Source organism: Planctomonas deserti (genome assembly GCF_003067705.1).
In the GTDB taxonomy this organism is placed as follows: Bacteria; Actinomycetota; Actinomycetes; order Actinomycetales; family Microbacteriaceae; genus Planctomonas; species Planctomonas deserti.
Genome location: NZ_QANL01000004.1, coordinates 456,638 through 512,852, shown reverse-complemented (window position 1 = coordinate 512,852; position 56,215 = coordinate 456,638). Strand labels below are relative to the sequence as shown.

The window sequence follows — 56,215 nt, the reverse complement described above, 5'->3', positions numbered from 1 at the left end:
GGTGCGCTGCGGGCGAGCGCGCCCGCGGGCGTCGACGACCCGACGGTGGTCGTGCTCACGCCGGGCGTCTACAACTCCGCCTACTACGAGCACACCCTGCTGGCCCGGCTGATGGGCGTCGAGCTCGTCGAGGGCCGCGACCTCTACTGCTCCGGCGGCCGCGTCTGGATGCGCACGACCGCGGGCCCGACCCGCGTCGACGTCATCTACCGGCGCGTGGACGACGAGTTCCTCGATCCGATGCAGTTCCGCAAGGACTCGCTGCTCGGCTCGCCCGGACTCATGCTCGCCGCCCGGCTCGGCAACGTCACCATCGCGAACGCGGTCGGCAACGGCGTCGCGGACGACAAGCTGATGTACACCTACATCCCCGACCTCATCCGCTACTACCTGGCGGAGGAACCCCTGCTGAAGAACGTCGACACGTGGCGGCTCGAGGACCCGGGTGCGCTCGAGGAGGTGCTCGACCGGCTCGATGAGCTCGTCGTGAAGCCGGTCGACGGCTCCGGCGGCAAGGGGCTCGTGATGGGCCCGGACGCGACGCCGGCCGAGCTCGACGCCCTCCGCTCGCGCCTCCTCGACGACCCGCGCGGCTGGATCGCGCAGCCGGTCGTGCAGCTGTCGACCATCCCGACGCTCGTCGAGGACGGCATGCGCCCGCGGCACGTCGACCTCCGCCCGTTCGCCGTGAACGACGGCACCGACATCTGGGTGCTGCCGGGCGGCCTGACCCGAGTCGCGCTGCCCGAGGGTCAACTGGTCGTGAACTCCAGCCAGGGCGGCGGATCGAAGGACACCTGGGTGGTCGGGCAGGAGCCGGGGTCGGCGCCGAGCACGCTCGACGGTCGCGACGTGCCCGCCGTGGTGGGCGAGCAGGCGACCACCCGCTCCATCCCGATCGTCTACGACCGTCAGCACGCGCCGGACGTCGCCCCGCAGGACGACCCCCAGGGCGAACAGCAACAGCAGCAACAGCAGCAGCAACACCAGCAGCGGCAGCAGGGAGAGGAGCGCTGATGCTCTCGCGCATCGCAGAGTCGCTGTTCTGGATCGGACGCTACATCGAGCGCTCCGACGGCACCGCGCGCATCCTCGACGTGCACCTGCAACTGCTGCTCGAGGACCCGTGGATCGACGAGGACTCGGCCTGCAGATCGCTGCTCTCGGTCATGGGCAGCGCGGACGTTGACAAGCCCACCCTGACCAGGCGCGACGTCCTCGCGATCCTCGCGGTGGACCGCCACCACTCCGCGTCCATCGCCTACTCGCTCGGCGCCGCCCGGGAGAACGCCAGGCGCGCCCGGGAGATCGTGCCCACCGAGTTGTGGGAGTGCCTGAACACGACCCGGGCCAGGATGCCGCGGCGCCTGACCGCGGACAAGGAGCACGACTTCTTCCGCTGGGTGCGCGAGCGCGCGGCCCTCGCGGTCGGCATCATCGAGTCCGGCAGCAGTCGCGACGAGGCCTGGCACTTTCTGACCCTCGGCCGCAGCATCGAGCGCGCGGACATGACCGCGCGCCTTCTCGCGACCCGGTCGCTGACGGAGGCGTCGGGGCCATCGTGGACCACGATCCTGCGCTCCTGCGGCGCATACGAGCCATACCTGCGCACCTACCGGGGCGTCCCGTCGGCGCTGAACGCCGCGGAGTTCCTCCTGCTCGACCGGCTGTTCCCACGGTCGGTCGTGTACTCGATCGGCCGGGCGGAGCAGTGCCTGCGCGACCTCGCGCCCAGCTTCGGCCGCGCGGGCGTGCCCGACCAGGCCCAGCGCGTGCTCGGCCAGGTGCGCAGCCAGCTCGAGTACCGGCCCATCGCGGAGACGCTCGACGACCTGCCGTACCACATGGACACCGTGCAGGAGGCGACCAGCGCCGCCAGCGAGGCCATCCGGCACCGCTACTTCCCCAAGGACGCCGCCCCCATCTGGATCGGAGACACGCTGTGAACCGACTGCGCATCCGCCACACGACAGCCTTCACCTATGCGGCGGACGTCTCGGCGTCGTACAACGAGGCGCGGATGCGCCCCGTCAGCTCGGACTCGCAGCTGGTGCTGTCGTCGACGCTGCAGGTGGAGCCGTCCGCGTCCCTGCACGACTACACCGACTACTGGGGCACCCGGGTGACGGCGTTCGAGGTCATCACGCCGCACCGGTCGCTCTCGGTGTCCTCGACGACCCTCGTCGAGGCGCGTCCCAAGGAGCACGCGGGGCATGCCATCTCCTGGGAGGAGCTGCGGTCCCGGGCCTCGAACGAGATGGAGCTCATCGAGCAGCTGGGCCAGACCCGCCTGACCGAGCCGACCGAGGACGTGGCCCGGCTCGCGGAGGAGATCGTGGCTCAGGGACTCAGCCCATGCGAGACGGCGACGGCCATCGCCCGGACGGTGGGCGAGTCGATGGAGTACATGCAGGGCGTCACGGGGGTGCACTCCACCGCGGCCGAGGCGTGGGCGGAGAAGAAGGGCGTCTGCCAGGACATCACGCACATCGCGCTCGGCGCCCTCCGCTCGGCGGGCATCCCCGCCCGGTACGTCTCCGGCTACCTGCACCCCAAGCGCGAGCCGGTCGTGGGCGAGAGCGTCAAGGGCGAGTCGCACGCGTGGGTCGAGTGGTTCTGCGGCCAGTGGACCGGCTACGACCCGACCAACCTCATCGACATCGCCGACCGGCACGTGCTCGTCGGCGCCGGCCGCGACTACTCCGACGTCCCGCCCCTGCACGGCGTCTACGCCGGGCCGCGCGCGTCGGACCTGAAGGTCTCCGTGGAGATCACCCGGGTCGCGTGATCGCGGTCGCGGGGGAGCGGCCGACCGAAGCGCCGTCGGGCAGGAGCAGCGCGGGGCAGTAGCCTCGACGGGTGCCCCGCCCCCGTCCGCTCCTCCGCCGCAGCGGAACGGCGGACCGGCTGCCGCGCGACGTTGTCGTTCTCGGGGCCGTCGCGTTCTTCGTGATGCTGGGCTTCGGCGTCGTCGTGCCCGTGCTGCCGGTCTACGTGCGCAGCTTCGGCGTCGGCTACGTCGAGGTCGGCGCGGTGGTGTCGGCGTTCGCGGTGATGCGCCTGGTCGCCAACCCGTTCGTCGGCCGCCTGCTCACCGTCGCGGGCGACCACACCGTCCTCGCGGCGGGCATCGGCATCGTCGCGATCTCCAGCGGCCTCGTGGGACTGGCGACCACCTATCCGCAGGTGCTCCTGCTGCGCGGGGCCGGCGGCATCGGCTCCGCGATGTTCAGCGTCGCCGCCATGACGCTGCTCCTCGGCTCGACACCCGAGCGGCTGCGCGGCCGCAGCCTCGGCTTCTACCAGGGCGGCTTCCTCGTCGGCGGCATGGCCGGCCCCGCAGTCGGCGGCATCCTCTCCGCCGTGTCCCTCACGGCGCCGTTCTTCTTCTACGCCGGCACGCTCGTGGTCGCCGGGGCGATCGGGCTCGTGCTGCTGCAGCCCGCGGACCGGGCCGCCGCCGGCGGCGCGGCACCGCCCACCCCGCTCCGCACCGTGCTGCGCGACGCCCGGTTCCAGGTGGCGTGCCTCGCCAACCTCGCCCAGGGCTGGGCGGGCCAGGGCGTGCGCACCGCCCTCGTGCCCGTGCTCGTGGTCGAGGTCCTGCACCGGGAGCCGACGTGGACGGGCATCGCCTTCGCGGTCTCCGCGGTCGTGCAGACCCTCGCGCTCGGACCGGCGGGCCGGTTCGTCGACACGGTCGGGCGGCGCCCCGCCATCGCGGGCGCCTACGCCGTCGCTGCCCTCGCCATGCTCGGCATGGCGTTCACCACGGACGTGTGGATCCTCGTAGCGCTGCTCTGCGCGTACGGCGTCGCCGCGGCCTTCATGGGCACGGCGCCCGCCGCCCTCGTGGGCGACGCGGCGGGTGGGCGCGGCGGCCAGCCCGTCGCCGTGTTCCAGGGCTTCTCCGACCTCGGGGCCATCGTCGGTCCGCTCGCGGCCGGCCTGCTCCTCGACGCGTTCTCCTACCCGGCGGCGTTCGGCTCCGCCGTCGTGCTGCTCGCGGCCGCGGCGCTGTTCTCGCTCCGGCTGCCGCGGTCGTCGAGGCGGCCCGCGTAGTCTCGTGCCCCCCTCTGGGGCCACCGCCCGGCTAGGTGGCGGCGCGCGCTCTGGGTATGGTGCTTGCACGGCCCACGGGGGTGCGGCCGTTCAATCCGGGGGGATACATCATGGGTACTTTCGCGCGCTCGAAATCGAGCCCTTTTCTCGCGACCGCGGGGGCGATCGGCGTCCTCGCCTCGCTGCTGACGATGCCGGCGGCCGCTCACGCGGCGGCCGATCCGGTCACGGTGAACGGCTCTGCGCTCGCCGGCTCCACCCAGGCGAGCGGATCCTTCACCCTTCGGGTGGCCGCTCCGGCCGGGGTCGCCGTGAAGTTCAAGCTCGACGGCGTGTACCTCGGGCAGGACAGGACGGCCCCCTACAGCTGGACCGTCACAACCACTGCGGGAAAGCACGAGCTCAGCGCGCGCTGGGGGTCGGACGAGCGTAACGAGTACGAGCGCGCGTTCACCGTGCGAGCGGCCGGAAGCTCGGCCCCGGCACCGGCACCGGCACCGGCGCCCACGGCGGCGCCGAAGCCGAGCGCGGCGCCCACGGCTGCACCGGCGCCCACGGCTGCACCGAAGCCCGCGTCCCCGACGGCGCCCGTCCCGTCCGGCCGCACGGTCTCCGTGTCCACCGCCACCCAGCTGAAGGCGGCGCTCAAGGCCGCGACGCCGGGCACGACCATCGCGCTCGCGGACGGCACCTACACCGGCGCGTTCGTCGCGGCCGCCTCGGGCACCGCGGCGGCGCCCATCACGCTCACCGGCTCGCGCAGGGCCGTGCTCACCACCGGCACCCTCTCGTCCGGCTACGGCCTCCACGTGACCGGGGACCGCTGGCGCATCGTCGGCCTGTCCGTCACGCGGTCCGGCAAGGGCATCGTGCTCGACGGCGCCAATCACGCGTTCATCTCGGGCGTCGACGTGGGCAGCACCGGAACCGAGGCGGTGCACTTCCGCACCAACAGCTCCGACGGAATCCTGCGGGACTCGGTCATCCACGACGTCGGACTCAGCACGCCGGACTACGGCGAGGGCGTCTACGTGGGCAGCGCCAACAGCAACTGGAGCAAGATCATGGGCTCCTCCTCCGTGCCGGACCGCTCCGACCGGGTGCAGATCCTGAACAACCGGATCGTCAACACCACCGCCGAGGGCATCGACATCAAGGAGGGCACCACGGGCGGCACCATCGCGGGCAACGTCTTCCAGAACGCCGGCTTTTCCGGCATCCACTTCGCCGACTCCTGGGTGGACGTGAAGGGCAACGGCTGGCGCATCGAGGGCAACTCTGGCTCCCGCACCAAGCTCGACGCCTTCCAGGTGCACCGCACCATCCCGGGCTGGGGCAACGGCAACTCCTTCTTCCGCAACACCGTGGTCTCCGGCGTCCCGGGCTACGAGGTCTCCGTCGCCTCGGGCACCACGGGCAACACCGTGGCCTGCGGCCCGACCGGGGCGGCGCTCGGCAAGTCGAACATCGCCTGCCGCTGACCCGTCCGACGGGGCGGGCACGCCGCCCGCCAGGCCGGCTCGATAGGTTGGCTCCATGGCAAGCGAAGCGGTCGTCCTCCCCGTCGCCGGGCCCTCCGGCGAGCGCCAGGTGCGCATCTCCAGCCCGAGCCGCGTGCTCTGGCCGGAGCTCGGCATAACCAAGCTCGACCTGGCGAACTACATGGTCGCCGTGTCCGAGGCGTTCCTCGCGGCGAACGGGGACCGGCCGCTGTCGCTCCAGCGGTTCTCTGAGGGCATCGACGGCGACCAGTTCTTCTCCAAGAACCCGCCGAAGGGCGCCCCGGACTACGTCCGCAGCGTGCCCGTCGTCTACCCGAGCTCCCGGTCGCATCCACAGCTCGTGCTCGACGAGGCCGCGGCCGCCGTCTGGGCCGTGCAGATGAACACGGTGGTCTTCCACCCGTGGCCGTCACGGGCCGAGACCTCCGACTTCCCGGATCAGCTGCGCATCGACCTCGACCCGCAGCCCGGCACCGACTTCGACGACGCGGTGCCCGCGGCGCTCGAGCTGCGCGGGGTGCTCGCCGAGGCGGGGCTCGACGCCTTCATCAAGACCAGCGGCAACCGCGGCCTGCACGTCTTCGCGCCCATCGAGCCGACCCACGAGTTCCTCGACGTCCGGCACGCGGTCATCGCCGCGGCGCGCGAGCTCGAGCGCCGGATGCCGGAGCAGGTGACCACGGCGTGGTGGAAGGAGGAGCGCGGGCAGCGCATCTTCGTGGACTTCAACCAGGCCAACCGCGACCGCACCATGGCAGGCGCCTACAGCCCGCGGGCCCTCGCCCATGCGCCCGTGTCGTGCCCGATCACCTGGGACGAGCTCGAGTCCGCGGACCCGCGCGCCTTCACGGTGCTCACCGTGCCGGAACGGCTGCGGACGACCGGCGACCCCTGGGCCGACATGCACGCGTCGCCGGGCCGCATCGACGTGCTCCTCGGCTGGTGGGAGCGGGACCTGGCCGCCGGGCTCGGCGAGCTGCCCTTTCCGCCGGACTACCCGAAGATGCCGGGCGAGCCGCCGCGCGTCCAGCCGAGCCGCGCCCGCAAGGACAAGGCCCCCGAGGACTACCTCTGATTCCTCGCCTGATTCCTCGCCCGATCCGTTGCCGCTCGGCCGTCGCGCCGAAGGGCCGGTCGCTACGCTCGCGACCATGACGCAGATCGAGTGGCGGAAAGCCGCCGAGTGGCCGCTGACGGCGGCCGCGGCCCTGTTCCTCGTCGCCTACGCGTGGCAGGTGATCATCGAGCCGGGCGGCCGCTCGCTCCTCGTGACGGATCTCGCCATGTGGGTGATCTGGGGTCTCTTCCTGCTCGACTACGCCATGAACCTCGTGCTCGCGCCCGACCGGCGTCGCTGGTTCTGGCGCCACCTGCACGAGCTGCTCGTCGTCGTGCTGCCCGTGTTCCGCCCGCTGCGGCTGCTGCGGCTCGTCTCGGTGCTCCGGGTGTTCGACCGGGCGCAGGAGGACCTGCTGCGCGGCCGCATCGTCATCTACGCGATTGGCTCCTCCGTGCTGCTCGTCGTGGTCTCCGGCCTCGCGATGCTCGACCTCGAGCGCACCGTGCCGGGCGCGAGCATCACCACGATCGGAGATGCGCTCTGGTGGGCCGTCGTGACCATCACCACCGTGGGATACGGCGACCTCGCCCCCGTCACCGTCGGCGGGCGCTTCATCGCGATCGGCGTCATGGTCGGCGGCATCGCGCTGCTCGGCACCATCACCGCGTCGCTCGCGTCGTGGTTCCTCGAGCGGGTCTCCGCGGACGACGATCAGACCCGAGCGGACGCCCGCGTCAACGTGGAGCGGCTCTCGGCGGAGATCGCGGAGCTGCGGGGCCTCGTCGTGGCACGGGGCGGCAAGGATGGATCCGACCGGTCCGGCGGGCGCATCCCCTAAGCCTGGCCCCCCTGGACCAGCACGCGGCTCAGGTCGTAGGCGATGGGCCGGTCGAGCTGCTCGAAGGTGCAGGACCGGGCCTCACGGTCCGGGCGCCAGCGCTCGAACTGCACGGTGTGCCGGAAGCGCATCCCCTCCATCTGGTCGTAGCGCACCTCGACAACGCGCGTGGGCTCCAGCCGCACGAAGCTGGTGTCCCTGCTCGAGGAGAAGCGGCTGCGGTCGGTCTCGCCGCGCACGGCCTCGCCCGACTCGTCGCGGACCACGAGCGGGTCGAGCTCGTCGACGAGCTCGCGCCGCCGCGCGTCGCTGAACGCGGACACGCCGCCGACGCCCCGCAGCTCGCCGTCGTCGTCGTAGAGGCCGAGCAGCAGGGAACCGACGCCCGTGCCGCTGGCGTGCACGCGGTACCCGAGCACGACGACGTCGGCGCTGCGGTGGTGCTTCGCCTTCAGCATGATGCGCTTGCCCGGCGCGTACGCCGCCGCGAGCGGCTTGGCGACGACCCCGTCGAGCCCCGCCCCCTCGAACTCGACGAGCCACCGTCGCGCCAGGTCGACGTCGGTCGTCACCTGGGACACGTGCACGGGCGCGGCCAGGTCGGCGGCGAGGTCCTCGAGCTGCGCCCGTCGCTCGGCGAACGGCGCATCGAGGTAGCTCTCCTCGCCGCGTGCGAGCAGGTCGAACGCGACGAACTCGGCGGGGGTCTCCTCCGCCAGCTTCCGCACGCGGCTCGCGGCGGGGTGGATGCGCTGCGACAGCGCCTCCCAGTCGAGCCGCTCGTGCCCCGGCTCCCCGCGGCGCACGATGATCTCGCCGTCGAGCACGCAGGGCCCCGGCAGCAGCCGCGCGAAGGCGTCGACGAGGTCGGGGAAGTACCGGGTGAGCATCTTGGAGCCGCGGCTGCCGATCTCCACTGTCTCGCCGTCGAAGTACACGATGCCGCGGAAGCCGTCCCACTTGGGCTCGTAGCTGAGGCCGCCCGGCACACTGCCGGGTTCCGGCACGGCCGAGACGGCCTTGGCCAGCATCGGGGACACGGGGGAGGCGGGCGAGAGATCCATAGTGCGATCCTTCCCGATTCTCGCCGGCCGTGGCGGGTCCGCCCGCCGGGTGCCCCCGATCTGCGCGCTAGGCCCGGACGGACGCGGAGAGGGTGCGGGCGAGCGCGGCGGCCGCCTCGTGCGCCTCGGCCAGTTCCCGCCGGCTGCGCGGGATCTGCTCCTCGAGTCCCGGCAGGCGCTCGGCGAGCGTGAGATTGGTCGCGATCACGGAGACGTCCATCCCGAGCGCCTCGCCCAGGATGATCCGCAGCACGGGGACGCCGTGGTCCCAGTCCGCGGTCGGCGTGCCCTCGTCGTACGACCCGCCCCGGCTGGAGACGACGACGGCAGGACGGCCCGCGAGCGGCCGGTCGACGTCGCCGAAGGGCGCGGTCACGCCGGGCACGTGGATGTGGTCGACCCACGCCTTCAGCGAGGACGGCAGGGAGTAGTTGTAGAGCGGGGCGCCGACCAGCAGCACGTCCGCCGCGAGCAGCTCGTCCAGCACCTCGCGCTGCAGCCGCTCCGCCGCGCGGAACGGGGCGGCCACCTCGCCGCGGAACGCCACCGGCCAGTGCAGGGACGCGTCGGCCAGGTGGGGCAGCGGATCGCGGTGCAGGTCGCGGTGCACGACGGTGTTCGCGGGGTCGGCGTCGCGCCAGGCCGCGGCGAATGCAGCCGTGACGGCGCGGGAGCGGGAGTCGACCGGGTCGGCGGAGGAGTCGAGGTGCAGCAGGGAAGGCATGCGGCCAACGCTAGCGGAGGCATCGGCCCCGGCCGCGCGGCGCACTTGTCGCCGCCCGGCCGGGGGAATAGCGTGACGCCAGGAACGCGCATGGGGGCGGAATGAGCAGAGCGGGGACGGCGGGGGCAAGCCGTCCTCCGCTCCGGCGGGCTGTGGCCGGGCTGCTCGCGGTTTCGGTGCTGATCGCCGTCGTGGTGCTGGAGCGGCTCGACGTCGCGCTCGCGGAGATGCACGGGGAGCAGGACCGTCCCGGCGGGTTCGGCACGGTCGCCTCGCCCGGCGCACTGTTCCGGCCCGACTCCGCCGCGGCCGTGCTCGCCGGCTGGCGCAACTGGCAGGGCCCACCCGGCACCACGCGCTCGCCGGGCGAGCTGATCGGCGCCTACACCGCCGTCGACCTGCTGCTCCTCGCCGTGCCGCTCGCCGTGCTCCTGGTGCTGCTCGCCCGCATCCTCCGCGACCGCGAGACGGACGGGCCGCGCTCCGTCGCCGTCCGCGCCATGCTCGCCGCGTCGGTCGTCGCCTCAGCGCTGTACCTCGCCGGCGACGTCGCCGAGACGCTCGGCACCGCCCTGGTCTGGGACGACGACCCCGGCACCCTCGCCCTCGCGGCGATCGGCGCGGCCTCGGTCGTGAAGTGGGTCGCGCTCACGCTCGTCGGCCTCGCCCTGCTGCTCGCGGCCCTGCGGCGGAGGACGCTCGCCCGGCGGGCTGCGGAGGCGGCGAGCGCGGCGGACGCGTCGAGGACGGTGCAGTCGCGGCGCGGCGGCACTCGGCCGGGGTCACGTTCCGCGCGACCGGCGGCGTCGAGCGGGCGGCGGTCGTCGGTGGCGGTGCCATGGCGGCACAGCCGGCTGTCCCCCTGGGTCGTGCTGCGCGGGCAGCTCGTGGTCGTGGCCGGGGTCGTCGCCATCATGGTGCTCCTGTCCGGGGACATCGGGCGGCAGGTGGACGACGTCGTCGTGCGCGGCGTGGACAACGGCCTGCCCGCGGTGCTGGCCGTGCTCGCGGCCGCCGTGTTCTCCGCCGTCCTCGCCATCGGCGGGCGGGCGACGCTCGCGGCCTACCGCCGCGCACCCCAGGCCGTCGAGTGGAGCGGCCGGGGGATCCTCGTCGGCGTCCTCGTGGGAGTGGTGCTGCTGGCCGTCGGCGTCGCCGTGTTCGCCTCGGGGAACTCGGTGGGCGCCCCGCTCCTCGCACTCGGCGGCGGGACGGTGCTGTTCTTCGTGCTGAACGCCCCCGCCGGCGTGCGGGGGTACGCGCTCCCGCCGCAGGGCGACGTGCAGATCGGGCGCGGGGCGCTGCCGGTGATCGCCGCGGTCCCGCCCGGTGCGCTCGCGCTGGCCGGCATCCGTGCGGCCGTGACGCTCTGGGTCGACGGCGGGTCGATCGTCGCGCTGCTCGCCTGGGCGCTGCTCCTGCTGCTCCTGGCGCTCGCGGCCGCGCTGTTCGTCTACCTGCGGGCGTCCCATCCGCCGCGTCCCGTCGTGCGCGGGGTGCTCACGGCGTGGGTCGCGGCCGCGCTTGTGCTCTCGGTGCTCGGCGCCCTCTTCGGCCCCGACGCGGCGGTCGAGCTCGGCACCGTGGCGACCATCGTGGTGAGCGGCATCGTGCTCGCGGTCGTCGTGACCGCGCTCGTGCTGATCGGCGACGTGCTGCCCGCGCACGGTGCGCTCTCGCTGCTCGGGCTCCGCCGCGTTCCGGTGCTCGCGATCGTCCTGGCGCTCGGCGTCGCGGCGAGCTTCATCGACCGGCAGGCCGCCTACTACGACGTCCGGCTGCTCGAGACCGTTGCCGCGGAGCGGCCCTCCCTGGGCGACGGGAACGGTGAGGACGGCTCTCTGCCCGAGGCGCTGCGGCAGTGGATCGACCAGCAGCCCGCGGGCGACGGGGCGGCGCAGGAGGTTCCGCTCGTGCTGATGGCGTCGGAGGGCGGCGGCATTCGCGCGGCGTACTGGACGAGCATCGTCTGGGAGTGCCTCTACGGGGCGGGCGTCCGCATCCCCGCCGCCGCGGAGGGTGGCGACGACGCGTGCCCGGGCGACCTGCCGCCGGAGAGCGTGTTCCTCGTGTCCTCGGTGTCGGGCAGCAGCGTCGGCATGGCGATGGTCCGGGCCAACACGCTGAGCTCGGCGGACCGGAACGGCGACGGCGACTGGCTGCCCGAGTCCTTCGCGGGGGACTACGTCGCCCCGGCCATCGCGGCGGCCGTGTTCCGCGACCTGCCGAACACCGTGCTCCGCCTGCCGGTCCCCGGCCAGGACCGCGCGAGTAGTCTCGAACGGGCGTTCAGCACCCGGAACCCCGGCATCGACGACGGTTTCGTCGCCTCCGGGATGGACGAGGACGGCAGGGCCCGATTCCCGCTGCTGCTGTTCGGGGCCACATCGGTCGAGGACGGCTGCCGCATGGCCGTGTCCACGGCGGCGGGGGTCGAGCCGAGCACGACCGCGGGCACCGACTGCCTCACCCCGGGCCAGTTCGTCGGCACGCCCGAGGACCCGGCCGACCGGCCGCCGGACGGCGTGCTCGCCGCGACGAAGGACGCCTTCGCCTGGTCCTGCCCCCGCGTTCCGGACGCCGCCGGAGCGAGGGACATCCGGCTCTCCACGGCGGCCCTGCTGTCGGCCCGCGCGCCGTACATCACCCCGGCGGGAGGCATGACGAGCTGCCTCGACGGCGAGGCGCACAGCTACGTGCTCGACGGCGGACTGCTGGAGAACTCGGGCGCGGACGCCGTGGAGGAGGTCTGGTCGGACCTCGAACCGGCGGTCCGCGGCTTCAACGCGGGCGCAGAGGCGGCGGGGCGGTGCATAGCGCCGCGGCTGCTCCTGCTCGACAACGAGTTCGCGTCGCACGGCGTCCGCGACCCGGGCGGCTGGTCGTTCCGGCTGATCGGGCCGGCCGGCGAGACCAGCAGCGTGACCCGGGCACAGGACGGTACCGCGCAGCAGGAGGCGCTGATCGCCCTCAGCAGGTCCTTCGCCGATGTGCGCGCGGCGTGCCCCGGCGCGGCGGCGGGGGAGGATCCGGGGGGAGAGGACGCCCGGGACGTCGCCGACGCGGCGCCCGCGGACATCCACCCCCGGGCGCGCCCCGGCAGCGAGGCCCCGCTCGGCTGGACCCTCGCCGAGCGCTCCCAGCTGGTGCTGCGTGCGGAGCTCGGGAGCGCGGAGAACCGGGAGCAGCTCGACGTCGTGCGCCGCTGGTACGCGGACTGAGCCGGGCGGGCGGCCCGTGGGGTCCGGCAGGTCGCGGCATACGCGCATGCGTCACTCGCGAGGCGTAGAACGGGTGCATGACCTCTTCCGACACGTACGCGACCCCGGCCGCGAGCCTGCCCGGCGGCGACATGCCGCTGCTGGGCTTCGGCACCTGGCAGATCCCCGACGACGAGGCGCCCGAGGCCGTGGGCATCGCCCTCGAGGCCGGGTACCGGCACATCGACACGGCCACGGGCTACGAGAACGAGGCGGGCATCGGCAGGGCCCTTGCGGCGGCGGCCCTTCCCCGCGACGAGATCTTCGTGACCACGAAGATGCCGCCGGACAACGTCGGCCACGAGCGGGCCACGCTCGAGGAGAGCCTCGGCAAGCTCGGCCTGGACCACGTCGACCTGTGGCTCGTGCACTGGCCGCCGAACAAGCAGGCGACCCCCGAGGCGTGGGCGGAGTTCGTGAAGGCGCGCGACGAGGGCCTCGCGTCCTCGATCGGCGTCAGCAACTACTCGCTCGAGCAGATCGACGAGCTCATCGCGGCCACCGGCGTCGCGCCCGCCGTGAACCAGGTGCGCTGGGGACCGACGCTCTACGACCCCGCCTTCGTGGACGGGCTGCGCGAGCGGGGGACCGTGCTCGAGGGCTACAGCCCGTTCAAGGCGAGCAACCTCGACGACCCGACGCTCGTGTCCATCGCCGAGGCGCACGAGGCCGGGCCGGCCCAGGTGATCGTGGCCTGGCACGTCGCGCACGGCTTCGTCGTGATCCCGAAGTCGACGAGGCGCGAGCGCATCGTCGCGAACGCGGCCGGCGCCCGGATCGAGCTCACGGCGGACGAGGTCGCGGCCATCGACGGGCTCTCGCAGTCCGCGTGAGCCGGTGGTGACGGGAACCGGGCGCGCGGATGAAGCTGATCCAGGTCGCACAGCACGCGGAGGACCTCGACCGCGCGTCGGAGTTCTACGCCGACCTGCTCGGCGCCCCGCCCGCCGCCCGGTTCGACCCGCCCGGCCTGCTGTTCTTCGACCTGCACGGTACGCGACTCCTGCTGAGCCGCGAGTCGCCGAGCGCCCTGCTCTACCTGGGCGTCCGTGACGTGCGCGCGACGGTGGAGCGGATGCGCTACCGGGCGGAGATCCTCGCGGGACCGGCGGTGATCCATCGCCACGTCGACGACTCGCTGGGGCCGGCGGGAACGGAGGAGTGGCAGGCGTTCCTCCGCGACAGCGAGGGCAACACGGTCGGGCTCGTGACACAGTTGCCGGCGTGAGGAATTGGGGCACGCCGCCCGTGGTGAGGCCCGTCGCCAGGCCCTAGCCTGGGGCGATGGCGCCCCGCCCCCTGTCCACCGCGAGCGTCGCGCTACGGCGGATCGCGCTGCTGCCGGCGGTCGTGCGCCGCCTCGATGCCCGCGTGGGGCGTCGGATCAACGCGCGGCGCACCGTGCCCGCCGTCGACCGCGGCTACGCCCGCCTCTCGCGCGCCGCGGACCGCAGCGTGCTCTGGTTCGTCGTCGCGCTCGTGCTCGTCGTCGCGGGGCAGCATCGGGCCGCGCTGCGCGGGGCGGCCTCGCTCACCGCCGCCAGTGCGATCGCGAACCTCGTGGGCAAGCAGCTGTTCGGCGGCGATCGACCGCTCCTCAAGGACATCCCGGTGGGCAGGCGGCTGCGCACGCCGCCCACGACGCCCTCCTTCCCGTCCGGGCACGCGGCATCCGCGGCCGGGTTCGTCATGGGCGTCGCCCTCGAGTCGAGGCGCACCGGCCTCGCCCTCATCCCCGCGGCCGTCGCGGTGGCCTACTCCCGGCTGCACACCGGCGCGCACTGGTTCTCCGACGTGGTCGGCGGGGTGGCCATCGGCACCGCGGTGGCGGCGGCGGGCCGCGCGCTCGTCCCCGTGCGCCCCTCGCCCCGTCCCGCCGAGCGCATCGGTGGTGCGGATGTGGCTCTGCCCGCGAGCGCCGACGGCAGCGGCGTGCTCGTGGTGATGAACCCGGGCTCGGGGGCGGACGTCGACCGGCCGGACGCGGGGGAGTACCTGGCCGACCGCCTTCCGCGGGCGCGGGTGCACCCGCTCGGCGAGGACGACGACCTCGAGCTGCTCGTGCGCCACGCGCTCGCCTCGGCCGACCCGCCGCGCGTGCTCGGCGTCAGCGGCGGCGACGGCACCGTGTCCGCCGTGGCGCACGTCGCCCGGCTCGTCGGCCTGCCGCTCCTCGTGCTGCCCGGCGGCACCTTCAACCACTTCGCCCGGGCCGCGGGCGTCGGATCCTTCGACGACGCGACCGACGCGCTAGCCGGCGGCCAGGGGGTCCGCGTCGACGTCGCGGAGATCGGCATCGGCGAGGGGTCCCCGGTCACCGTGCTGAACGCGGCGTCCGTCGGGGTCTACCCCGACTTCGTGGCCACCCGGCAACGGCTGCAGGCCCGACTCGACAAGTGGGCGGCCGGCATCATCGCCGCCGTCCTCGTCATCGGCCGGGCGGACCCCGTCGCCGTCGTGATAGACGGGCGGCGCGACGAAGTGTGGTCCCTCGTCGTCGGCGTCGACCGCAGCCACCCCGAGACCATCGCGCCCCTGCAGCGGATCCGGCTGGACGGCGGCCTGCTCGACGTGCGCGTGCTGCACGGCGGCCCCCGGCTGCGCGCGGCCGCCTCGCTGGCGTTCGGCCGGCGCACCAGCGCGGTGCTGCGCCGCCTGCACCTGCTGCCGAGGAGTGCGGTCGAGGCCTTCACCGCGGAGTCCGTGACCATCGTGGTGCATCCCGCGGGCGACCAGCCGACGGGCCTCGCCCACGACGGCGAGGTGTCCCTCGACGTGCCCGGCGGCGACGAGGACGGCGTCGAGGACGGCGGCTTCACCTCCACCGTGCGGGTTGTGCCGGGTGGCCTGGAGGTCTACTCGCCGTCCCGCACGAGCACCCGGTCCCGCGCCGCGTCCTGACGCTAGCCACGGGCCACCCCGGGTGCGCCCCCGCTGACGCCGCGGCCACCCGTGGCAGGGTTGACGCATGCGATACGTTCTCATCGGCGCGGGCGCGATCGGCGGCACCCTCGGCGCCCGCCTCGCCCAGCGGAGCCAGGACCACCCGCCCCTCCTCGTGGCGCGCGGCCGGAACGGCGAGGCCCTCGCCGAGCACGGCATCCGGTTGCGCACGCCGGACGAGGACGTCACCGTGCCCGTCCTGGTCGCGACGTCGCCCGACGACGTGCGGCTGACCACGGACGACGTGCTGGTGTTCACCACGAAGACGCATCAGGTGGAGGCGGCGCTGCTGCAGTGGGTCGACCGGCCCGTGCACGACGCCGCGAGCGGCGCGGAGCTCGGCACGGCCGGCGACCGCCTGCCCGTGTTCCTGGCGCTGAACGGCGTCGCGAGCGAGCGCATCGCCTCGCGCTACTTCGCCCGGGTGTTCGGCGTCTGCGTCTGGCTGCCCGCGGTGCACCTCGTTCCCGGCGAGGTCGTGCTGCGCATCGCCCCCACGAGCGGCGTGTTCGTGATCGGCAGGCACGCCTTCCCGGCGGACCCGGCGGACCGTGCGCTGCTCAAGACGCTCGCCGACGACTGGGCGGCCGCGAGCTTCGTGGTGCACGTGGTCGACGACGTGCTGCGCTGGAAGCACGCCAAGCTCCTCAGCAACCTCGGGAACGGGCTGCAGGCGCTCCTCGGCACCGACGGTCGCCGTTACGCACACCTGGCCGACCGCCTGCGCGCCGAGGCCGAGGACGTGTACCGCGCGGCGGGGATCGAGTGGGCGAGCCCGGAGGAGGAGGAGGCGTGGCGCGGAGACCTGCTGAACACCCGGCCGGTGCCCGGGGTGTCGCGCGACCAGCTCGGCGGGTCGTCCTGGCAGTCGGTCGCGCGGGGGTCCGGGTCCATCGAGACCGACTACCTGAACGGCGAGATCGCCCTCCTCGCGCGCTCCCTCGGCCGGCGCGCCCCCGAGAACGAGACCGTGCAGCGGCTCGCCCGGCAGGCCGCGGCCGCGGGGCGGTCCGCGGGCGCGCTGTCCGTCGAGGAGCTCGAGCGCGAGCTCGACCGAGCGGTGGCCGCGGTGGCGGCACCCACCACGAGCACCGCGGCCGCCGCCGTCAGCCCTTGACCGCGCCCGCGGTCAGCCCCTGCACGATGTACTTGCTCGCGAAGGCGAACATCACCATGGTGGGCACGATCGTCAGCACGGCCGCCGCGGACATCGACCCCCAGTCGATGTTGTAGCTCGTGATGAAGCCGTTGAGCGCCGTGGGCACGGTCTTGTTCGCGTCCGAGGTCAGCAGGGTCACCGACAGGAACAGCTCGTTCCAGCAGCTCACGAAGTTGAAGATGAACGCGGCGACGATGCCCGGGGTCATGACCGGCACGAGGATGCGGAAGAGCGCGCCGAGGCGGCTGCAGCCGTCGATCATCGCCGCCTCCTCGAGCGCGTCCGGCACGTTCTCGAAGAACCCGCGGAGCATGATCGTCGAGAACGGGATGCACATCGCGATGTAGACGAAGACGAGCCCGGTGCGGTCGTTGACGAGTCCCAGCGAGACCATCAGCTGATACAGCGGACCGAGCGCGATGAAGGCCGGGATCATCTGCGTCACCAGGAACGCGAGGATCACGGCGCCCCGGGCGCGGAACTCGAACCGGGCGATGATGTAGCCCGACAGCAGCGAGATGACGGTCACGATGGCCGCGGACACCGTCGCGATGATCAGGCTGTTGACGAGGTAGGTGCCGAAGTTCGCCTTGCTGAACAGGCCCGCGAAGTTCTCCAGCGAGAAGGTAGACGGCCAGTACTCGAGGGGGAACTTGTAGATATCGCTCGTCGGCTTGAACGCCGTGACGACGATCCAGTACAGCGGGAACAGCGTGAGCACCAGCCAGAGGCCGAGTGCGGCGATCCGGGTGATCCGGCCCGCCCGGGACTCGAGGGTGATCACCGGTGTGCCTCCTTCCTCTCGCGGGTGGCGAGCAGGTAGAACGACGCGAACACCATCAGGACGACGAGCACGAGGATGCCGAGCGCGCTCGCGCGCCCGTAGTCGCCCTGCTGGGTGATCTCGATCATGTACGTCGTCACGATGTGGGTCTGGCCGGCCGGACCGCCCCCGGTCATGCCGAAGATCAGGTCGGGGAAGTTGAAGATCCAGATGACCCGCAGCAGCACGATGAGGGTCAGCGTCGTGCGGATGTACGGGATGGTCACGTGCCAGAGCGCGAGCGCCTTGGTCGTGCCGTCGAGCGCCGCGGCCTCGTAGAGCTCGTCCGGCACGGACTGCAGCGCGGCGAGGATCATGATCGCGAAGAACGTGACCCCGTACCAGACGTTCGCCACGATGATGGCGGGCATCGCGAGCGCGGGGTCCGCGAGCCAGGGCAGCGGGGTGTCGATGAGCCCGGTCTTCATCAGCAGGTCGTTGACGACCCCGAACTCGCCGTTGAACATCCAGCGGAAGAGGATGCCGATGAGGAAGCCCGACACGGCCCAGGGGAAGAAGATGAGCGCCTGGTAGACGCCGCGGAACCGGAACCGGCGGCGGAGCCAGAGGGCGAGCGCGAAGCCGATGACGAACTGCGGCACGAGCGAGCCGAGCACCCAGAGCACGGTGTTGCCGATGGTCTTCCAGAACAGCGCGTCGCGGAGGATGGTCTCGAAGTTCGCGAGGCCCACCCAGGACTGGTTCTCGATGTTGTAGATGCTCCAGTTCCGGAACGCGCCGAAGACGCCGGAGAACATCGGGTAGTAGGTGAAGAGGGCGACGAACGCGACGGCGGGGGCGAGGAACGCGGCGATGGTGAGCGCCCGCCGGCGGGAGAACTCCCGCCGGCGGCGCGTGGCCTCGCCGCCGGACGGCGGGACCGGCGTGGCCGGCACCGCCGTCCGGCGTTCGATCGCGGGTGCGGGAGAGGGCATGCGGATCAGCCCTCGCTCGCGAACTTCCCTGACCAGTACTCGTCCCAGGTCGCGAGGAGGTCTGCCGTGCTCGTCTGCCCGAGGAGCACCTCCTGCAGCTCGCGGTCGGACTTCTCGCTCCACTCCTGCCACCAGGCGACGCCGCGGGGCTGCGTGACATTGAGGTAGGTCTCCGGGTCCTCGTTCATGGTCACGTAGGTCGCCCACGGGCCCTCGCTGAAGAACGGGTCGTCCGCCGCGCTCTTCAGGATCGGCACGAGCGAGTTTCCCTTCGCGAACGTGAGCGGCGCGTCGCCGGAGGCCAGGTACTTGATGAGCTCCATCGCCTCCTCCTTGTGCTCGCTGCTGTCCGCGACGCCCCAGCCTGCGGTCGCGATGGGCTGCGCGGCCTTGCCCGTCGGGCCGACGAGCAGCGGGGTCGTGCTCCACTGCTCCTCCGTGAGGGTCGAGGAGTCGCGGATCGTGGCGATGACCTCGGGGTCCTGCAGCAGGAACGCGGTGGAGCCGGAGCTGAAGCCCTGCACCATCTCGGGGTAGCCCCAGGCGATGGAGGAGGGCGGCGAGCCCTCCGTGAAGAGCTCCATGTACTTGTCCATGGCCTCCTGCGCCTCCGGGGCGGAGAAGATCGTGTCGCCGTTCTTCAGGAGGAAGGCGTTCTCCACGTCGAGGTCGTCGGCCACGTAGGCCTCGATGATCGCCACGACGTTGGACGCGGAGTTGGAGCCGCCGCGGAAGGCGTAGCCGTAGCGGTTCTGCGACGGGTCGTTGATGGCCTTGGCCTGGTCGATCATCTCCTCCCACGAGTGCGGCGGGCCGTCGAAGCCCGCCTCCTCGACGAGGTCGGTGCGGTAGAAGAGGCTGAGTCCGTAGAAGCCGTACGGCATCATGTACGTCGGGCCGTCCGGCTGGGCGAAGCGCAGGGCGTTGTCGGTCAGGGCGTCCCAGCCCTCCCAGCCCTCGAGGTCGCCGTTCATGTCGTAGAGCCAGTCGTTGGACGAGAACGGGCCGATGGTGCTGTCCTGCACCTCGAGCACGTCGATGCCGTTGCCCGCCTGCAGCATCTGCTGCACGGTGGACACGGCCTGCTCGCTCGGCGGTGAGACGAGCTCGACGGTGACGCCCGGGTTCTCGCCCTCGAAGCCGGCGATCAGCTCCTTGAGGATCGCGGAGCGCGCGGGGTTGGTCAGCGTCTCGACCATCTGGAGGCGGACCTCGCCGTCCTCCCCGCCGCCGCCGCCCCCGCCGCCCCCTCCGGAGCAGCCGGACAGGGCGAGCGCGCCAGCGGTCACGGCGGCGACCGCCAGGAGCGATCTTCTGGTGTTGCGCATGGTTCTCCTTCGGTTGAGCGGATGCGGTCGGTGCCGCGGGTTCGGATGCGGTTTTGGGGGTGGTGGGATCAGGTCTCGCGCGCCAGGGCCACGATGTGCGGCACGGCGACCTGGGCGAACCGGTCGTACTCCGCCGCGACGTTGTAGACGTGCGCCGAGAGCCGGAGGTACCCGGTGCCGCGCCAGCTCGTCATCGCGGTCTGGAAGCCGAGCGCGGCGACCCGGTCCCGCAGCTCGTGGGCGCCCGCCGGCGTGGTGGCGAGACCGGCCGGCAGGGCGAGCAGGCGCATCGCGGGGACCGGCATCCCCACGTCGACGGTGGCCCGCTCGCCGGTGAGCGACTCGATGGCGCCCGCGATCACGTCCTCGGCGTAGTCGGCGAGGTCGCCCATGTAGCGCCGCGCCGCGTCCCAGCCGAACAGCTCCTCGATCAGGTCGAGCGAGCGGGGCGCGGCGAGGTAGGACGACAGGTCGATGGTGCCCTGGGTGTCGAACCGCACGGGGTAGGGGTCCGGCGCGCCCCAGGAGTCGATGAGCGGGTGGAGGCCGTCCGCCACCCGCTCGGACGCGACGAGGGCCGCGGTGCCACGCGGGGCGCAGCCCCACTTGTGCAGGTTGCCGACCCAGTAGTCCGCGGCGTTGTCCTCGAGCGGCCGCGCCAGCATGCCGGGTGCGTGGGCCGCATCGACGAGCACGGGGACGCCGCGTCGCCGGCACTCGATCGCGATGGCGCCGACGGGAAGGAGACGCGCGGTCGCGGAGGTGATCTGATCGACGATCACGAGAGCCGTGCGGTCGTCGATCGCGTCGACCACGGCCCGCGTCGCGTCGTCCGCCGCGGCGTCCAGCTCGACGGGCGCGACGCGGACGCGACCACCGACACGGCGCGCCGCGCGCTCGGCCGCCATGTGCACCGCCCCGTAGGCGTGGTCGGTGAGCAGGATCTCGGCGCCGGCGGGGAGGTCGAGGGCGTTCAGCACGACGCTGACCCCGGCGCTCGCGTTGGGCACGAGCGCGGTGGCCTCGGTCGGCGCCCCGAGGAAGGCCGCGATGTGCGCCCGGGCCGCGCCGACCCGCCCGGGCAGAGCCGTGAACCAGTCCCCGGGGATGGAGTTCATCTCCGCGACCAGCGCGGACTGGTACTCGGACACCACGGTCGGCACCGCCCCGAACGACCCGTGATTGAGGTGCACCGTCCGGCTGCTGAGCGTCCAGGTGTCCGCGGCAGGCGCCCCTGAGGGGTCGCGGACGGGGGTCGGCGCCGCGGTGGATGGCGCTCTCGTCGGCATCGTCACTCGGCCACCCTTCTCGAAGTGGTCTGACTATATTGGCTCCATCGTGTTTCCGGTCAATCTTTTTCCCGTTACCGGCGCGTAACGGCCGCGGCTAGCCGGGTGAGTCGTCGGACGACTCGCCTAACTGCTACTCTCCTGTGCTCCGGGGCCCGCCTCCGGCCGAGAGGGGAACCATGACCGCAACCGACGCCGCGCTCGGCGGCCTGCGCGCCATGATCGCCAGCGGCGACATCGCCCCGGGTCAGCGATTCCCGCCCGAGGCGGAGCTGTGCGTGCGGTTCGGTGTCTCCCGCAGCTCGCTGCGCGAGGCGGCCCGCATCCTGAGCACGCTCGGCGTCGTCGAGGTGCGGCACGGCTCCGGCATGTACGTGTCCCGGCTCGACCCGGCCGACGTCGTCCGCGGGTTCTCGCTCACGGTCGACCTGCTTCCGCTCGAGGGCCTGCTCCAGCTGCTCGAGATCCGCCGCGTGCTCGAGAGCCATGCGTCGGCCCAGGCCGCCGCCCGGGCGTCGGACGAGCTCGTGACCCGGCTGCACGCGCTCGCCGACCGCATGGAGGCCGCGGTGGACCTCGACGAGCTCGGCCGGCTGGACCGCGCCTTCCACGAGGCGATCTGCGACGCGGGCGGCAACCCGACGGTCAGCTCGCTCATGGAGGTGTTCCGCTCCCGCGGCGGCCACTACCGCATCATGACGAGTGACCACGCGGACCCGGTGCGGCGGGCGAGCGACGCCGGCCACCGGGCCATCGCGGCCGCCATCGGCCGGCGCGACCCCGCCGCCGCGGCGACAGCCGCCGCCGCCCACGTTGCGCAGACGGAGTACTGGCTGAGCAGGATGAAGCCCGCCCCGGACGCCGATCCCGTCGCCGCCCCGCGCGGACCCGAGCGCTCCGACCCCGCCGGGGTGTCGCCCTAAGCTGGGCAGCACAAGCGGAACGGGGTGGTGACGTGCGTGCTCGCGAACGTTCTTTCGCGGCCGCCGTCGTGCTCGGCGCTCTGATCCTCCTCGCGGTCCTCGGCAGCGCCGTCCGCGGGCCGTGGATCCTCGAGCGTCGCACCGAGGAGGTTCCGTTCCGCGGGGCGAGGAGGCCGACGCTCACGCCCGTCCCGTCGCCCGAGGAGGGCAGGCCGCCGCTCGACGGGGTGGAGGACCTCCCGCGGCTCGACCTGAGCTGGCTGCCCGGCGTGCTGCTCGTGCTCCTCGCGGCCGTGGTCGCGTTCGTCCTGTGGCGGCTCTGGTTGCGCTACCGGCGGGCCGGAGCCCCGACCGAGGACTCGGCGAGGAGTGCGGGGATCACCGCCGGCGCCGACGCCGTGCCCGAGCTCCCCGTGCTGCTGCGCGGCGTCGAGGCCGCGCGCCTCTCGCTCGGCAGCGTCGCGGATCCGGGCGACGCCGTGATCGCGGCGTGGCTGTCCCTCGAGGACGCGGCCGCGGAGTCGGGCGTGCGCCGCCACCCGGCGCAGACGCCCACGGAGTTCACCCTGGCCATCCTCGGCAGCACGAGGGCCGACGCCGACGCCACCCGGGAGCTGCTCGGGCTCTACCACCTCGCGCGGTTCTCGACCCATCCCGTGACCGCGGACCACGTCGAGCGCGCGTCGCGCTGCCTCGGTGCCATCGCCGCGAGCTGGGTCGCCGCGCGCCCCGGGGGCTGGTCCGGCGCGGACGGGAGCACCGCGTGAACGCCGAGGACCGGCGCCACCGCCGTTCCGCGCTCATCTGGACCGTCGCCATCGCCGCGGGGTTGTCGGGCCTCGCCTTCTTCGCCGGCGTGACGCTGACGCTGTCGCTGCTCCTCGCGGTCACGATCGTCGCCGTCGGCACGGTGCTCGCGCTGCTCGCCGCTCCGCACGACGAGCGGTGGCCCGAGGCGCGGGTGGCGCTGCGGTCCGGCGCGAGGCGGGAGGTCGCGCGGCTGTCCTGGTCCATGGCGGACGACGACGGCACGGTGTCCGATGCCGCGGTGCAGCGCCTGCGCACGCTCGCGACGGTTCGGCTGGCCGAGCGCGGCATCGACCTCGCCGACCCCGCCGACCGGTCCGCCGCGGATTCAGCGCTCGGTGCCACCGCGTTCCGCCTGCTCACCGAGCCCGGCCGCCACCGCCCGGAGGCGCTGCTTCGGTGCGCCGCCGCGATCGAGCGCCTCGACCGGTCACATTCCGCTTCCCCGCTTTCCGCTTCGCCGCATTCCGCTCCCAGGAGGACCGCATGACCGTCTCACCCCTGTCCGTGCCCGAGGTCGCCCGGCTCTCCGACCGGGTGCTCGCCGAGGTCCGTACCGTCGTGGTCGGCATGGAGTCGGCGCTGCGCGTGGCGCTCGCCGCCGTGCTCGCGGGCGGGCACGTGCTCTTCGAGGACGTGCCCGGCCTCGGCAAGACGCTCGCGGCCCGCTCGCTCGCGGGCGCGCTGGGGCTGGACTTCCGCCGGCTGCAGTGCACGCCGGACCTGCTGCCCGCCGACATCACGGGCTCCTACGTCTACGATCCGGCCGGGTCGCAGTTCGTCTTCCGCCCGGGGCCGGTGTTCACCGGCATCCTGCTTGCGGACGAGATCAACCGCACGGCGCCCAAGACGCAGTCCGCCCTGCTGGAGGCCATGGCCGAGCGCCAGGTCACCGTCGAGGGCACGAGCTACGTGCTGCAGCGGCCGTTCCACGTCATGGCCACCTCGAACCCGGTCGAGTACGAGGGCACCTACCCGCTGCCGGAGGCGCAGCTGGACCGGTTCATGGTGCGGCTCGCCGTCGGCTACCCGGACCGCGAGGGCGAGGCGGACGTGCTCGCCCGCCGCCTGAGCAGGCGCACCGAGATCGCACCGGTGTCCGCGGTGGTGGACGGCGCGACCGTGCTCGCCATGCAGGCCGGGGTCGAGGCCGTCGACGTCGATCCGGACATCGTGCGCTACTGCGTCGACCTCGCCGCGAGCACGCGCTCGCACTCGGTGGTCGAGGTGGGCGCCTCCCCGCGCGGCTCGCAGGCGCTCGTGCTCGTCGCCCGCGCCCTCGCGGTGCTGTCCGGCCGCGACTTCGTGACGCCCGAGGACGTGAAGTCGATCGCCGTGAGCGCCCTCGCGCACCGGCTGACCCTCACCCCGCAGGCGTGGAGCGGGGGGTTGCAGCCGGCCGCGGTCGTCGAGTCGCTCCTCGCCGCCGTGCCCGGGCCCGCCGCAACGGCGGCCGCCCGGTGAGCGACGGGGCGTCCCGCCCATGACGCTTCTCCCGACCGAGGGGGCCGTGCTCCGCGCCGTCGCGGGCGCCGCCCTCCTGGTGCTCGGCGGCGTGCTGGGCAGGCCCGATGTCGCGGTGCTCGGCGCCCCGCTCGTCGCGGCCGCCGGGTGGGGCTGGCTGCGCCGGCCTCGCGGTGCGGGCATCCGGCCGCGCCTGCGGGCGCCCGGCGATTCGGCGGGTCCGGGCGATCCGCTCCGCGCGGGGGAATCGGTGCGCACGGGTGAGGTGGCTGCGGATCTCGAGCTGCCCGCGGCGGAGGGGGTCGAGACCGTGCGCTTGCGGGTGCACGCGCCGGGCCACCGCGCGGCCGAGGCCATCGTCGCCGCGCGGCGCGACCGCTCACTGCGGCTCTCCCTCGACACGGTCCGCACCGGACGACTCGAGGTCTTTCCGCTGGACTGGGCGGCGTCCGGGCCGGAGGATGCGGTGCGGTCCTCCCCGCGCTCCCTGCCCGCGCGCGTGGTCACGTTGCTGCCGCGGACGCGCCCGCTGCGGGAGCTTCCGCTGCCGTTCCGCCTGCAGGGGCTCACCGGCGGGCACGACTCGCGCCGCGGGGGCGACGGGGGCGACCTGCGCGACATCAACCTGTTCACGCCGGGGGACCGGCTGCGGCGCATCGACTGGCGGGTCACCGCCCGCCGGGCGGGGTCCTCGGCCTCCGGTGGCGGCACGCGGCTCACCGAGCTCTACGTGCGGCGCACGTTCGCCACGGCGGACGCGACCGTGATGCTCGTGATCGACTCTCGGGACGAGGTGGGGCCCGACGTCTCGACCTGGGGCGACCTCGACCAGCCGCGCCAGGACGAGGCGACGTCGCTCGACATCGCACGCGAGGCCGCGGCGTCCCTCGCCCAGCACTACCTGGAGCGCGGCGACCGGGTGGGCATGGAGGACCTCGGTCGGTTCCGCACGCCCGTCGTGCCCGCGGGCGGGCGGCGGCACCTGCACCGCCTGCTGCAGCGCCTCGTGCTCGCCCAGCCGGACGGGAATCCCGCCCGCCGGGTGCGCCCGCCGCACGTGCCGTCCGGCGCTCTCGTTGTGCTGTTCTCCACCTTCCTCGACGACGAGGCGGCGACCATGTCGGTGCTCTGGCGCTCCGCGGGGCACCGCGTGGTCGCGGTCGACGTGCTGCCCGTCGCCGACACGGGCGCGCTGCGCCCCATGCAGGCGGTCGCCTTCGAGATCCTGCGGCTGGAGCGGGCGGAGCGCCTCCGCGAGCTGGCCCGGGCCGGCATCGAGGTGGTGCGCTGGGAGGGCGACGCGAGCGAGCCGGACGCGGCGGTGGCCCTTGCCGCCCTCGCCCGCACGCGGGTGCGCCGGTGAGCGGGGGCGGGCCGGGCGCGAGTGGTCGGTCACGTGTCGCGGCGGCGGCCGACGCCCGCTTGACGCGGCTCCTTCGCGCCGTCGGGCGGGAGCGGCTCCGGCCGCGCGTGCGGATCGCGCTCGGCCCGTCCGTTCCGGTGCGGCTGCTGCGGGTCGCGCAGGCCGCCGTCGGCGTGCTCTGCACCGCCCTCGTCGCGACGAGCGACGCGCACTGGCTGTTCACGGTCCTCGCCCTGATCGCGGCGCTCGTCTGGCCCGTGCCGGCGTGGCTCGCCGTGCTGCCTCTGTCCTGGGGTGTCGGGCTCGCCCTGCTGCCGCTCCCGCCGCTGAGCGCGCCGGCCCTCCTGCTGCTGCTCGGGCTGCACCTGTACGTCGTCCTCGGCGTCGCCACCGGTCGAGCGCCAACATCCGCCCGCGTGGAGTGGGCGGCAGTCGCGCCGACTGCCCTGCGTTTCGTCGTGCTCCAGGCGTCGGCCCAGGGGGTCGCCTGGCTGGCGGCGACCGTCCGCACGCTCGAGGTCGCGGCGCCGTGGGTGCCGATCCTCGCGGCCGGCGGCATCGCCCTCGCGGCCTGGGTCGCGTCCGGGCGCCTGCTGAGCGCGCCCGAGGAGGACGACGCTGCGGGCCGACGGCAGGCCGCCCGCGACGAGCGCGAGCCCAACCGCGGCGACGACGGCTGGAGCTACCACCTCGACTCCTGAGCCGCCCGCATCAGTACCCCCCTGTTCCCGACCCAGCCCCGTGTCGGACCCTGCCTGTTGCGGATTCAGGCTATTCCGGACCTGCCTGTTCCGGATTCAGGCTGGAACGACGACACGCCGCATCCGGATGACCCGGAATGCGGCGTGTCGCAGCTGAACCTGAATTACGAACCAGGCGGCCCTAACCCGTCCGCCCGTCACCACGAGTGGCGGGGCGGGGCGGATCGGGCGGGCAGGTTGGGAGGGCTAGGCGGCCGCGGCGGAGAGCGCCTCGAACTCGTCGTCCGTGAGCTCGATCTCGGCGCCCTTGGCGTTCTCCTCGAGGTGCGCGACTGTCGACGTGCCGGGGATCGGCAGCATCACCGGGGAGCGCTTGAGCAGCCAGGCGAGCGCGAGCTGCGACGGGGTCGCGTCGTGCTGCTCGGCGGCCGTGTCGAGCGGTCCGCCCTGCCCGGCCAGCTTGCCGGTCGCGAGCGGGAACCACGGGATGAACGCGATGCCGCGCTCGGTCGCGTAGTCGAGGAGCGGCTCGGCGCTGCGGTCGGACAGGTTGAACAGGTTCTGCACCGAGGCGATGGTCGCGACCTGCGACGCCGCCTCGACCTCGTCGATGCTGACCTCGCTGAGGCCGATGTGCCGGATCTTGCCCTCGTCCTGCAGCAGCTTCAGCTCGCCGACCTGGTCCTCGAGGGGCACCTGGGGGTCGATGCGGTGCAGCTGGAAGAGATCGATGCGCTCGAGCCCGAGGTTGCGCAGGCTCATCTCGGCCTGCTGGCGCAGGTACTCGGGGCGGCCGACGGGGCGCCAGTCGTTGGGGCCGGAGCGGGTGAGGCCGGCCTTGGTGGCGATGACCAGGTCGTCGGCGTACGGGTGCAGCGCGGTGCGGAGCAGCTGCTCGGCGACCACGGGGCCGTAGGAGTCGGCGGTGTCGAAGAAGGTGATGCCCAGCTCGACGGCGCGGCGCAGCACGCGCACGGCCTCGTCGGGGTCCCTGGGGTCGCCCCAGACGCCGGGTCCGGTGAGCTGCATGGTGCCGTAGCCGAGGCGGTTGACGACGAGGTCGCCGCCGATGGCGAACGTTCCGGATGCCTGGGCGGGAGTGGTGGTGGTGTCGGTCATGACGATCCTCCTTGCAATGAGCGGGATGGTGCTCGTTCCGCGGGCCGGTGTTGCGGCCCGCCCTGAGTCCAAGCCGTGTCCGCCGATCGCTATTCCGCGATGCCGGAACCTGCCAGGTCGCGCGGGGGAGTCGACGCTCGCGCTCACTCAGCCGTGTCGGGCGCGATCAGCAGGGGCTCCATGCGGGCGAGCTCCGGGCCGAGCCCGATGTCGACGAGTCGCACCCGGCCGGCAAGCCGCGACGCCGGCGGCAGCAGGAGGCCCGCCTTGACGCCGCCGAACGTCACCGTCACGTCGGCGGGCAGCACGGTCGGGTCCGGCACGCTGCCGTCGTCGGGGGAGACGCCGCTCGGGATGTCGACCGCGATCACGGCCGGGCGCCGTCGGCCCCGCAGGGCGGGCAGGATCGCGGCGACGACCTCGCGCGCGGTCCCGCGGAGCGCCGGGCTCGCGCCCGTACCCGTGCCGAGGATGCCGTCCACGATGACGTCCGCGCGCGCGGCGACCTTGGCGAGCCCGGCCAGTGCCTCGCCGGGCCGCCGGATGCGGGCACCGGCGGCGAGGGCGGCCTCGCGGCCCTCCGCGTGCATCCGCTCGCCGACCGGCAGCAGCACGACGTCCGCGCCCTCCCGGGCCAGTTCCGCGCCCGCGAAGAGGGCGTCGCCGCCGTTGTTGCCCGTGCCGACCAGGACCAGGATCGACGCGCCGGCGTCAGCCTCGCGGTCGTGCAACACGTCGCGGATCGCGTCCGCGAGGCCCGCCGCGGCGATCATCATGAGGGGTTCGCCCGCCGCGAGGTGCGGCGCCTCCGCCGCCCGCACCTGCTCCGCCGAGTACCCGTTCATCCGTCGCCGTTCATCCGACGCTGTTCATCCCGTGCCCATCCGTGCCCGTCCCGCGTCGCCATTCCGCGGCGTCCGCTACACGCCGATGCTGCTCTGCGACTCCCACAGGTTGATGCCCATCTCCACGGCGTGCTCGTCGATGGCGGCGAGCTCGTCGTCCGAGAAGCTGAGGTTCTGCACGGAGGCGAGGTTGTCCTCGAGCTGCTGCACCGAGGACGCGCCGATGAGGGCGCTCGTGAGCCGGCCGCCGCGGAGCGTCCAGGAGATGGCGAGCTGGGCGAGCGACTGCCCGCGCTGCTCGGCGATCTCGTTGAGCGCGCGTACGTGCCTCACGGCCTCCTCCGACACGAGCTCCTCCGAGAGCGAGCCGCCGAGTGACGCGCGGGAGCCCTCGGGAATGCCGTTGAGGTACTTGCTGGTGAGCAGTCCCTGGGCCAGCGGCGAGAAACCGATGCTGCCGACGCCGAGCTCGTCGAGGGTGTCGAGCAGTCCGCCCTCGATCCAGCGGTTGAACATGGAGTAGCTGGGCTGGTGGATGAGCAGCGGCGTGCCGAGCTCGCCGAGGATGCGCGCCGCCTGCCGCGTGCGCTCGGGGCCGTAGGAGGAGATGCCTGCGTACAGCGCGCGGCCGGACTGCACGGCGGTGTGCAGCGCGCCCATGGTCTCCTCGAGCGGCGTTCCGGGGTCGGGGCGGTGGTGGTAGTAGATGTCCACGTAGTCGAGGCCCATCCGGTCGAGCGACGCGTCGAGGCTCGCGAGCAGGTACTTGCGGGAGCCGAGGTCGCCGTACGGACCGGGCCACATGTCCCAGCCGGCCTTCGACGAGATGACGAGCTCGTCGCGGTAGGGGCGGAGGTCGTCGGCGAAGATGCGGCCGAAGTTGACCTCGGCGGCGCCGTAGGGCGGGCCGTAGTTGTTGGCGAGGTCGAAGTGCGTGACGCCCAGGTCGAACGCTCGGCGGAGGATCGCGCGCTGGGTCTCGAGCGGGGTCGTGTCGCCGAAGTTCTGCCAGAGGCCGAGGCTCACGGGCGGCAGGTGCAGCCCGCTGCGCCCGACGCGGCGGTAGGTGGTGGATGCGTATCGGTTCTCGTCAGCGAGGTAGGTCACGGGGTCATTGTGGCATCGGCCCCCTCGGCCGCCGGGGACGCCACGCGGCGGTGGGGATCCACTGGGAAAAGCACCCCTGGCACTCTATGTTCACACTGTCTACAATGCGTGTACCGAGTGCGAAGGAGCACATCATGCAGACCATCACGCCCTGCCTGTGGTTCGACACCCAGGCCGAGGAGGCCGCCGAATTCTACGTCTCCGTCTTCCCCCGCTCCCGCATCCTCGAGGTGTCGAGGTACGGCGAGGGCGACCGGATGCCCGCCGGCACCGCGCTCACGGTGTCGTTCGAGCTCGACGGCTTCGAGCTCCAGGCGCTCAACGGCGGGACCGACATCCCCTTCACCGACGCGGTGTCGCTGTCCGTCCGGGCAGAGACACAGGAGGACATCGACCGCCTCTGGGACCGCCTCACCGAGGGCGGCAGTCCCGTGCAGTGCGGCTGGCTGAAGGACCGCTACGGCTTCTCCTGGCAGATCGTGCCGCCCATCCTCGGCGAACTGCTGGCCGACCCCGACCGCGAGAAGGCCGGGCGGGTGATGCAGGCAATGCTCGGCATGGTCAAGCTCGACATCGCGGGGCTCCGGGCCGCCTACGAGGGTCAGAGCGTCCGCGCGTAGGGGCCGCGATCCGCGGCGTTCCTGGGCGCTGAGGTCCCGTCCCTGCCCGCTGAGCCCGCTCCTGCCCAGGCAGCGGTTCGCTCCTGCCCAGGCAGCGGCAGACTCTGCGCGGTCCGCGTCGCTTCTGCCCAGGCAGCGGCATCCTGCCCAGGCAGCGGCGCGTTCCTGCCCATGCAACGACCGCCCCTGCCCATCGACACTCGTCCTGCCCAGGCAGCGGCATCCTGCCCAGGTTGAAGCTGGGCACGACGCCCGTGCCTGGGCAGGGGTGGGAGTCGCCCGCGATCCGGTCGGCGCTGTCCCTGCCCAGGCAGAGGACGGTTGCGCTCGACTCGGGCTGCTCCTGCCTAGGCAGAAGGATCCTGCCCAGGTAAAAGCTGGGCACAATCCTCCTGCCTGGGCAGGGGCGAGGGGCGCCTGGCGAAGGATGAGTTCCTGCCTGGGCAGGGGCCAAGATCGCGCGCCCGAGGATGGGGGCCTGCCTGGGCAGGGACCGCGGATCCCCACCGGGAAGCCCGGACCGGGACAGGACCGGGATGGGGACAGGACCGGAGCGGGGCGCTCAGCGCAGGCGGGTCCGCGCGTCGGTCGCGGCGGCCCGCGCCGCCGACTGCAGCAGGTCGGCGTCCGACGCGACCGCGAGCAGGTCGAAGCCGCGGTCGCGCAGCGCGGCCGCCCGCTCCACCGAGCCCGCGTACGCGCCGGCCAGCACGCCCACCGCCCGGCAGGCGGCCACGATCCGGGGAAGCGGCGCGTCCGGCCCGCCGTCGGCCAGGACGTCATCGACCGGTCGGCCGAGCGCGATCGACAGGTCGAACGGTCCCACGAAGATGCCGTCGACACCGGGAACCCCTGCGATCTCTTCGACCCGGTCGAGGGCGGCCGGCGTCTCGATCATCACGAGGCACAGCACCCGGTCGTTGGACTCGCCCACGGCCCCCGCGCCGGGCACCGCGTAGCCGGTGCGTGAGGGACCCCAACTGCGCCGCCCGTGCGGTGGATAGCGGCAGGAGGCCGCTGCCTCGCCGGCCTCCGCGGCGGACTCGACCATGGGCACGATCACGCCGCGGGCGCCGCTGTCGAGGGCGCGGCCGATGTGCTCCGGCCGGTTCCACGGCACGCGCACGAGTACCTCGGTCGCGGAATCGGGACCCGTCGCGCCAGCCGCACCGCTCCCAGCCCCAGCCGGACCACCGGCCGCCCCAGCCGCATCACTCACACCCGCAGCCGCCGCAGCGGCCACGGCACCGATCAGGCGCGCGGTGTCCGCCGGGCCGGCGCCGCCGTGCTGCTCGTCGACGCACAGCCAGTCGAAGCCTGAGCCCGCGAGCAGGTAGCCCGCGAGCGGCTCGGTGAGGGTCAGCCAGGCGCCGAGCGATGCGGTGCCCGGCGCGGGCGGGAAGCGCGACCCCGAGGGCGGTGCGCTCACGCGCCGCCCGTCCTGCGGCGCAGCGCGAGCGCGCCGGCCCCCGCGCCGACCAGGCCCAGCGTCAGCAGGCGTCGCGTCGCGGTCTTCCGCCGGCCGTGCCAGCCCCCGTCCACCCGGGCGTCACCGGGATCCGTGGACGGCGTGTGCAGGTTCCCGTCCGTCGCGGGTTCCTTCGCGGTGTGGGCGAGGTGGCCGTGCTCCACCTGCACGGCCATCATGCCCTCGACGAACCCGGGCGTCATCGCGTGCTGGAGGGTCATGGCCTTGCCCATCGGCCCGACGGCGACCTCGCGACGGGGTGCCGCCGCCTGCTTCACGATCGTCCGCGCCACGCGCTCCGGGGTATAGACGGGCGGCATCGCCTTCACCTTGCGGCCCGTGTAGTTGGCCGCGTGACTGAAGAACGGGGTGTCGATCGTCGCCGGCAGCACGGTGGAGATGCGGATGCCCGTCTCGCCCGCCAGCCTCAGTTCGGACCGGATGCTCACCCCGAGCGCCCGCACCGCCGCCTTCGACATCGAGTACGCCGACGTGTACGGCTGCGGCACGACACCGACGATCGACGACACGTTGACGATGACGCCGCGGCGCCGGGGGCGCATGACCCGCAGGGCGGCGCGGCAGCCGTGCACGTAGCCCAGCACGTTGACGTCGATCACCCGGCGGAAGTCCGCCATGGGCACCTCGCCGATGGGCGAGAAGAAGGAGACGGCCGCGCAGTTGACCCAGACGTCGACCCGCCCGAAGCGGGCGACGGCGGCGTCCGCGAGCGCGTCGACGGCGCTCTCGTCCGACACGTCCGTCGGCACGGCGATCGCGGTGGCGCCGAGCCGCTCGCACTCGTCGGCGAGGGAGCGCAGCGCGGCGATCCGCCTCCCCGCGAGCACAACGGACGCGCCCTTCCGAGCGAAGCGGAGGGCGGTCGCGCGGCCGATGCCGCTCGACGCGCCGGTGATGACGACGACGGGCTTCCTGCGTGCCATGGGAGGGCTCCGTTCCTTGCCGGGGGTGGGCGGGATGTGCTGCGACGCTACGCCGCGCACCGGCTTCCCGCGCGGGCTCGCGCGCCGCGGACCCGGGGGCGGCAGGCATTCCGGCGCCGGGGGGAATTCACCCCTGCCGCCCGGGGTGCTCGGATGTCACAATGACGGTATCCGAGCGATTCGGCCGAGGAAGGCGGGCGCCATGGACCATAACCGGAGACCGGTCGTTCTTGTCGGCGTCGTGCAGCGGCGGGCCGCGTCCGTCGTCGGCGGCGCCGCGGCGTTCGCGGAGGCGTTCGGCGCCGAACTCGTCTGCGCGCACGTGGATGTCGGGCACTACCTCATCGAGGCCCTGCCCGACGGGTCCCTCGTGTCGCTGCCCGTCGACCCGGGGCTGCTGGAGGAGGGCGGGGACGAGGAGGCGCGCTTCCCCTCGGCTCTGCGCCAGGACATCGAGCAGGAGCTCCACGATCGCGGCATCCCCTGGTCGACGCGGATGCTGACGGGGGAACCGGCGCGCGCCCTCAGTGCGCTCGCGAGCAAGCTCGACGCCGCCATGATCGTGGTCGGCACGCGCGAGCCCGGCCTGCGCGGGAGCATTCAGGAGTTCCTCACCGGCTCGGTCGCGGTGCACCTCGCCCACCACCAGCACCGGCCGGTCGTGGTGATTCCGCTCACGCCGGCGCCGGAGACGCGTCAGCCCTGGGAGTCCACGGACTGACAGCCCTGGGCGAGGCGCCGGGCCGCCTGGCCGCGGTCGTGTGATGTACTATCTCTCAACGCACAGCCATCTCGACGAGGAGGACCGGCCATCCGCGCCCGACCCGCACCCCGCGGTCTGAGCCTGACCGAGGTGGGTCTCGGCGCAGCCCAGTTCGGCAATCTCAACCGGGAGACCACGGATGAGGCCTCCCTCGCCGCCGTCGACGCCGCGTGGGACGCCGGCATCCGCTACTTCGACACCGCCCCGCACTACGGCATCGGCCTGTCCGAGCGGCGCCTCGGCGCGGCCCTGCGCGGCCGGGATCGCGACTCCTATCTCCTGTCCACGAAGGTCGGGCGGGCCCTCGTCCCGACGCCGGAGCGAGCGGCGGCCGGGGAGTCCGACGGGCACGGCTTCTTCACCCCCGCCACCCACCGCCGCGAGTGGGACTTCAGCCGTGACGGGATCCTGCGCTCGGTCGAGGAGAGCCTCGGGCGGCTGGGGCTCGACCGCATCGACATCGCCTACCTCCACGACCCGGACGACCACTGGGAGGCCGCGTCGACGACCGGCGTCGACGCGCTCGTCGAGCTGCGCGACCAGGGGGTCGTCCGCGCGATCGGCGCGGGCATGAACCAGTCCGCGATGCTCGCCGAGTTCGTGCGCCGAACGGACGTCGACATCGTCATGGTCGCCGGGCGATACACGCTGCTCGACCGGACCGCCGAGGAGGACCTGCTGCCGCTGGCCGAGGAGCGCGGCGTCGCCGTCGTCGCCGCCGCGATCTACAACTCCGGCCTGCTGAGCCGCGCCGAGGTTCCGGCCGATGCCCGGTTCGACTACGCCCAGGCGCCGCAGGAACTCCTCGACCGGGCCCGGGCCATGGCCGACGTGTGCGCGCGCCACGGGGTGACGCTGCCGGACGCGGCAGTGCAGTTCCCGCTGCGGCACCCCGCCGTCGTGTCCGTCGTGATCGGCACCCGCACCGCGGAGCAGGTCGGGTCGAGCGTGGCCCGCTACGCGAGGGACATCCCGGACGCCCTCTGGGACGAGCTGGAGAGCGTGCGGTGATCGTCGACGCCCACCAGCACGTTTGGGATCTGGCGCGCGCGGACTACCCCTGGCTCGGGCCGGGGATGGGCGAGCTGCACCGCACCGTCGCATTCGAGGAGCTCGCCCCGACGCTCGGCCGGCTCGGCATCGAGGGCACCGTGCTCGTGCAGGCCGCCGACAACGCGGAGGACACGGAGCTGATGCTGGAGGTCGCGGCCCGGCACCCGGAGGTCGTCGGGGTGGTGGCGTGGGCTCCCCTCGACCGCCCCGACGACCTGCCGGAACACCTCGCCTCGTTGCGCCGATCGCCCCTCGTCGTGGGCGTGCGGGTGCTCATCCACGAGCGGGAGGGCGGCTGGCTCGCCCAGCCGCACGTCGACCGCGGCCTCGCCGAGCTCGTGCGCGCCGATCTGGGCTTCGACTTCGTGACGTCCGGGCCCGCGGCCCTCGCCGAGCTCCCCGGGATCGAGGCGCGGCATCCCGACCTGCGCATCGTGATCGACCACCTCGGCAAGCCGCCGATCGGGCAGGGGTCGGCCGAGCGGGCCGCCTGGCGCTCCCTCCTGGCGGAGGCGGCAGCGAACCCGCGCACCTGCGCCAAGCTCTCCGGCCTGTACTCGAGCGTCGGTGACCTCGGCGACTGGACGGTCGACGGCGTCCGGCCGTTCGTGGAGGACGCGCTCGAGCTGTTCGGCCCCGACCGCCTGCTCTACGGCGGCGACTGGCCGATCTCGGTGCTGGCCGGGGGCTACGAGCGCACCTGGGCGACCGTGACGGAGATCGTGTCGACCCTCAGCGCCGACGAGCGGGCCGCGGTCCTCGGCGGGACGGCGGAGTCCTTCTACCGTTTCCCGGTCCGGAGGGCCGCGTGACCGGCGTCGCGCCCGTGCGCTACGGCATGGCCGCCCGTCTCCGCCCGGAGCTGCGCGAGGAGTACCTCGCGCTGCACCGCGACGTGTGGCCCCAGGTGGAGGCGACGATCACGGCGTGCGGCATCCGCAACTTCACGATCTTCGTGCTCGGCGACGTGATCTTCGGCTACTTCGAGTACGTGGGCGAGGACTACGAGGCCGACCAGGCGCGGATGGCGGAGGACGAGGCCACGCAGCGCTGGTGGGCGCGCACCGGGCCCTGCCAGCTCCCGTTCACCGACGGCTCGGACGCGCCGAACTGGGAGATGCTCGAGGAGGCGTGGCACCTGGACTGACGCCAGGCGCTTATCCGCAGCTCGTCCGCGGTCCGTGCCTCAGCCGTGCTTCGCGTTCGGCAGGCGCCGGCGCTGCCACGCGTCCACGATGTGGGCGCGCATGGCCGCCTCCGCCTCCGCCGCGTCACCGGCCTCGATGGCATCGAGGATGCGGCGGTGCTCGTCGAGCGTCGCCCGGAACGCCTCGTCGGTGGGGGCACCCGTGAAGCGGATGCTTTCCCGCGCGCGCTGGAACAGCACCCGGGTGATGTTCTCGGCGAGCCGGTTGCCGGAGAAGGCCATGACGAGGAAGTGGAAGTCGACGTCCGCCTGGCTGTACGCCTCGCCGTCGGCGATCGTCTCGGCCATGTGGTCGAGGGCGTGGCGCAGCGCGGCGACGTCGGCGTCGCTCCGCCGCCTCGCCGCGTCCGCCGACATCGAGCCCTCGAGCGCGCTGCGGACCGTGGCGAGCTCGTCGAGCACGCCGAGCGAGTCGTCGTTCTCGACGAGGGCGCCCAGCACGACGGGGTCGAGCATGTTCCAGGAGTCCGCGGGCTCGACGCGGGTGCCGCGGCCCTGCACGACGGTCACCAGCCCCTTCTCCTCGATGCGCTTCACCGACTCGCGCACCACCGTGCGGCTCACGCCGAAGTGGGCGCTGAGCGTGCCCTCGGGGGGCAGCGACTCCCCGGCCGGCACCTCGCCCGTCACGATGGCGCTCACGAGGTCGTGCACCACGGCGACGCCCAGGCGGGCCGCCGGGGTGCGGGCGTCGGAGGCGCCGAGGAAGGAGCGGGCCGACGACGCCGAGGATGCGGCGGATGCGGCCGGCTGGCTCATCGCGGCGACCCCGCCAGCCGCAGCTCGCCGTCGACACGGCGGGGAACCCCGGCGTAGCCGTCGCGCAGCTCCTCGGGCAGCAGCGCCTCGGGGGCGCTCTGCCAGGCGATCGGGCGGAGGAAGCGGCGCATCGCCGTGACGCCCACCGAGGTGTGCGCCGAGTTCGTGGCCGGCCACGGTCCGCCGTGGTGCTGGCCCCAGGAGACCCGCACGCCGGTGGGGTACCCGTTGAAGACGAGCCGGCCGACGAGCTCCCGGAGGTCGGCCGCCAGCGGGGCGATGTCGGCGAGGTCGGACTCCTCGGCGTGGATGGTCGCGGTCAGCGAGTCCGGCACGGCGGCGAGACCCGTGCGCACGTCACCGAGGTCGTCGTAGCGGGCGAGGACGATGAGCGGCCCGAACGCCTCCTCGGTCACCGAGCCCGTCATGTCCCGGGCGTCGATCTCGAGGACGCCGGGCGTGACGGTGAAGCCGTCGTCGCCGTGGCGCGACGACACGAGCCGGCGCGCCCGGCCGTCGGAGACGAGGCGGCCCGTGATCTCGTCGAAGGCCTCGTGGATGCGGGAGTTCAGCAGCGGCTGGGCGGCCGCCTCCTCGGCCCGGGACACGATCGCGGCGACGAGGTCGTCCGCCTCAGCCCCGCGCGGCAGGAACGCGATGCCGGGCTTGGTGCAGAGCTGCCCGGCGGACGCGGTGAACGAGGTGAACAGTCCGTCGGCGATGGCGCCGCCCCGGGCGGCGGCCGCGGCGGCCGTGACGATGAGCGGGTTGAGGCTCGAGAGCTCGCCGTAGAAGGGGATCGGCCGGTCGCGTCCCTCGATGATCTCCAGCAGGATCTTGCCCGTTGCGAGCGACCCGGTGAAGCCGACGGCCGAGACGCGGGGGTCCGCGACCAGGGTCGCCCCGGCGCGCTGCCCGTAGACGATGCCGATCGTGCCCTCGGGGGCGCCGTACGCGTCCGCCGCGTCCTTGAGCGCCTCGAACGACGCGCGCGAGGTCAGCGGGTGGGATCCGTGCGCCTTCGCGATGACGGGGTTGCCCGCCGCGAGCGCCGAGGCGGTGTCGCCGCCGGCGACCGAGAACGCGAACGGGAAGTTGCTCGCGCCGAAGACGGCGACCGGGCCGATGGGGATGAGCATGCGGCGGATGTCGGGACCCGGGCCCATCGGGGTGTCCCCGGCGTGGTCGATCGTGGCCTCGAGGTAGCCGCCCTCCTCGACGGCGTCCGCGAAGAGCCGCAGCTGGAAGGCGCTCCGGGTGAGCTCGCCGTCGAGCCGCGGGGTCGCCGCGAGGCCGGTCTCGGCCTCCGCCGTGGCGACGAGGTCCGCGCGGCGTTCCTCGAGCCCGTCGGCGAGGGCGCGCAGGAGTCCCGCGCGCCAGGAGCGGGGGCGGTCGCGGAGCGCCGCGAAAGCCGCATCCGCGGCCGCGGTCAGCTCGGCGACCGCGGCGTCGCTCGTGGGCTCGATGCCCGTGCTGCGGGTCACGCCGGAGCGCGGATCCGTGGAGGGGAGGGTGGCGTTGGTCATGCGGGAACTCCCTGGAGAAGGCCGCGGGCCGCGAGGCTCGCGATAAGGGCGTGGATTCCGAACGTCCACGGCTCGACGTCCTCCGTGCGGCGCACCCGGTTGGTGAGGGCGCCGAGCGACGGGGACGCAATGCGGACGATGTCGTCGACGTGGTGGGTGAAGCCGTGCCCGGGCACGTCCCGGTCGTCGTTCGGTGCGAACATCGTACCGAGATACAGCACAAGGCCGTCGGGGTACTGGTGCATCGCGCCGAGCGCCTGCGCCGCGAGGTCGGCAGGATCGCGGCTGATCTCGGCCAGCGGAGAGGTCGCCTCGAGCACGAAGCCGTCCGCGCCGTCGACGCGGAGGGTCACGGTCTCGCGGCGCAGCTCGTCCAGCCCGAAGCCGTCGTCGAAGAGCCGGAGGAACGGCCCGATCGCCGCCGACGCGTTGTTGTCCTTCGCCTGGCCGAGCAATAGGGCCGAGCGGCCCTCGATGTCGCGGAGGTTCACGTCGTTGCCGAGGGTCGCGCCCACGATGCGCCCGGTCGAGGCGACGACGAGCACGACCTCCGGCTCGGGGTTGTTCCACTCCGAGTCCGAGCGCACGCCGACGTCAACGCCGGTGCCGACCGTCGCCATCACCGGCGCCTTCGTGAAGATCTCGGCGTCCGGGCCGATGCCCACCTCGAGGTACTGGCTCCACAGGCCCCGCTCGACGAGCACGGTCTTCAGGCGTCCCGCCTCCGGCGAGCCCGGCACGAGGTCGCGGAGGTCGCTGCCGAGCGCGCCCAGCACCTCACGGCGGATGGCGTCGGCGGACTCCGCCTCGCCCCTGGCCTTCTCCTCGATGATCCGCTCGAGCATGGAGACCGGGAAGGTGACGCCCGCCGCCTTCACGACCTGCAGGTCGATGGGGGAGAGCAGCCACGGCCGGCTGGCGTCGCGGACGTCCGCCGGGGTGTTCGCCAGCAGCTCGTCCACGGTGCCGAGCACGGGACCCGATGCCGCGGCCGCCGCCGCCTCGGGGTCGTCGGCCTCGGTGAGGTCGCGCATCAGGGGGAAGGACGCGCTGAGGTCGAGGACCGCGCCGTCCCGCACGACCACGACGACGGGCCCGCCGGCCTCGGCGTCCCACGCGCGTCCGACGAGGGTCGCCCGCTCCGCATCCGCGGGCAGCGCGTCCGCGGCCCGTCCTGTCCACTCGCTCATGTGCACTCCTTGTCAGCTCCGGCGGAAGACGCCGGGTCGTTTCTCGGCGAAGGCGGCGCGGCCCTCTGCCGCGTCGTCGGTCGCAAAGGTGATGCCCTGCAGCTCGCGCTCGTAGGCGACGGCCTGCGCGAGCGGGAGGTTGAACGCCGCGGTGAGGTTCGCCTTCGCGGTCTCCGCGGCGATGGGCGGCCGCGACGCGATGACGGCCGCGAGCTCGCGGGCCCGGGGCAGCAGGCGCGCCGGCTCGACGACCTCGCTCACCAGGCCCCAGGCGAGCGCGCGGTCCGCGTCGACGGGGTCGCCCGTCATCAGCATGAGCGCCGCGTTGCTCGCGCCGACGGAGTTCGCGAGCAGTGCGGACATCCCGCCGCCGCCGATCCAGCCGAGCTTGATCTCGGGGGCGGCGAAGGAGGCGGTGGCCGACGCGATACGGATGTCGCAGGTGAGCGCCGTCTCCAGCCCGCCGCCGAACGCGTAGCCGTTGACGGCCGCGATGACGGGCTTCCGGAGGTCGCGCAGGGCGTCGCAGTAGTCGCGGCGGTTCCGGAAGTCCCAGGGGGTGGCGTACGTGTCGAGGGTGCGGATGTCGGAGCCCGCGCAGAAGGCGCGCTCGCCCTTGCCGGTCAGCACGACGACCCGGATGTCGTCCGCGTCGTTCGCCCAGGCGGCGACGCGCTCGAGCGCCGCGGACATCTCGGGGGTGACGGAGTTCAGCTTCTCGGGGCGGGCGATCGTCACGACGGCGACGGCCCCGTCGACCTCGACCTCGATGTTCGGCGTTCCGGGATCGAACGTCATGCTGTCCTCCCTGCGGACGGGGTGAGCGCTGAGCCGGCTGCCCTGGCGCGCCGGTGTGCGGAGCCGAGGCGGTCGAGAGTCTCCGCCGGGGTGGTCCCGCCGAGCACGCCGTCCCGCACGATGGCCGAGGCCGCCGACTGGAACGGCACGTAGCCCGCGAAGCGGGGGCGCACCCAGGCGCGTTCGATCGTCGCGAGGGTGCCGCCGTAGAACCCGCCGGCCTCCGCATCGACCCGCGGGTCGAGCCAGGCCGAGCGCGCGCTCGGCTGACCCCGGTGCGCGGGCAGGAACCCGGCCTGCGCCTCGGGCGACAGCAGCCAGCGGAGGTGGTCGAGCAGCGCGGGGGTGGGCTCGGCCCGCCGGGACACGGCGATGCCCGTGCCGCCGATGGTGGAGCCGGCGCGCGCGGCGGCCGGGGGAGCGCCAAAGGTGACCCGGCGCTCGAGCGCGGGTGCGGAGTAGGTGACGTACCCGTAGACCAGCGGGACGTAGCCGAGGTCGTCCCCCGAGGTCATCCGCTCGAGCAGGCCGATGGGGTTGAGCTCCGCGGTGCCCGCGGGCGCGGCGGCGGCCAGGGCGGCGAGGATGTCGAGGGCCCGGGCTCCGACGTCCCCCGGCAGGAAGGCGTCCGCGTCGGTAGCGGGGCCAGGATCGGCGGTAGCGCCGGGATCGGCGCCGAGCGAGACGGCGATGGAGCACAGGCTGAGGAACGCGTGCGGGCCGGCGAGGCTCGGCGCGACCAGCCCGCCGCGGGCGAGCCGCAGCGCGTCGTCCCAGTCGGCGGGCGCATCCGGCACGAGGTCGGCCCGGCGCGCGGCGACCTGGGTGGCGGCGTCGAGCGGGAGCGCCCATCGGCGGCCGTCGAGCAGGTAGGACTCCGCGCTCGGGCCTACCGCGCCGTCCGCCCACGCGGTCAGCTCCTCGGGCGGGAAGAGCTCGTCGAGGGGGACGAGGCAGTCGGCGGCGAGGGCGTCGCCGAGGTGCGGGTGGTCGAGCACGAGCAGGTCGTACGAGGCCGCGAGCTGCTCGATGGGGCTGGACTCGAAGCCCTCGAGCGGCTGCACGTCCCAGTGCAGGGTGTCCGGGCCCGAGCGGGAGAACTCGGCTGCGGCCGCCTCCAACGCGTCCCGGCCGCGGGGGTGATCCCAGGTCAGCCCGGTGAAGGCCGTCACGACTCGGCCACGGCGCCGGACGAGAGGAGGGCGTCGACGCGCTCGGCGGGCACGCCGAGGTCGGCGAGCACCTCGCGCGTGTGCTCCCCGGCGAGGGGTGCGCCGCGGTCGATGCGCGCGGGGGTCTTCGAGAACCGGTAGGGGAAGCCCGGCGTCTTCACCCGGCCCTCGGTGGGGTGGTCGTACTCCACGAAGGTGCCGTTGTGCGCGACCTGCGGGTCGTCCACCAGGTCCTGGTAGCTGTACACGGGCCCCGCCCAGATGCCCGCGGCGAGCAGCTCGTCGAGCCACTCGGCCGTGCTCCTGGTCGCCAGCCGCGCCTCGGTCTTCGCGTACAGCTCGTCGCGGTGGGTCCAGCCCTCGACCTCCGGCACCATCCCCGCGAACGACGGCTCGCCGATGATGCGGCCGAGCGTCTCGAGGTCGGCGAAGCCGAGCGCGAGGTAGCCGTCGCTGGTGGCGAAGACCCCGTAGGGCGCGCGGATGTAGACGTGGGCGTTCGGCTGCTCCCCGCGCTCCTGCGGCACCCCGCCGACGGTGAAGACCGAGAGCTCCTGCATCTGCAGCGTGGTCAGGGCGTCGAGCATGTTGACGGTGACGATCTGGCCCTCGCCGGTGCGCTCGCGGTGCAGCAGGGCGGCGAGCACGGCCTCGAACGCCGTGGACGCGGTGACCGCGTCCGCGAGGTACTGCCCGGCGGGTGTCGGCGGCTCGCCCTTCCGGCCGGCGGACAGCATCGCGCCGGACATGGCCTGCAGCAGCAGGTCCTGGCCCGGGCGGTCCTTGTAGGGCCCGGACTCGCCGTACCCGGAGATGGAGACGTAGACGAGGGAGGGGTTGATCGCCCGCAGCGACTCGTAGTCCAGCCCGAGCCGTCCCGCGACGCCCGGCCGGTAGTTCTGCAGGAAGACGTCAGCGCTCGCGATCAGGTCGCGCACGACGGCGGCGCCGTCCTCCGACTTGAGGTCGACGGCGAGCGACCGCTTGTTGCGGTTGAGGGAGAGGAAGGACACGTTGATCCGGTTCCCCGCCGCCCCGCCCGCGGCGGCGAAGCGCTGCCACTCGCCCGCCGTCGGCTCGACCTTGATCACGTCGGCGCCCAGGTCGCCGAGCCGCTGGGCCGCGAAGGGCCCCGCCATGGCGATGGAGCAGTCCACGACCCGGTAGCCGCTGAGGACCCCGCGCGGCGTTCCCGTCTCCGCGTGCGTTTCCGTCTCCGCTTCCGCCTCAGTCATGGACCCGTACCTCTTTCCCGTGTGCGGCGGATGACGCGAGCAGCGCCTCGATGAGCTCGACGGAACGCGCGGCCACCTCCGCCGTGCTGTTGTTCTCGGTGCTCGCGCCCGTGATCAGGTCGATGAAGCGCGCGGGCGGGACGAGGCACTCGTACTCGCCCTCGTCCGGCGCGATGGGCACCTCGTGCCGCCTGCCGTCATAGCGGCTGAGCGTCACGCGCTCACGCTCGACGTCGAGCATCAGCACGCCCTCGCTGCCGAAGATGCGGATGTCGACCTGGTACTTGTCGCCGTCGGCGAGCGTCGCCGCGCCGGAGAGCGTGCCGAGGGCGCCGGAGTCGAAGCGCACGACGGCCGCGTCGAAGAGGTCGACGGCCGACCCCGCGTTGGCGACCCGGCCGGCGACCGTCGCCGCGCGCAGCCCGGTCAGCCAGAAGAACAGCGCGGAGGAGTGCGTCACCTGGCCGTGCGCGTACCCGCCGCCGTGCTCCGGCGCGGACCAGGTGCTCGCCTGGGGGGCGGTCGCGGTCGAGGAGTCCCAGCGCTCGAGCATGTGCGACGGGTCCCCGCCGAACAGGCCACGGGTGGGGGAGGCCATGTGGCAGAGCGCGTACTGGATCTGCCCGACCTCGCCGGCGTCGAGCAGCTGCTTCGCCGCGACGGTGAACGGCTTGTAGTTCCAGCCGTAGGGCACGAGCAGGTGGGTGCCCGCGCGCTCGCGGCGCTCGACGAGGTCCCAGGCCTGGTCGCCGCGGAGCGTCATGGGCTTCTCGCAGAGCACGTGCAGGCCGCGGTCGAGGGCGGCGGCGGCGACGTCGAAGTGCAGGTCGTGCGGGGTGGAGACGACGACGGCGTCGATCCCGGCGTCCAGCAGCTCGTCGACCCGTTCCGTGGCGAAGCCGAAGCCGAACCGGTCGCGGACGGCGCCGAGGTCGGGGCCGAGCCCGCACACGCCGACGAGCTCGACGTCCTCGCGCTCGGCGAGCAGTGGGAAGTGGTTGCTCGTCGCCCACCAGCCGGCGCCCACGGCGCCGACGCGGACGCGGCTCACGCGGCGCTCCAGGTCCAGGTGCGGTGCGCGCCGTCGCTCGCATCCGCCATGGTGACGAGGCCCCGGGCGGTCAGCCGTTCCAGGTTCCCGGTGACGGGGAAGATGAGGTAGTCGGCAGCCGCGGGGGACCAGGAGCCGACCTCGGGCGCGATCCGGCGGATGAGGTCGAGGCTCGTGAGTGCCGTGCCGGACTCCCGCAGGGTCGCGCTGATGGCCGCGTCGAGGCGATCCGTGTACGCGGCGGACGCGTCGAGGAATTCGGTCACCCCGGCGCCCTCGTAGACGGGATAGTGGGCCGTGAGCAGCAGCTCGGGGTCGAGCGCCCGGAAGGCCTCGATGCTCGCGAGGTACGGATCCGTGTCGCGGTAGGTGGGCGGGAAGGCCGGGGCGCCGTCGGCGGTCGGCACTGTCTCGCCCAGCGTCGCGTCGGCGATGAGGAGGGCGGAGCGGTCGGCGTCCCACAGCGCGAGGTGCCCGTCGCTGTGGCCCGGCGCGTGCAGCACGCGGATCACGCGGTCACCGAGGTTGAACTCCTCACCGCCGCGCAGCGCCCGGGCGATGGGGGCGACCTGGGCGGCCTCGCGGATGTACGCGGTCGTCTCGGGCGGGTCGTCGAACCCGTCCTGGTCGCGGAACTCCCCGTAGCGCAGGTCGATGAGCACGTCGAGGTCCTCGGCGAGCGGCACGTCCTGCTCGCCCGCCAGCAGCTCGACGTGCGGCGCGGCGGCCAGGAGAGCGGCGTTGCCGCCCGTGTGGTCGAAGTCGCAGTGCGAGCTCACCGCCCAGCGGAGCCGCGCGAGGTCGAAGCCGATGCTCGAGAGGTAGGGCAGGAGGGTGCCCGTCACGCTCTCCGCGACGCCGGTGTCGAACAGCAGCGCGCCCTCCGGCCCCTCGAGCAGGTACATGGCGATGAAGCGCTCGCCGAGCGGGGCCTGGATGCGGTGCAGTCCGGGACGCAGTTCCATCAGTTGACCCTCTCCGCCGCGTCGTCGGGGACGAGCCGGAGGCCGGCCCGCTGGGAGCGCACGTGCGGCCCGTCCACCGAGAGCCACGTGCCGGACGTCTCGTTCGCCGCGATCGCGGCCTCATCCACCTCGACGCCGGCGCCCGGCCGGTCGCCCAGCACGATGCCGCCGTCGGCGAGCACCTCGTCGACGGACAGCCCGAACGGGGTGCCGAGGTCCTGCACCTCCGCCGACAGATGGTTGGGCACCCCGGCCGCCGCGTGCGCGACGGCGGGGTTCGACGTGAGCCCGACCGGACTGACGGGCAGGTCGCGGGAGTGGGCGGCGACCGCGACGCGCAGGAAGTGGGTGATGCCCCAGACGGCACCGGCCTGCACGACGTCGACGCCGCGGTGATCGAACAGCGGCGCGTACTGCTCGAGGCCGGTGAGGTTCTCGCCGGTGGCGACAGCGGCGCGGATGGAGGAGGAGAGGCGGGCGTGGCCCGCGGCGTCCCAGCGCCGCAACGGCTCCTCGACCCAGGTCAGGTCGACCCGCTCCTCGACGGCCGCGACGTAGCGCACCGCCTGCTTGAGGTTCCACGACTCGTTCGCGTCGAGCATGAGGGCGGGGCGGGCGGTGTTGCCGCGGAGGGCGTCCGAGATGATGCCGAGGCGGCGCACGTCGGCGTCGACGTCTGCGCCGCCCTTCAGCTTCCCGCTTGTGAAGCCCCGCTCCGCCATGGACCCGTAGAACGCGGCGAGCGCCTCGTCGTCCAGGGCGATGTCCAGCCCGGATGCGTAGCCCGGCACGAAGCGGTCGCGCGCCCCGAGCAGGCGCCAGAGCGGCTCACCGGCGATCTTCGCCTTGATGTCCCACAGAGCCATGTCGAGGGTGCCGATGCCGCCAAAGGTGGCGCCGCCGTGCCCCGACTTGAACACGCGCGCGAGCATCCGGTCGTACAGGGCCGTCACGCCGCGGGGGTCCTCGCCCTCGAGAGCAGGGAAGAGGCGGTCGATGTCGCTCGTGGAGCCGACGCCGACGCCGGTGACGCCCTCGTCCGTCTCCAGTAGCACGATGGGAACCTCGGTCACGCCCGAGGCGATGAAGCCGTTCACGTCGCCCACCGGCCGCCCCCAGTTCCGGAAGGTGCGCAGGGCTCGATAGCCGGTGATTCTCATAACGTCCTTCATCGTCGAAACACGGTGCGAGTCGGGACCCGCGAGAAACAACATACATCACATGTGTCGCCCTCGCGCCAGTGCAGGGGCCGCCAATAGTATGACGTCCTATCTGGGCGCACCGACCGCGAGGGCGGCGCGCCGACCGGACGAAGGAGTCTGCATGCCCACCGACCGCCTCGAGGTCTACATCGGGCCGCATGGATCGCACCACGGCATCGGCTCCCGCACCTACCCCGTCCGCGAGCTCGGTCAGGCGATCCGCCTCCTCCGCGTCCGCCGGGCGCCCGGCCAGTCGGCCGTGATCTGGGTCCTCCCCGGCACCTACCGCATCCCCGAGACGCTCGAGCTGGGGCCGGACGACTCGCACACCACCATCGCCGCCACCGGCGACGGGGTGGTCTTCGACGGCGCCGCCGAGATCGCCGGCTGGAGCGAGACCGTCCTGCGCGGCCGCACGGTCTGGAGCGCGCCCGCTCCTGACCGCCGGTTCGTGAGCCTGTACGTGAACGGCTCGCGGCGCTCCCGCCCGCGCTACCCGCGCGACGGCGAGCTGCGCATCGAGCGCCAGGCCGGCCTCGACGTGCGCGGCGACTTCGACGGCACGCTCTTCGACGGGTCCGATCGGTTCGAGTTCGCGGACGGAAGCCTGCCGCCACTGGCCGACCCCGCCGAGGTGGAGGTCGTCGTGCCGCACTTTTGGGTGCAGGAGCGCATGCCGATCGCCTCGATCGACCGCGACCGGCGGGAGCTCGTCAGCTCGCGCCACAGCATCTTCGCCCTGCGCGACGACGCCACCAAGCGCTTCGCCCGGTACTGGCTCGACAACGTGGGGGAGGCCTTCGGGGAGGAGGCGGGCGAGTGGTACCTCGATCGCAGCGGTACGGTCTCGGGCACGGGGGAGGCGCGGCTGCTGTACGCCCCGCTGCCCGGCGAGGACCTCGGCTCCGCCGTCCTCGCCGCCCCCGCGATCGAGCGGTTCGTGCGCGTGAGCGGCGACCCGGAAGCCGGGCGGGCCGTGCGCGACGTGCGGATCGAGGGCATCACGTTCCGCCACGCCGGGTTCGAGGAGACCCCCGGCGCCCGCGCACCCTTCGGCGTGCGGGAGGACGAGCTGCTCCGCCGCGACGTCGACTACGCCGCGGCCGTGCAGGGCGCGACCGAGGCGAGCGCGGCCGTCGCCTTCGAGGGTGCCAGGGACTGCGTCTTCCTCGGCGGAGGCGTGGAGCGGGTCGACGGCTACGCGATCGAGCTCGGCCGAGGCACGCGGGGTGCGCTCGTCAGCGGCGCGCTCCTGCGCGACCTCGGGGCGGGTGCCGTTCGGGCCGGCGGGTCGGAGGACGCGTCGAGCGAATGGTTCTGCCGGGCGAACGAGGTGAGCGACTGCGAGATCGAGTCCGGCGGTCGGGTGTACCCCAACGCCGTCGCCGTCCTCTTCCAGCACGGGGCCGACAACGTCATCGCGCACAACCACATCCGCGACTTCTTCTACACGGGCGTCTCCGTCGGCTGGGTCTGGGACTACGCGCCCAGCCCGTCGGCGAACAACCTCATCGCGTTCAACCACATCCACGACCTCGGCCAGGGTCGGCTCAACGACACCGGAGGCATCTACCTCCTCGGCATCGCCCCGGGAACGATCGTCCGGGGGAACCACGTGCACGACGTCGTCTGCCGCAACTACGGCGGCTGGGGCGTCTACCTCGACCAGGGGTCGTCCCACGTGATCGTCGAGGGCAACGTCGTGCATGACTGCAGCCACCAGGCTTTCCACGTGAACTACGGGCGCGAGAACGTCGTGAGGCACAACATCCTGGCCTTCGGCGGCGAGAGCCAGGTGGCGGTGACCAAGCCCGAGGCGCACCGGCCGTTCACGTTCTCGCACAACATCGTCGTCGGCCGGGGCGCGCCCGCGTTCGCGGGTCGCCAGGATCACCGGGACATCCGCGCGCTCGCCGTGGAGAGCGACCTCAACCTGTTCTGGGACGAGCGTCCCGTGCCGGACGCGCTGCTCGCCGGCAACGGCGGATACGACGCCGACCTGCACTGGCAGCTCCGGGAGCCGCTCGACGACGTCTGGGCCGCGGCGGGCCGGGACCGGCACTCGGTGATCGCGGACCCCGGGTTCGCCGACGCCGCCGGGGGCGACTTCCGCGTCGCTCCCGGCGGGCCGGCCGAGGGCCTCGGCATCCTCGTTCCGGACGCGTCGCTCGCCGGTCCGCGCGACGAGGGGAGGCGCACGCACCCGCTCCGCCGCCGCACTCTGCCCGACGTCGAACTCCCGGCGGAATTCGTTTGACATGACACGTATTACCAATTACATTCGGCGTACCGGCGCAGTGCTGCACCAAGGCTGCCCGCGCCATCACCCGGCGAGGCGCTCCGCCCCGAGCGCCCGCACAGATCTGGAAGGCACCTCGCAATGAAGCGATTGATCAGCTCCGCAGCACTCGGTCTCGCCGCGGCCCTCACCCTCACGGCCTGCGGCGGCGCGAGCACCGGCACAACCGGCGGCTCCGGCGGCGGCGAGGGCGACTCGGCCGACAAGCTCGTCGTCTGGAACTGGGGCGCGTCCGATGACGCGGCCGCGGCCTTCCAGGAGGACGTCGTCAAGAACTTCAACGAAACGCACCCGGACGTCGAGGTCGAGATCGTCTCCCAGCCGTTCGACCAGTACTACACGCTCCTCGGCAGCGCGATCGAGGCGGGCACCGGCCCCGACGTCGCCCTGTTCAACGGCGGCACGCAGTTGAAGAGCCGCGCCGACTCGCTCATCCCCGTCACCGATGAGCTCTCCGACATCAAGGGCGACCTCGCCGGCTGGCCCGCCTTCGAGGCGGACGGCGAGACGTACTCCGCGCCGATGTTCCTGCAGGGCTTCCCCATCTACTTCAATAAGGCGATCTTCACCGCGGCCGGCCTCGACCCCGAGAACCCGCCGAAGACGTGGGAGGAGCTCGGCGCCGCCTGCGACGCGATCGAGTCCGGCACCGAGGTCGACTGCTTCGCCCTCGGCAACAAGGAGGGGCTCGGCATCGAGTTCTTCCTGTCCGGCCTCGGCTCGGGCATCTTCACCGCCGAGGAGTACGACGCCTGGATCGACGGCGAGCGCGACTGGACGAGCGAGCACGCCCGCCAGGCGCTCACCATGTGGGCCGAGTCGAGCGCGAACGGCTGGTACAACGACGGCGCGAACTCGACCGCCATGTTCAACGACTCCTTCGACCTCTTCTCGGGCGGGAAGGCCGCCATGGTCATCGGGCTCTCCTCGGGCATCGCGCACTGGAAGCAGTTCGACGAGTTCCTCGGCGACGACCTCGGCTTCATGATGCCCGTCACCACCAACGAGGGCACGACCCTCGCGCTGCCCATCGAGGGCGGCATCGGCTACGGCGTGCTCAACGAGGACAAGAAGGACATGGCCGTCGACTGGATCAAGGCGACCGTGGAGCGCGACGCCCAGGCGGACTACGCCCTCGCCGGCGGTCAGATCGTGTCCAACACCACCGTCGAGCTCGACACCGACATCACGTCGGCGCAGGAGATCATCGCCGAGCTGCCCGGGAGCAAGCCGCTGCTGCACACCGCGCTCTCCGGCGACACCCTCGACCTCCTGCACCGGCTCGGCCAGCAGCTGCTGGTCGGCGAGGTGACCGTGGACGACGCGGTCGCGCAGCTGCAGGCATCGGAAGAGTGAGTTTGTGACCGCATTGCTCGGGTCCCGGCCGGACGTCCCCACGGACGTCCGGCCCGGGGCCGCGTCCGCGAAGCGCCGCCCCCGCCGCCGCTTCACCCTCGAGCGCGCAGCGCCGCTCGTGCTCGTGTTCCCCGCGATCGCCATCCTGCTCGTGTTCCGGGTCTACCCGCTGGCGCTTGGCGTGAACTTCTCGTTCACCGGCGACCAGGAGCTGAACGGCGTCTTCATCGGGCTCGACAACTACGTCACCCTCTTCACCGACGTCCGGTTCCACGCGGCCGCGCGGAACGTCATCGTCGTGCTGCTGTTCGTGCCGCTCGAGGTGCTCGTGGCCGGCATCCTCGCCACCTTCATCTTCCTGAAGGTGCCCGGTCACCGGTTCTACCGCAGCGTCTACTTCCTTCCGGTCGTGCTGTCGCCCATCATCATCGGGGCCATCTTCAACATCGTGCTCGCGGCGAACGGCCCGCTCAATGACGTGAACAAGGCGCTCGGCCTGCCCGTCATCGACTGGCTCGGCCAGTCGAACAGCGCGCTGCCGAGCGTGCTCGGCGTGCACATCTGGGCCACGTTCGGCATGGCGCTCGTGATCTTCCTCGCCGGCTTCTCGACCGTCGACCAGGAGCTGCTCGACGCCGCCCGCATTGACGGCGCGAGCCTCGGGCAGACCATCTGGTACGTCGTCATCCCCGAGCTCTCGCAGACGATCCAGTTCGTGTTCGTCACCACCACCATCGGCATGCTGACCGGCATCTTCGGCCTGCTGTACACCATGACGGCGGGCGGCCCCGGCGCCGCGTCCTACCTGCCGGAGTTCCTCATCTGGAAGCTCAACGGCGAGGCGAAGCCGGCCCTCGCGTCGGCGGCGTCCGTCGTGCTGCTCCTGCTGATCCTCGTGATCGGCCTGCTCCAGATCCGCGTGCTCCGCCGCGCCACCAAGGAGGTCTGATGCGCAGCACAGGTGCGGCCCGCTGGATCATCGCGGCCCCGATGGCGCTCCTCGCCATCGCCACGATCTACCCGATGCTCTACACGCTGAACATCGCCCTGAAGTCCCGCGTCGACTACGTGCTCGACCGCGGCGGCCTCACGACGGACTTCAACTTCCAGAACTTCGTCGACGCGTGGACCCAGGCCAACATGGGCCGGTACTACCTGAACTCGATCTTCGTGACGGTGGTCTCGGTCGCGCTCATCCTGCTGATCTCGTCGATGGCCGGGTTCGCGCTCAGCCACCTGACGTTCCGGGGGAGCAGGGCGACGTTCCTGCTGATCCTGGCGGCGATGATGATCCCGTTCCAGGTGATCATGGTGCCGTTCATCAAAACGCTGAGCGACTTCTCGATGATCAACACCTATCCCGGGCTGATCGTCGCGTACGTCTCGCAGTTCCTGCCGTTCACGATCTACTTCATGACCGCGTACTTCGCGCGGATCCCGAAGGAGATCACCGAGGCGGCGCGCGTCGACGGCAACACCATCTACGGCGTCTTCGGCCGCATCATGCTGCCGCTCGGCCGCCCGGCGCTGCTGTCGATGGGCATCCTCAACGCGCTGTTCTGCTGGAACGACATCCTCATCTCGCTGCTCGTCATGCAGTCGCCGAGCCAGCGGACCCTCATGGTCGGGGTCAGCGCGCTGCGCGGGCAGTACCCGGACAACGTGCCGACCTACCTGGCGGGCGTGCTGCTGGTCGTGCTGCCGCTCATCGTCGTGTACCTGATCTTCCAGCGCCAGATCACGACAGGCGTCACTGCCGGCGCGACGAAGGGCTGATCGGGGCCGGGTCCCGACGGCACGTGCGGGTCGGGCGGGTCAGCGCGTCGGGCGGGTCAGCGCCAGAAGGCGCGGACCCGCTCGGCCACGTCCGCGGCCTGGGCGAACCCGGCGAGCGCCGACGCCGTGCTCGACTCCGGCAGAAGCGGGTTGGTGCCGAACGCGGCCGTGCTCTCCGCGTCCGCCACGATCACGAGCACGTCGGCGGTCGCCCGGAGCGCCTCCGCCGCAACGCTGAGCGTCGGCCCGAGGGGGCTCACGGCGAGCTCGGGCCCGCACGCCACGATGAGCACGCGGTCGCAGTCGGCGGCGACGTCGGCATTCGTGCTGGACCGCATCCCGCCGTCCATCAGCAGCCGGCCGTCCACCGTGGTCGCGGGGTAGACGCCGGGCACGGCGCAGCTCGCGGCCACGGCCCGCGCCAGCGGGACGCCGGATCCGGAGTCGAGCACCCGGAACGTGCCGTCGAGCGCGTCGACCGCGGTCACCCGCAGCTCAGCCAGGGGCCACTCGGTCGTCGGCAGCAGACGCTCGAAGCGCGTGACGGCCTGGTCGTCGGTCTCGGGGGTGTGCGCCCGCGCCGCGACCCGGCCGATGATGGATCGCGCCTGCTCCTCCGTGCCCGTGCTCTGCGCGGCCGCGGCGCCGGCCGCGAGGAGCGGCTCGAGGTCGAGGCCCTCCACGCCGGCGAGGTCGTAGGTCGGCGGCTCGAGCAGGGACTCGTAGGTGGACTGCAGCGCACCGGACCGCAGCACGGTGCCGACGACGGACCCCGCCGACGTGCCGACCACGACGTCCGCGTCGGAGACGTCGATTCCCCGCTCGAGAAGCCCGGCGAGCAGCCCGGTCTCCCACGCGATGCCGGCGACCCCGCCGCCGCCGAGCACCAGTGCCGTGCGTCCCTCGCCCTGCTTTGCCATGTCGGTGTCCTCTCTCCGTGCGTCGGTGGTGCTGTGCTGCGGTCGTGCCGGTGGTCCGCGGGCCCCGGTGGTCCCGGACCCGGTGGCGCGCGGCCCCGTACAAGGAAACACCACCGGGACCGCCCAGGGGTGGTCTCGCCGAACGAGCCTCGGCCCCGCCCTGGTCTCGGCCCGGGCCCCGCCCGGCTCAGTATCTCTCCCAGGCCGCGCCGGTATTCTCGAATCCCTTGCACGCCCATTCGAAGGACCGCCCGATGCTCGACAGCCCCGCCTCGCCGACGCCGTACGAGGTGCTGGGCGTGCAGGCGACGGCCGACCAGAACGAGCTCCGCCGCGCCTACCGCAGGCTGCTGCGCGAGACGCATCCGGACACCGGCGGATCCGCGGACCGCTTCCACGCCGTCCAGGCCGCCTGGGAGCGCATCGGCGACCCCGCCGCCCGCGAGCTGTACGACCGCGGCCGCGCCGCCGGGGCCGCCGAGCCCGAGCACGCGCCGTTCGCCCCGCCGTCGCACCCGCCGGAGCGTCCGCGCTCGTCCGTGCGGGCCCGGATGTACGGCCACCCGGGCGGGTCGACGCGCGAGCGCTTCCTGGTGCTCATGCGGGAGTGGGCGGGGCGGGGCGCGGCGCTCGAGGATCCGTACGACCCCGCGCTGGTCCGCTCCGCACCGCTCGAGCTCCGCCGCCTGCTCTCGAAGGCGCTGGCCGAGGAGGCGACCGCGCGGGCCGTCTCGGGGCTCGGCATCGCGTACTCGATCTGGAACGACGTGCTCGCCGGCCGGGCGCCGCACCACATCGACCACCTCGTGCTCGGCCCGACCGGCCTGTTCGTGCTCGAGTCGGAGGACTGGGGGCCGGGCGAGCTGCGCCTCGTGCGCGGCGAGCTCGTCGGCGAGTCGATGCCCGAGGACCACGAGCCGCTCGCGTCGCTGACCCAGGGCGCGAAGGCGCTGGGTCGCGAGCTGCGCGTGCGGGTGACGGCGAGCATCCTCGTCGTGCCGGACGACGCGCTGGCCCTTCCCGTGTTGACCGTCGAGCGTGGCCGCACGTCGGGGGCCGTGGTCGTGCGTCGATCGGTTCTGCCGCATATGCTGCGCACCGGCGCTCCGGGCCGCGGGGACGGCGCGGCACCGGACATGTTCGAGCTGCGCGCTCGCCTGCAGGACCGCGTCCGCTACGCCTGACCCTGCCGCCCGACCCTGCCGCCTGTGTCGCTCGCCGCTACGGTGGGACGGGCGGGCCGCAAAGCCGGCCGGCGCGAGCCACGAGGGAGAGCGATGACGGACTTCGACGAGAAGCGCAGGGACCAGCTGACCAGCGCCCCCGAAGCGGTGGAGTCGGACGCGGACCCGCGAATCGACGTGTCCGAAGGCACGAACGGCGCGACCCGCATCGACATCCGCGACGACGCCCAGGTCCGCCCGGGCCCCGCGGACGAGTAGAGGTCCCACCGCCACCTCGCGTCCCTTCGACGGGCTCAGGGACCGAGGTGTGCCGCCGATCGGCGCCGGTCGTTCCCGAGAGCTTCGCGAGCAGCGACGGAAAGCGGGTGGCCGGCTCCTCCGTTCACGGCCCGTCGCCGACGCGGTCGCTGGTCCATACGGTCGCTGAGCCATACGGTCGCTGAGCCTGTCGAAGCGACGTGAGGTGCGTCGCGTCCCTTCGACAGGCTCAGGGACCGTCGGGTGGTTCCGCCCGCCTGCACTGGTTGTCTCGCAGAGCTTTGCGAGCAGCGACGGAATGCGGATGGCTGGCTCCTCCGTTCACGCCCCGTCACCGACGCGGTCGCTGGTCCATACCGTCGCTGAGCCAGCACGGTCGCTGAGCCGTCACGGTCGCTGAGCTTGTCGAAGCGACGTGAGGTGCGCCGCGTCCCTTCGACTGGCTCAGGGACCGTGAAGAGCTGCTGATGGGCACGGTCAGTCGCCGGGTGGGGTCGGTTCTGGGGAGCGGTCTCGGTCATGCGCTCGGAGGCGGTGTCGGCGGGCGTTCCAGTCTTGGACCGCTCTGCTCTTGGTCGCCAGGTGGCGGGCTTCGCGGGTCGGGCTGATCGATCTCGGCGGGAGCAGCAGGTACCGCCCGCCGGTTCGTCGGATGTCCCAGCCGTTGTTGTGAAGGAGCAGGTGGTGGTGCTTGCACAGGAGCACGCCGTCGGCGATGTCCGTCTTGCCGTTGTCCCGTTTCCACTGATTGATGTGGTGGGCCTCGCACCAGGACGGCGGGCGATCGCAGCCCGGCCACATGCACCCACCGTCCCGAACCGCGAGGCCGGTGCGCTGGCGGGCGGTGAAGAGCCGCTGCTCGCGACCGACGTTCACGCACTGACCATCGTCATCGAGGACCACCGCGACCGTTCCCGTGTTGCAGACCTCGCGGCGGATGGTGGCGATCGAGACCGCCTCGCCGGTGTCCTGGATGGAGCCGTGGCCCTCGCCGGTCTGCAGTGACTCCTTCGTCACGATCACCCGCACCGCCGGCCGCCTCGATCCGAAGACCTGTCCGGGATCGGCGTCCGCGCCGATGCGGAGGAGCTCGAGGAACCCGTCCGCGGCCAAGCGTTCGGTGGAGCGGGGGTCGTTGACGATGGCGTCGATCCGGGCGCGGTCCTCTTCCTTGACGAAGCGCGGGCCGCCTCGTCTCGGGTTGGTCAGCTCGTCGAGGACGGAGAGGAGGAAGGCTCCGGGTTCGGGTGCGTAGAGGAACTTGCCTTCCACCATCCCGTCGGGGCGCTTCCATGCCTTGAGGTGCTGCTGCTCCAACTGGGCCTTTTCGCGATCCTCGACTTCGGTGTCGTTCAGGTCGTCGCGCAGTTGCCTCGCCCGGCGGTGCAACTGACCGGCCGTGAGGGTTGCCGCATCATCCAGCAGCTCTCGCGCCGCCTCCGACAGGGCCTCGGCCGGCACCGCGTCGGTCGGCAGTCCCAGCCCGGCGCGAATGGCGTCCGCCTGGGCGATGGAGACCTTCCCGTCGGTGACGGCGTGGGCGATCGGCGCCTGCCACGGGGTGGGCGGCGCCGGGAGTTCGGGGTGCTCGCGCTGCACGGTTTCGACGGCGTCCGTTTCGGCGAGCATCTTGCCCACTTCCACGATCGACACCGCGCCGCCCTTCGTGGTTCCGGTGATGGCCTCGACCATCGCCTGAGGCGTACGGTAACCCTCCTGCTGCGCGAGCCCGGCGGAACCGAGGTCAGGCACCGAACGGCGGTTCAGCTCACCGGCGATCCAAGCGGAGAAGGTGTCACAGGACTGTCGCAGGTCGGCGATAGCGTGCAACGCGTCGAGGAGGTCCTGCTTGGAGAGCGTCACGAACGCGGCGGGGGAGGAGCCCAGGCGTGCGACGGTGTCCGCTGTGCGGAGGAGCGTCGCTGCCGGCGTTGCCATAGCACACATTCTACCACGTCGAAAGTTTCTTCGACGAGGAACTTTTGCCCTGTGGAGAACTTCTATCAGCCCAATCGAGAGACCGGCCATCGTCCCTTCGACGGGCTCAGGGACCGTAGTAGGACACCGGCATCAACAACCATCCCCGCCACGAGCGCGTCGCCGCAGCCGCGACCGCCCGCGTCCGCCGCAACCGCAGGCCGCGCGGAACGCCGACAGGCCCAGGACCGGTGGGTGCTCGCGGTTCGGGCGCGAGTGGGTGTGGTCCTGAGCCTGTCGGCGTGGTGGCTCTAGCGGATCAGTAGTCCACCTTCCACATGTAGCGGCGGCCCTCGAGGGCGTAGCCGCGGACGGCCGCGTAGTGGGCCGCGAGCCGGGCCACCAGTGCCGCGTAGACGAGCGGGGCCACGTAGCCGCGCTGCTCGGCCGGGATGCCGGGCAGCTCCAGGTCCGCGCTGTCGACGTAGTAGGTCTCGCCGCCGTAGGTGGTGAGGAAGCGCCGCACGCGCTCACCCATGGGCCGGGTCTCGTCCTCACCGAGGAACACGATGGTCTTCGAGTCGCGGTCGATGACCTCGAACGGACCCTGGAAGAACTCGTCCGCGTTGATCGTCGACGCGTGGAGCCACTGCATCTCCTGCAGGTAGCACATGGTAAACGTGCTGGCCGGGCCGAAGAGCGGGCCCGACGCGATGACGTAGGTCACCGGCACCTCCGCCATGTCGGTCGCGATCTGCTCGGCGCGGGGCTCGAACGCCTCGACGGCCGCCAGGAGCGCGGCGGGCAGGGCGTGCAGCGCCTCGAGTTGACCGGTCACGTCCACGCCGTCGCGCTTCAGCACCGCGAGCGCGAGCAGCTGCAGCAGCAGCTGCGTGCCGTTGCCGGTCCCGGCCACGAAGACCGTGTCCAGCGACTGGGCGAGCGGGCCGTCGGCCCGCAGCGTCACGGCGGCGACGGATGCGCCGCGCTCGCGCGCCCACTCGCCGGCGCGGATGGTCTCCGGGGTGTTGCCGGTGCCCGACAGCACGATCACGAGCGTGCCGGGGCCGACGCTCGCGGGGGCCCGGAAGTAGAACTCGTCGGAGTTGATGGCCACGGACGGGGTGAGTGCGTGGCGGTCCAGCACGTACTGCGCGGCCTGGACGCCGAGGTACGAGCCGCCGGCGCCGACCAGGAAGACGCGCCGGAGCGGTCCCGGGATCCCGGCGACGAAGC

At 73.0% G+C, this 56,215-nt stretch carries 52 protein-coding genes (2 of these 52 cut by a window edge); 29 read left to right on the top strand and 23 right to left on the bottom strand.

Annotated elements, in window-relative coordinates:
- The 7 genes from DAI20_RS15875 to DAI20_RS15845 form a co-directional block, all read left to right on the top strand.
- On the top strand, positions 1-1,017 hold the 3' portion of the coding sequence (locus DAI20_RS15875; protein ID WP_108252556.1) for a circularly permuted type 2 ATP-grasp protein. It extends 660 nt beyond the left edge of the window; the window shows 1,017 of its 1,677 coding nt (coding positions 661-1,677); the start codon falls outside the window, past its left edge; the stop codon is at positions 1,015-1,017.
- Positions 1,017-1,946: an alpha-E domain-containing protein gene (locus tag DAI20_RS15870; RefSeq protein WP_108252554.1), complete on the top strand. Its 930-nt coding sequence runs from the start codon at positions 1,017-1,019 to the stop codon at positions 1,944-1,946. Before DAI20_RS15875 ends, DAI20_RS15870 begins: the two co-directional genes overlap by 1 nt.
- Entirely contained in the window at positions 1,943-2,788 is an 846-nt protein-coding gene (locus tag DAI20_RS15865) for a transglutaminase family protein (RefSeq protein WP_108252552.1), read from the top strand. Before DAI20_RS15870 ends, DAI20_RS15865 begins: the two co-directional genes overlap by 4 nt.
- A gap of 71 nt (positions 2,789-2,859) precedes the next feature.
- Positions 2,860-4,062 (top strand): MFS transporter, encoded by a 1,203-nt coding sequence (locus DAI20_RS15860; protein WP_240606111.1) that lies wholly within the window; start codon positions 2,860-2,862, stop codon positions 4,060-4,062.
- A gap of 110 nt (positions 4,063-4,172) precedes the next feature.
- Complete coding sequence (locus tag DAI20_RS15855; protein ID WP_108252550.1) at positions 4,173-5,543, top strand: right-handed parallel beta-helix repeat-containing protein; 1,371 nt, start codon at positions 4,173-4,175, stop codon at positions 5,541-5,543.
- Between the two features lie 55 nt (positions 5,544-5,598).
- Positions 5,599-6,639, top strand: a complete 1,041-nt coding sequence (ligD, locus tag DAI20_RS15850; protein ID WP_108252548.1) for a non-homologous end-joining DNA ligase — start codon at positions 5,599-5,601, stop codon at positions 6,637-6,639.
- Positions 6,640-6,715: 76 nt separating this feature from the next.
- Positions 6,716-7,462: a potassium channel family protein gene (locus DAI20_RS15845; protein WP_108252546.1), complete on the top strand. Its 747-nt coding sequence runs from the start codon at positions 6,716-6,718 to the stop codon at positions 7,460-7,462.
- Here the strand turns inward: DAI20_RS15845 and DAI20_RS15840 are convergent.
- Entirely contained in the window at positions 7,459-8,526 is a 1,068-nt protein-coding gene (locus DAI20_RS15840; RefSeq protein ID WP_108252544.1) for an ATP-dependent DNA ligase, read from the bottom strand. The two genes, DAI20_RS15845 and DAI20_RS15840, sit on opposite strands and share 4 nt — an antisense overlap.
- Before the next feature lie 67 nt (positions 8,527-8,593).
- On the bottom strand, positions 8,594-9,250 hold the full coding sequence (locus DAI20_RS15835; protein WP_108252542.1) for an FMN-dependent NADH-azoreductase: 657 nt from the start codon (positions 9,248-9,250) through the stop codon (positions 8,594-8,596).
- 101 nt (positions 9,251-9,351) lie between these two features.
- On the opposite strand from DAI20_RS15835, the gene DAI20_RS15830 reads away from it, so the two are divergent.
- From DAI20_RS15830 to DAI20_RS15810, 5 genes are all read left to right on the top strand, one after another.
- On the top strand, positions 9,352-12,471 hold the full coding sequence (locus DAI20_RS15830) for a hypothetical protein (RefSeq protein ID WP_159085092.1): 3,120 nt from the start codon (positions 9,352-9,354) through the stop codon (positions 12,469-12,471).
- 77 nt (positions 12,472-12,548) lie between these two features.
- Entirely contained in the window at positions 12,549-13,343 is a 795-nt protein-coding gene (locus tag DAI20_RS15825; protein WP_168927698.1) for an aldo/keto reductase, read from the top strand.
- A 29-nt stretch (positions 13,344-13,372) separates the two neighbouring features.
- Positions 13,373-13,738, top strand: coding sequence for a VOC family protein (locus tag DAI20_RS15820; RefSeq protein ID WP_108252538.1), 366 nt, complete (start codon positions 13,373-13,375; stop codon positions 13,736-13,738).
- A 56-nt stretch (positions 13,739-13,794) separates the two neighbouring features.
- Positions 13,795-15,411 (top strand): bifunctional phosphatase PAP2/diacylglycerol kinase family protein, encoded by a 1,617-nt coding sequence (locus DAI20_RS15815; protein WP_108252536.1) that lies wholly within the window; start codon positions 13,795-13,797, stop codon positions 15,409-15,411.
- Positions 15,412-15,478: 67 nt separating this feature from the next.
- Positions 15,479-16,570 (top strand): ketopantoate reductase family protein, encoded by a 1,092-nt coding sequence (locus DAI20_RS15810; protein ID WP_108252534.1) that lies wholly within the window; start codon positions 15,479-15,481, stop codon positions 16,568-16,570.
- Here DAI20_RS15810 and DAI20_RS15805 read toward each other — a convergent pair.
- The 4 genes from DAI20_RS15805 to DAI20_RS15790 form a co-directional block, all read right to left on the bottom strand.
- Complete coding sequence (locus DAI20_RS15805) at positions 16,560-17,396, bottom strand: carbohydrate ABC transporter permease (RefSeq protein ID WP_108252532.1); 837 nt, start codon at positions 17,394-17,396, stop codon at positions 16,560-16,562. The genes DAI20_RS15810 and DAI20_RS15805 overlap by 11 nt on opposite strands.
- On the bottom strand, positions 17,393-18,370 hold the full coding sequence (locus DAI20_RS15800; protein ID WP_108252530.1) for a carbohydrate ABC transporter permease: 978 nt from the start codon (positions 18,368-18,370) through the stop codon (positions 17,393-17,395). Before DAI20_RS15800 ends, DAI20_RS15805 begins: the two co-directional genes overlap by 4 nt.
- A 5-nt stretch (positions 18,371-18,375) precedes the next feature.
- The gene (locus tag DAI20_RS15795; RefSeq protein ID WP_108252528.1) at positions 18,376-19,698 is read right to left on the bottom strand and encodes an ABC transporter substrate-binding protein; all 1,323 of its coding nucleotides are present in this window, start codon (positions 19,696-19,698) and stop codon (positions 18,376-18,378) included.
- Between the two features lie 68 nt (positions 19,699-19,766).
- Positions 19,767-20,987 (bottom strand): aminotransferase class V-fold PLP-dependent enzyme, encoded by a 1,221-nt coding sequence (locus DAI20_RS15790; protein ID WP_108252664.1) that lies wholly within the window; start codon positions 20,985-20,987, stop codon positions 19,767-19,769.
- Between the two features lie 179 nt (positions 20,988-21,166).
- Here DAI20_RS15790 and DAI20_RS15785 point away from each other — a divergent pair, with 179 nt between their 5' ends.
- Genes DAI20_RS15785 through DAI20_RS15760 form a run of 6 tightly spaced genes read left to right on the top strand, consistent with a single transcriptional unit; the run spans position 21,167 to position 26,245 of the window.
- Positions 21,167-21,910, top strand: a complete 744-nt coding sequence (locus DAI20_RS15785) for a FadR/GntR family transcriptional regulator (RefSeq protein ID WP_108252526.1) — start codon at positions 21,167-21,169, stop codon at positions 21,908-21,910.
- 32 nt (positions 21,911-21,942) lie between these two features.
- A complete protein-coding gene (locus DAI20_RS15780) occupies positions 21,943-22,677 on the top strand; it encodes a DUF4129 domain-containing protein (RefSeq protein ID WP_159085091.1) in 735 nt (244 codons plus the stop codon).
- The gene (locus tag DAI20_RS15775; RefSeq protein WP_108252522.1) at positions 22,674-23,207 is read left to right on the top strand and encodes a hypothetical protein; all 534 of its coding nucleotides are present in this window, start codon (positions 22,674-22,676) and stop codon (positions 23,205-23,207) included. The genes DAI20_RS15780 and DAI20_RS15775 overlap by 4 nt, the downstream gene beginning before the upstream one ends.
- Complete coding sequence (locus DAI20_RS15770; RefSeq protein ID WP_108252520.1) at positions 23,204-24,181, top strand: AAA family ATPase; 978 nt, start codon at positions 23,204-23,206, stop codon at positions 24,179-24,181. The genes DAI20_RS15775 and DAI20_RS15770 overlap by 4 nt, the downstream gene beginning before the upstream one ends.
- Positions 24,182-24,200: 19 nt before the next feature.
- The gene (locus DAI20_RS15765) at positions 24,201-25,544 is read left to right on the top strand and encodes a DUF58 domain-containing protein (RefSeq protein ID WP_108252518.1); all 1,344 of its coding nucleotides are present in this window, start codon (positions 24,201-24,203) and stop codon (positions 25,542-25,544) included.
- A gap of 59 nt (positions 25,545-25,603) precedes the next feature.
- Entirely contained in the window at positions 25,604-26,245 is a 642-nt protein-coding gene (locus DAI20_RS15760) for a hypothetical protein (RefSeq protein ID WP_108252516.1), read from the top strand.
- A gap of 246 nt (positions 26,246-26,491) precedes the next feature.
- On the opposite strand, the gene DAI20_RS15755 is transcribed toward DAI20_RS15760, so the two are convergent.
- The 3 genes from DAI20_RS15755 to mgrA all read right to left on the bottom strand — a co-directional run bounded on the left by DAI20_RS15755 (position 26,492) and on the right by mgrA (position 29,316).
- Complete coding sequence (locus tag DAI20_RS15755) at positions 26,492-27,364, bottom strand: aldo/keto reductase (protein ID WP_108252513.1); 873 nt, start codon at positions 27,362-27,364, stop codon at positions 26,492-26,494.
- A 143-nt stretch (positions 27,365-27,507) separates the two neighbouring features.
- On the bottom strand, positions 27,508-28,209 hold the full coding sequence (locus DAI20_RS15750; protein WP_108252511.1) for an NAD(P)H-hydrate epimerase: 702 nt from the start codon (positions 28,207-28,209) through the stop codon (positions 27,508-27,510).
- A gap of 75 nt (positions 28,210-28,284) precedes the next feature.
- A complete protein-coding gene (mgrA, locus tag DAI20_RS15745) occupies positions 28,285-29,316 on the bottom strand; it encodes an L-glyceraldehyde 3-phosphate reductase (RefSeq protein ID WP_108252509.1) in 1,032 nt (343 codons plus the stop codon).
- A 134-nt stretch (positions 29,317-29,450) separates the two neighbouring features.
- Between mgrA and DAI20_RS15740 the strand changes: the two genes are divergently transcribed.
- Entirely contained in the window at positions 29,451-29,936 is a 486-nt protein-coding gene (locus DAI20_RS15740; protein ID WP_108252507.1) for a VOC family protein, read from the top strand.
- Between the two features lie 562 nt (positions 29,937-30,498).
- On the opposite strand, the gene DAI20_RS15735 is transcribed toward DAI20_RS15740, so the two are convergent.
- Positions 30,499-31,365: an HpcH/HpaI aldolase family protein gene (locus DAI20_RS15735; RefSeq protein ID WP_108252505.1), complete on the bottom strand. Its 867-nt coding sequence runs from the start codon at positions 31,363-31,365 to the stop codon at positions 30,499-30,501.
- Positions 31,362-32,348, bottom strand: coding sequence for an SDR family oxidoreductase (locus tag DAI20_RS15730; protein WP_108252504.1), 987 nt, complete (start codon positions 32,346-32,348; stop codon positions 31,362-31,364). Before DAI20_RS15730 ends, DAI20_RS15735 begins: the two co-directional genes overlap by 4 nt.
- Positions 32,349-32,550: 202 nt before the next feature.
- Between DAI20_RS15730 and DAI20_RS15725 the strand changes: the two genes are divergently transcribed.
- The 4 genes from DAI20_RS15725 (at position 32,551) to DAI20_RS15710 (ending at position 35,311) form a co-directional block, all read left to right on the top strand.
- Positions 32,551-33,069, top strand: coding sequence for a universal stress protein (locus DAI20_RS15725; RefSeq protein ID WP_108252502.1), 519 nt, complete (start codon positions 32,551-32,553; stop codon positions 33,067-33,069).
- Positions 33,070-33,201: 132 nt separating this feature from the next.
- The gene (locus tag DAI20_RS15720; protein ID WP_240606110.1) at positions 33,202-34,122 is read left to right on the top strand and encodes an aldo/keto reductase; all 921 of its coding nucleotides are present in this window, start codon (positions 33,202-33,204) and stop codon (positions 34,120-34,122) included.
- A complete protein-coding gene (locus DAI20_RS15715; protein ID WP_108252498.1) occupies positions 34,119-34,976 on the top strand; it encodes an amidohydrolase family protein in 858 nt (285 codons plus the stop codon). The genes DAI20_RS15720 and DAI20_RS15715 overlap by 4 nt, the downstream gene beginning before the upstream one ends.
- Positions 34,973-35,311 carry an L-rhamnose mutarotase gene (locus DAI20_RS15710; protein WP_240606109.1) on the top strand — a complete coding sequence of 113 codons (339 nt, stop codon included), beginning with the start codon at positions 34,973-34,975 and terminating at the stop codon, positions 35,309-35,311. Before DAI20_RS15715 ends, DAI20_RS15710 begins: the two co-directional genes overlap by 4 nt.
- A 39-nt stretch (positions 35,312-35,350) precedes the next feature.
- On the opposite strand, the gene DAI20_RS15705 is transcribed toward DAI20_RS15710, so the two are convergent.
- Genes DAI20_RS15705 through DAI20_RS15665 form a run of 9 tightly spaced genes read right to left on the bottom strand, consistent with a single transcriptional unit; the run spans position 35,351 to position 45,227 of the window.
- Complete coding sequence (locus DAI20_RS15705) at positions 35,351-36,130, bottom strand: FadR/GntR family transcriptional regulator (protein WP_108252496.1); 780 nt, start codon at positions 36,128-36,130, stop codon at positions 35,351-35,353.
- A complete protein-coding gene (locus DAI20_RS15700; protein ID WP_108252494.1) occupies positions 36,127-37,656 on the bottom strand; it encodes an aldehyde dehydrogenase (NADP(+)) in 1,530 nt (509 codons plus the stop codon). Before DAI20_RS15700 ends, DAI20_RS15705 begins: the two co-directional genes overlap by 4 nt.
- A complete protein-coding gene (locus tag DAI20_RS15695) occupies positions 37,653-38,846 on the bottom strand; it encodes a fumarylacetoacetate hydrolase family protein (protein ID WP_108252492.1) in 1,194 nt (397 codons plus the stop codon). The genes DAI20_RS15700 and DAI20_RS15695 overlap by 4 nt, the downstream gene beginning before the upstream one ends.
- Before the next feature lie 12 nt (positions 38,847-38,858).
- Positions 38,859-39,644 carry an enoyl-CoA hydratase/isomerase family protein gene (locus tag DAI20_RS15690; protein WP_108252490.1) on the bottom strand — a complete coding sequence of 262 codons (786 nt, stop codon included), beginning with the start codon at positions 39,642-39,644 and terminating at the stop codon, positions 38,859-38,861.
- Complete coding sequence (locus DAI20_RS15685; RefSeq protein WP_108252488.1) at positions 39,641-40,816, bottom strand: type 2 periplasmic-binding domain-containing protein; 1,176 nt, start codon at positions 40,814-40,816, stop codon at positions 39,641-39,643. The genes DAI20_RS15690 and DAI20_RS15685 overlap by 4 nt, the downstream gene beginning before the upstream one ends.
- A complete protein-coding gene (locus DAI20_RS15680) occupies positions 40,813-42,051 on the bottom strand; it encodes a CaiB/BaiF CoA transferase family protein (RefSeq protein WP_108252486.1) in 1,239 nt (412 codons plus the stop codon). Before DAI20_RS15680 ends, DAI20_RS15685 begins: the two co-directional genes overlap by 4 nt.
- Positions 42,044-43,102 carry a Gfo/Idh/MocA family protein gene (locus DAI20_RS15675; RefSeq protein WP_159085090.1) on the bottom strand — a complete coding sequence of 353 codons (1,059 nt, stop codon included), beginning with the start codon at positions 43,100-43,102 and terminating at the stop codon, positions 42,044-42,046. The genes DAI20_RS15680 and DAI20_RS15675 overlap by 8 nt, the downstream gene beginning before the upstream one ends.
- The gene (locus DAI20_RS15670; protein ID WP_108252482.1) at positions 43,099-44,067 is read right to left on the bottom strand and encodes an MBL fold metallo-hydrolase; all 969 of its coding nucleotides are present in this window, start codon (positions 44,065-44,067) and stop codon (positions 43,099-43,101) included. Before DAI20_RS15670 ends, DAI20_RS15675 begins: the two co-directional genes overlap by 4 nt.
- Positions 44,067-45,227: a mandelate racemase/muconate lactonizing enzyme family protein gene (locus DAI20_RS15665; RefSeq protein WP_108252480.1), complete on the bottom strand. Its 1,161-nt coding sequence runs from the start codon at positions 45,225-45,227 to the stop codon at positions 44,067-44,069. Before DAI20_RS15665 ends, DAI20_RS15670 begins: the two co-directional genes overlap by 1 nt.
- Positions 45,228-45,390: 163 nt before the next feature.
- Here DAI20_RS15665 and DAI20_RS15660 point away from each other — a divergent pair, with 163 nt between their 5' ends.
- From DAI20_RS15660 to DAI20_RS15645, 4 genes are all read left to right on the top strand, one after another.
- The gene (locus DAI20_RS15660) at positions 45,391-47,526 is read left to right on the top strand and encodes a right-handed parallel beta-helix repeat-containing protein (protein WP_108252478.1); all 2,136 of its coding nucleotides are present in this window, start codon (positions 45,391-45,393) and stop codon (positions 47,524-47,526) included.
- A 123-nt stretch (positions 47,527-47,649) separates the two neighbouring features.
- Positions 47,650-48,924 (top strand): ABC transporter substrate-binding protein, encoded by a 1,275-nt coding sequence (locus DAI20_RS15655; RefSeq protein WP_108252476.1) that lies wholly within the window; start codon positions 47,650-47,652, stop codon positions 48,922-48,924.
- A gap of 4 nt (positions 48,925-48,928) precedes the next feature.
- A complete protein-coding gene (locus DAI20_RS15650; RefSeq protein WP_205781466.1) occupies positions 48,929-49,873 on the top strand; it encodes a carbohydrate ABC transporter permease in 945 nt (314 codons plus the stop codon).
- Entirely contained in the window at positions 49,873-50,700 is an 828-nt protein-coding gene (locus DAI20_RS15645) for a carbohydrate ABC transporter permease (RefSeq protein ID WP_108252474.1), read from the top strand. The genes DAI20_RS15650 and DAI20_RS15645 overlap by 1 nt, the downstream gene beginning before the upstream one ends.
- A gap of 56 nt (positions 50,701-50,756) precedes the next feature.
- Here DAI20_RS15645 and DAI20_RS15640 read toward each other — a convergent pair whose 3' ends face one another.
- Positions 50,757-51,620, bottom strand: a complete 864-nt coding sequence (locus DAI20_RS15640; RefSeq protein ID WP_108252472.1) for a patatin-like phospholipase family protein — start codon at positions 51,618-51,620, stop codon at positions 50,757-50,759.
- Positions 51,621-51,874: 254 nt separating this feature from the next.
- On the opposite strand from DAI20_RS15640, the gene DAI20_RS15635 reads away from it, so the two are divergent.
- Entirely contained in the window at positions 51,875-52,804 is a 930-nt protein-coding gene (locus DAI20_RS15635; RefSeq protein WP_108252470.1) for a DnaJ domain-containing protein, read from the top strand.
- Positions 52,805-52,897: 93 nt separating this feature from the next.
- Positions 52,898-53,062, top strand: a complete 165-nt coding sequence (locus tag DAI20_RS18735; RefSeq protein ID WP_168927697.1) for a hypothetical protein — start codon at positions 52,898-52,900, stop codon at positions 53,060-53,062.
- Between the two features lie 477 nt (positions 53,063-53,539).
- On the opposite strand, the gene DAI20_RS15630 is transcribed toward DAI20_RS18735, so the two are convergent.
- The gene (locus DAI20_RS15630; RefSeq protein ID WP_159085089.1) at positions 53,540-55,000 is read right to left on the bottom strand and encodes an HNH endonuclease signature motif containing protein; all 1,461 of its coding nucleotides are present in this window, start codon (positions 54,998-55,000) and stop codon (positions 53,540-53,542) included.
- A gap of 298 nt (positions 55,001-55,298) precedes the next feature.
- On the bottom strand, positions 55,299-56,215 hold the 3' portion of the coding sequence (locus tag DAI20_RS15625; RefSeq protein ID WP_108252466.1) for an SIS domain-containing protein. Its footprint extends 103 nt past the window's final position; 917 of the gene's 1,020 nt are visible here — the last part of the coding sequence; the start codon falls outside the window, past its right edge; the stop codon is at positions 55,299-55,301.

Excerpts from the sequence above, each read along its gene's own strand:
- DAI20_RS15870 (WP_108252554.1), top strand. The coding sequence starts at position 1,017 with ATGCTCTCGCGCATCGCAGAGTCGCTGTTCTGGATCGGACGCTACATC.
- DAI20_RS15855 (WP_108252550.1), top strand. The coding sequence starts at position 4,173 with ATGGGTACTTTCGCGCGCTCGAAATCGAGCCCTTTTCTCGCGACCGCG.
- ligD (WP_108252548.1), top strand. The coding sequence starts at position 5,599 with ATGGCAAGCGAAGCGGTCGTCCTCCCCGTCGCCGGGCCCTCCGGCGAG.
- DAI20_RS15845 (WP_108252546.1), top strand. The coding sequence starts at position 6,716 with ATGACGCAGATCGAGTGGCGGAAAGCCGCCGAGTGGCCGCTGACGGCG.
- DAI20_RS15840 (WP_108252544.1), bottom strand. The coding sequence starts at position 8,526 with ATGGATCTCTCGCCCGCCTCCCCCGTGTCCCCGATGCTGGCCAAGGCC.
- DAI20_RS15835 (WP_108252542.1), bottom strand. The coding sequence starts at position 9,250 with ATGCCTTCCCTGCTGCACCTCGACTCCTCCGCCGACCCGGTCGACTCC.
- DAI20_RS15830 (WP_159085092.1), top strand. The coding sequence starts at position 9,352 with ATGAGCAGAGCGGGGACGGCGGGGGCAAGCCGTCCTCCGCTCCGGCGG.
- DAI20_RS15825 (WP_168927698.1), top strand. The coding sequence starts at position 12,549 with ATGACCTCTTCCGACACGTACGCGACCCCGGCCGCGAGCCTGCCCGGC.
- DAI20_RS15820 (WP_108252538.1), top strand. The coding sequence starts at position 13,373 with ATGAAGCTGATCCAGGTCGCACAGCACGCGGAGGACCTCGACCGCGCG.
- DAI20_RS15815 (WP_108252536.1), top strand. The coding sequence starts at position 13,795 with ATGGCGCCCCGCCCCCTGTCCACCGCGAGCGTCGCGCTACGGCGGATC.
- DAI20_RS15810 (WP_108252534.1), top strand. The coding sequence starts at position 15,479 with ATGCGATACGTTCTCATCGGCGCGGGCGCGATCGGCGGCACCCTCGGC.
- DAI20_RS15800 (WP_108252530.1), bottom strand. The coding sequence starts at position 18,370 with ATGCCCTCTCCCGCACCCGCGATCGAACGCCGGACGGCGGTGCCGGCC.
- DAI20_RS15795 (WP_108252528.1), bottom strand. The coding sequence starts at position 19,698 with ATGCGCAACACCAGAAGATCGCTCCTGGCGGTCGCCGCCGTGACCGCT.
- DAI20_RS15790 (WP_108252664.1), bottom strand. The coding sequence starts at position 20,987 with ATGCCGACGAGAGCGCCATCCACCGCGGCGCCGACCCCCGTCCGCGAC.
- DAI20_RS15785 (WP_108252526.1), top strand. The coding sequence starts at position 21,167 with ATGACCGCAACCGACGCCGCGCTCGGCGGCCTGCGCGCCATGATCGCC.
- DAI20_RS15770 (WP_108252520.1), top strand. The coding sequence starts at position 23,204 with ATGACCGTCTCACCCCTGTCCGTGCCCGAGGTCGCCCGGCTCTCCGAC.
- DAI20_RS15765 (WP_108252518.1), top strand. The coding sequence starts at position 24,201 with ATGACGCTTCTCCCGACCGAGGGGGCCGTGCTCCGCGCCGTCGCGGGC.
- DAI20_RS15755 (WP_108252513.1), bottom strand. The coding sequence starts at position 27,364 with ATGACCGACACCACCACCACTCCCGCCCAGGCATCCGGAACGTTCGCC.
- DAI20_RS15750 (WP_108252511.1), bottom strand. The coding sequence starts at position 28,209 with ATGAACGGGTACTCGGCGGAGCAGGTGCGGGCGGCGGAGGCGCCGCAC.
- DAI20_RS15740 (WP_108252507.1), top strand. The coding sequence starts at position 29,451 with ATGCAGACCATCACGCCCTGCCTGTGGTTCGACACCCAGGCCGAGGAG.
- DAI20_RS15730 (WP_108252504.1), bottom strand. The coding sequence starts at position 32,348 with ATGGCACGCAGGAAGCCCGTCGTCGTCATCACCGGCGCGTCGAGCGGC.
- DAI20_RS15725 (WP_108252502.1), top strand. The coding sequence starts at position 32,551 with ATGGACCATAACCGGAGACCGGTCGTTCTTGTCGGCGTCGTGCAGCGG.
- DAI20_RS15705 (WP_108252496.1), bottom strand. The coding sequence starts at position 36,130 with ATGAGCCAGCCGGCCGCATCCGCCGCATCCTCGGCGTCGTCGGCCCGC.
- DAI20_RS15700 (WP_108252494.1), bottom strand. The coding sequence starts at position 37,656 with ATGACCAACGCCACCCTCCCCTCCACGGATCCGCGCTCCGGCGTGACC.
- DAI20_RS15695 (WP_108252492.1), bottom strand. The coding sequence starts at position 38,846 with ATGAGCGAGTGGACAGGACGGGCCGCGGACGCGCTGCCCGCGGATGCG.
- DAI20_RS15690 (WP_108252490.1), bottom strand. The coding sequence starts at position 39,644 with ATGACGTTCGATCCCGGAACGCCGAACATCGAGGTCGAGGTCGACGGG.
- DAI20_RS15680 (WP_108252486.1), bottom strand. The coding sequence starts at position 42,051 with ATGACTGAGGCGGAAGCGGAGACGGAAACGCACGCGGAGACGGGAACG.
- DAI20_RS15670 (WP_108252482.1), bottom strand. The coding sequence starts at position 44,067 with ATGGAACTGCGTCCCGGACTGCACCGCATCCAGGCCCCGCTCGGCGAG.
- DAI20_RS15665 (WP_108252480.1), bottom strand. The coding sequence starts at position 45,227 with ATGAGAATCACCGGCTATCGAGCCCTGCGCACCTTCCGGAACTGGGGG.
- DAI20_RS15660 (WP_108252478.1), top strand. The coding sequence starts at position 45,391 with ATGCCCACCGACCGCCTCGAGGTCTACATCGGGCCGCATGGATCGCAC.
- DAI20_RS15655 (WP_108252476.1), top strand. The coding sequence starts at position 47,650 with ATGAAGCGATTGATCAGCTCCGCAGCACTCGGTCTCGCCGCGGCCCTC.
- DAI20_RS15645 (WP_108252474.1), top strand. The coding sequence starts at position 49,873 with ATGCGCAGCACAGGTGCGGCCCGCTGGATCATCGCGGCCCCGATGGCG.
- DAI20_RS15640 (WP_108252472.1), bottom strand. The coding sequence starts at position 51,620 with ATGGCAAAGCAGGGCGAGGGACGCACGGCACTGGTGCTCGGCGGCGGC.
- DAI20_RS15635 (WP_108252470.1), top strand. The coding sequence starts at position 51,875 with ATGCTCGACAGCCCCGCCTCGCCGACGCCGTACGAGGTGCTGGGCGTG.
- DAI20_RS18735 (WP_168927697.1), top strand. The coding sequence starts at position 52,898 with ATGACGGACTTCGACGAGAAGCGCAGGGACCAGCTGACCAGCGCCCCC.
- DAI20_RS15630 (WP_159085089.1), bottom strand. The coding sequence starts at position 55,000 with ATGGCAACGCCGGCAGCGACGCTCCTCCGCACAGCGGACACCGTCGCA.